Source organism: Nocardioides pelophilus (assembly GCF_014180685.1).
Lineage (GTDB): Bacteria > Actinomycetota > Actinomycetes > Propionibacteriales > Nocardioidaceae > Nocardioides > Nocardioides pelophilus.
Map to the genome: position 1 here is coordinate 1 of NZ_JACEHF010000005.1, position 55,841 is coordinate 55,841.

Below are 55,841 nucleotides of genomic sequence, written 5' to 3' on the forward strand. Positions count from 1 at the left end.
GTTCTTGCGCCGATGGCCGGCAGCGGGCCGGCGCCGCGCTCGCCGGGCGCCGCGGTCGAGGCGGCACTGCGGGCCGTCGCCGAGCGCCAGCTGCGGGCCGAGTGCGAGCAGCTCGCCGCGACGGGGGTGGTCGTCCGGGTGCTCCGGCCGACCCGCGCCGACCGGGCGGTGATGACCGCTCGGCCGGACGATCCGCACCGACGGTTCACGATCTTCGAGGCGGCTCTGGCGAGCGGACCGCAGCGGGTGGCGGCAGCCTACCAGTGACCGTCCGCCCAGGCCGCGGCGGAACGGGTCAGAAGATCCCGATGGTCTGCACGGTGCGGACGACGTCCTCGGTCGGCACGCCGCGGCTGTAGTAGAAGCCCTGCACCTCGTCGCACCCGCGGTCGCGGAGGTAGCGCTCGTGCTTGGCGGTCTCGACACCCTCCGCGACGACGGTCATCCCGAGGGCGTGGGCCATCATGATGATCGCGTCGATCACCGGCGCGTGCTCCTCGGTGTCGAGCTCCTGCACGAACGACCGGTCGATCTTGATCTTGTCGATCGGCAGCCGGCTCAGGTAGGCCAGGCTCGAGTAGCCCTTGCCGAAGTCGTCGACCGCGATCGTGACGCCGAGGCTCCGGATCGCGTGGAGCGTGTCGGTGGCACCGAGGCGCTCGTCCATCAGGAGGCTCTCGGTGATCTCGAGCTCGAGCTGCGTCGGGTCGAGGCCCGCGTCGTTGAGGGCGCCGACGATCTCCCCGAGCCAGCCGGCGCTCCGGAACTGGTGGGGTGAGACGTTGACGGCGACCCGCAGCGGCCGGCCGAGCACCCGTTGGATGGACGCGACGTCGCGGCAGGCCTTCCGGAGGACCCAGCCGCCGAGCTGGACGATCATGCCGCCGTCCTCGGCGACCGGGATGAACCGGTCGGGCGGCACCACGCCGAGCTCCGGGTGCGTCCACCGCGCCAGCGCCTCCATCCCGACGACCCGGCCGGTGCGGACGTCGACCTGGGCCTGGTAGGCGACCGACAGACCGCCGTCCCGCAGGGTCTGGCGCAGGGCCGACGCCAGGGCGAGATCGTCCTCGGCCGGGCTGAGCATGTCGTCGCGGAACCACTGGAAATTGTTGCGACCGGAGGACTTGGCATGCTCCATCGCGAGGTCGGCGCGCTTGAGCAGCTCGCCGGGATCCTGGTCGCCCGGCGGATAGATCGCGCCGCCGATGCTCACCGTCACGGCCAGCTGATGGCCGCCGACGGCGACGGTCGTGAGCAGGTCCTCGAGGAGCGCGTCGACCCGCTGGGTGATGGCGTCGGCGTTCGGGAGCCCGGTGAGCACCATCGCGAACTCGTCGCCGCCGAGGCGCGCGACCATGTCACTGGCGCGGATCCAGGTGGTGAGCCGGTCGGCGATCCGCACCAGGAGCTCGTCACCGGCGTGGTGTCCGAGCGCGTCGTTGATCCGCTTGAGGTGGTCGAGGTCGACCACGAGTACGGCGACCTCGGTGCCGTCCTGCTCGGCGGTCGCGATCGCCTCGCTGAGATGGCGGAGGAACCGCGCCCGGGTGGGGATCTTCGTCAGCGGGTCGTGGGTCTCCAGGAACTGGACCTCGGCCTGGGCCAGCTTGCGCTGCGTGATGTCGTAGGAGACGGCGAGGTAGCCGGCCGTCGAGGCGCCGGCGTCGCGCCCGGACAGCGGCGTGACCGCCTCGCTGACAGGGATCTCCTCGCCGTCCTTGCGACGGTAGGTCCACTCGCGCTCCGCGCCGATCGATGCGCTGAGGTCCCGGTCCCAGTCGCCGTCCTCGGCCCGGGGCTCGGCGTCGATCATGCCGAGCGACGAACCGATCAGCTCGGCGGCCTCGTAGCCGAGCAGCTGCTCGGCCGCGGCGTTGACGCTGACGATCCGGCCCGACGGATCGGTCGCGAGGATGCTGAACGGCATGCTGTCGAGCATCGACCGGCGCAGCTCGTCCTGCTCGGCGGCGTAGGCGTCGATCCGGCCCCTGATGTCGATGATGGAGGCGAGGACGAAGGACTCGCCATCGATCTCGATGGGGTTGAGGCCGATCTCGATCGGCACCTCGGTGCCGTCGCTGCGCAGCCCGAAGAGGTCGCGGCCGGAGCCCATGTCGCGGCGCGCCGGCGCTTTGAAGAAGTCGTCACGGTTGTGGTGATGGCTGCCGCGGAACCGCTCCGGGAGCAGGTCCTCGACGACCATCGACAACAGCTGGTCGCGCTCGTAGCCGAAGAGCCGCTCGGCCTGGGAGTTGACCAGCTCGATCGCACCCGTGCGGTCGACCATGACCATGGCGTTCGGGGCGGCCTCGATCACCAGGCGGAGCCGGCGTTCGTGCTCGCGCAGGGAGTTCTGCTCGGCGGCCTGGGCGGCGACCCGGGCCCGGATGTCGATGATCGAGGCCAGCACGAAGGTCTCGCCGTCGATCTCGATCGGGTTGAGACCGATCTCGATCGGCACCTCGGTGCCGTCGCTGCGCAGCCCGAACAGGTCACGTCCGACTCCCATGTCGCGGCGGGCCGGCGCGTTCAGGTAGTCGTCGCGGTTGGCGTGGTGACGGTCCCGGAAGCGCTCGGGCAGGAGGTCCTCGACCACCATCGTCAGCAGCTGGTCGCGCTCGTAGCCGAACAGCGTCTCCGCCTCGGAGTTGACCAGGACGATGGTGCCTTTGCCGTCGACGAGGACCATGGCGTTCGGGGTGGCTTCAATGACCAGTCGGAGCCGGCGCTCGTGCTCGGTCTCCGAGGGCGTCGGTCCGTCGCCGCTCTCGTCGATCATCCTGATATCCCTCGTTCCGCCCGCAGGCCCCTCCTTGGGTCCGCCCTGCTGACCCGCCCGAGTCTAGGAGCCGGAGTCCTCGGTCGTGGCGGGAATCGCCTATCAGATCGACCAGCAAGCCTTCGGTCAAAGAATTTCCGATCCCAGGACGGCAGCAGGGCACACGTCCTACTCTTTTCGTGGGAGGGAGTAGAAATGGGGAGGTTTCAACGCGCCGCTGGACTGGTGATTCTCGGCGGGTCGTGGTCAGCCGCGATCCTGCTGTTCATCGTCGTCTCGCGTTCGCCGAAGGCTGCAGTCGACGCACCCGCTGATGCGGTGCTGTTCGGCGTGTGGCGAATTCTGTACGACGTCAACGCACCGTCGGTGGTCACGATCGTGTCGGCGGTGGGACTCGCGATCTTCTGTGCCTGGGCGGTGTCGTCGCTCGAGCGTCGGGTGTCCACCAACACGCGCAGGAGCGAGACCGGCACACGGACACCGTTGGTGCCGAAGGTCGTCATGGCCGAGTCGCGTGGGAGGTTCGACGGGCCGGTCACGATCACCGTGCTGATCCCGGCCCACAACGAGGAGAACTGCCTCGGCGCCACGATCGAGTCGCTGCGCGAGCAGACACGAAAACCCGATCGGATCATCGTCGTCGCGGACAACTGCACCGACCGGACGGTCGACATCGCCCGCGCGGCCGGGGTGGAGGTCTTCGAGACGATCGGCAACCGGGACAAGAAGGCCGGTGCGCTCAACCAGGCCCTGGCCGGCGTGCTGCCGCAGCAGGGTCCCAACGACCTGGTCATGGCGATGGACGCCGACACCGTGCTCGGTGAGCGGTTCCTCGAGAGCGCGGGACGGCGGATGACCGACGACCGCGCGTTGATGGCGATCGGCGGGCTGTTCTACGGCGAGCCGGGCGGCGGCCTGATCGGGCTCTTCCAGCGCAACGAGTACACCCGCTACGCCCGCGACCTCCGTCGCCGGCGCGGTCTCGTGTTCGTGCTGACCGGCACCGCGTCCGTCTTCCGTCCCCACGCGCTGCGGACGGTGGCCGCGGAGCGCGGCCGCCTGATCCCGGGTGTGCCGGGGCAGTACTTCGACACGATGGCGCTCACCGAGGACAACGAGATCACGCTCGCGCTCAAGTCGCTGGGCGGCCTGGTGATCTCGCCTGCCGACTGCACGGTCATCACCGAGATCATGCCGACCTGGCGCGCACTCTGGGTCCAGCGGTTGCGCTGGCAGCGTGGCGCGGTCGAGAACCTGGGCGCCTACGGCCTGCGCATGCAGACCTGGCGGTACTGGATCCAGCAGCTGGGGATCGGGTACGGCGTCATCGCGCTCGGCACCTACCTGGCGCTGATGGTCATCACCACGGTCGCCGTCGACAACGTCATCCTGTTCCCCTTCTGGCTGGGCATCGGTGCGTTGTTCGCCGTCGAGCGCACGATCACCGTCTGGCGCGGGGGATGGGCGGCACGGGCGCTCGCGATACTCGTGCTCCCGGAGCTGATCTATGCGATGTTCCTGGCGATCGTCTACGTCAAGGGTGTCGCGGACATCACCGGTGCCCGCACGGCGACGTGGCACTACGTCGAGAGACCCGGCCCGACCGTCCAGGTGGGGAGCTGACATGGGAAGCGCTGCAGTGGCCTCGTGGGGCATCCTCCTGCCGGAGAGCACGCTGAACGAGACCTGGTTCCTCGTCCTGGCCGGCTTCGTCGCGGTCAACACCGTGGTCTACGTGACCCTCGCGGTCGCGAAGGCGGTGCCGCGGATCTACATCCGCGACTGGCTGCCGCGCCGCTACACCCGACGGGAGACGCGGAGCATCTTCCCGGACGGTCCTCGGTGAGGTCGGTCGGCGCCCTCGTCCTCCTGCTCGCGCTCGTCGGATGTTCCGCGGCCGAGCCGAAGGGGTCGGAGGCGTCGACCGTGGCCGCACCCGTCTCGGGTTGCCAGGTCTTCCCGGCCGACAACTGGTGGCGCGCCGACATCTCCGACCTCCCGGTCCACGAGCGCAGCGCGGCGTGGCTGAGCAGGATGTCGCCGGCCAGCGACCTGCACCCCGACTTCGGGCCGTCGTACGGCGAAGGGCCCTACGGCATCCCGATCACCGTCGTCGACAGCGAGCACCGCAAGGTGCGGGTCCGCTTCCAGTACGCCGACGAGAGCGATCGGGTGCGCTACCCCCTCGGACGGGACACCCGGATCGAGGGCGGACGGGGCAGCGACGGCGACCGCCACGCGATCATCGTCGACGAGGACCGGTGCCGGCTCTACGAGACCTGGGCGACCCGGAAGCGTGACGGGCGATGGCGGGCCGGGTCGGGCGCCGTCTGGAGCCTGCGGTCCAACGACCTGCGCCCGGACGGCTGGACCTCTGCCGACGCCGCGGGCCTGCCGATCCTCCCGGGGCTGCTGCGGTGGCGCGATGTCCGCGACGACACGATCGACCACGCCATCCGGTTCACCACCGACGAGACCAGCACCCACCACCTGTGGCCGGCCCGCCACGACGCCGGCTCCCACGAGTCGAGGAGCTACCCGCCGATGGGTGCACGGTTCCGGCTCGACCCCGACTTCGACACCGGCGGGTACGGCACCTATGCGCGCCGGGTGATCCGGGCGCTGCAGACCTACGGTCTGGTGCTCGCCGACAACGGCAGCCCGTGGTACTTCCAGGGCGAGCAGCACCGGGCCTGGCCCGAGCAGCTGATCGAGGACCTCAAGCAGATCCCGGCCGACGCTTTCGTCGCCGTCGACACCTCAGGGCTGCAGGTCGATCCCGACAGCGCCGCCGTCCGGTGACCCCGATATCGCCCGTTCGGCGGTGGTAAGGGGCATTCTGGGGGCCTAGCATGGCGGCGACCGTTCCTGTGACGGCCGCGTCCCTCACGCCGCTCAAGAGGAGAGATCTCGATGAGCCTGCCCGGATTCTTCGACTCTCTCTCCGATGTTCACCGCGACACCGTCGCGAAGCTGCTGACCGAGGTGGAGTTCCCCGCCGGGACGACGATCTTCACCGAGGGCGACGCCGGCGACGCGGCCTACTTCATCGACGCCGGTGACGTGCGGATCGAGCTCGAGCTGCCGGAGGTCGACACCGAGTCGGTGCTCCGTTACGAGGGTCCCGGGGCGACGCTGGGCGAGGTCGCCCTGCTCGACCGGCTGCCGCGCTCGGCGACAGCGATCGCAGACACGCCCGTGCGGGCCCGGATGATCACCACCGCCAGCCTCGACGAGCTCGCCGATCGCGAGCCCGGCGCCGCGCTCGCACTGACCCTCGAGCTGGCCCGCGACGCGACCGCCAAGCTCCGGACCCTGACCAGCCAGGTGTCCGACCTGATGTTCGTCGCCGCACCCGACCCGGTGGTCGACGACCTGGTCGGCCGCGCCGTCGCCGCGCAGGCGCAGTTCGCCGAATGGCCCGAGGATCGGGTCGACGCCCTGCTCGGCCGACTGACGGCCACCTTCCTCGAGCACGCCGAGGAGCTGGCCACGGCGACCGTCGAAGAGACCCGCATCGGCAACGCCGGCGACAAGACGCTCAAGAACATGGTCGCGGCCCAAGGCGTCTACGACTCGCTCGTCGGCCAGGTCGGAGCCGGGCCGATCGGCACCGACGAGAAGACGCAGGTGACCGAGATCGCCGAAGCGGTGGGCGTGGTCTTCGGCCTGGTTCCGGTCACGAACCCGGTGGCGACGGCGTACTTCAAGACGCTGGTCTGCCTCAAGTCCCGCAACGCGGTGATCCTCAGCTTCCACCACGCGGTGCTCGGCGTCGGCAGCCGGGTGGGCGCGCTGATCCACGACGTGCTCGTTGCCGAGGGCGCTCCGGCCGACCTGGTGCTGTGGGTCGAGAAGCGGGGGAGCCGCAAGCTGACCCAGCAGTTCATGAGCCACCCCGACGTCTCCCTGATCCTGGCGACCGGCGGCGCGGCGATGGTGCAGGCCGCCTACAGCTCCGGTACGCCGGCGCTCGGCGTCGGTCCCGGCAACACGCCGTGCTGGATCGCGCCCGACGCCGACCTCGCCGGCGCCGCGGCCTCGATCGTCATGTCGAAATCGTTCGACAACGGCGTCATCTGCGGGGCGGAGCACAACCTCGTCGTCGACCGCGCCGTCCGGGACGGCCTGGTCGCGCAGCTCGAGAGCCAGGGGGCCGCCGTGCTCAGCCCGGACGAGGCCGAGGGCTTCCTGAAGCTGGCTGTCGATCCCGCGACCAACCGGTTCCGCGGTGAGATGGTCGGCCAGTCCGCCGCGACGATCGCCGCGTTCACGGGTCTGAGCAGGCCGTTCGAGATCAAGGTCATCGTGGTGCCGGCGAGCTGGGACGGCGAGGACTCCCCGTTGGCCGGCGAGAAGATGACCCCGGTGCTGTCGCTGTTCGACGTGTCCGGCGACGACGAGGCGATCGCGCTGTCCCGTCGGCTGCTCGGCTACATGGGGAGCGGGCACACCTCGATCGTCCACAGCCAGGACCCGGACCGGATCTCGCGGTTCGGCGCGGCGATGCCGACCAGCCGGATCCTCGCCAACTCACCGGGCGCCCACGGCGTCTTCGGCGTGACCACCGGTCTGGTGCCGTCCCTGACCCTCGGCTGCGGCACCTACGGCGGCAACTCCACGACCGACAACGTCAGCTTCAAGAACCTCCGGAACGTCAAACGCCTCGCGCGAGTACTCGAGCCCGGAACGGACAGTGCTGCTGAGCCCGGAACGGACGATGCGGATCATCCGGGCTGAGCCCCGACATGCGGTCGGTGCGCTCGCCGGCTGCGCGGTGTTCGGGGGCATGGCCGAAGGACGACTGGAGGAGCTGGCTCGCTCCATGGAGTGGACCGTGCTAGACCGGGGAGAGGTGCTGATGCGCACCGGCGACCGCGGCGACGACCTCTACGTCGTCGCGGGCGGTCGGCTGAACGTCGCCGTGGTCGGCGCCGACGGCACTGAGACCATCGTTCGTGAGATCGGGCGTGGCTCGACGGTCGGGGAGGTGGCCCTGCTCACCGGCTCGCCCCGCACGGCCACCGTGCGCGCGGTGCGGGACACGCTGGTCGGCCGGCTGACGCGCGCGTCGTTCGAGCGGCTGATGGAGGAGGACCCCCGCAGCGCCCTCCAGCTCACCCGGGTGGTCGCCGGCTGGCTGCTGCCGGGAAGTCCGCCGCGTCGCAACAGCGCGCCAGCCACCGTCGCCGTGGTCCCGGCAGCGGGCGTCGAGGTCCGCAAGTTCGCCACCCGGCTCGGCGCCGCCATCCCGTTGCGGGCGCTCGACCCCGAGATGGTCGACCAGGCGCTCGGCGCGGGAGCCGCGAGGTCGCCGGCGGGATCGCCGTTCGAGCGGGCGCTGGCCGACTACTTCGACTCCGCCGAGGTGGAGCACCCGCTGATCCTGCTCCTCGCCGACCCGGACACCGAGTCGCTCTGGACCGAGCGCGTCCTGCGTCGGGCCGACCGGGTGCTGGTCGTCGCTCCGGGCGGAGCGCGGCCCGACCGGCAGGCGAGGATCCTGCTGAACCGGATCGCCGAGACCGCCCCCGAGGTGCCGAAGGAGCTGGTGCTCGTCCACCGCAGCGCCCGGCCACCCGCGGGGGTGACCGCGACCTGGCGCGACGCCGGCGGGTTCGCCCGCCAGTCCCACGTCGTGGCCGACGCGGAGCGCGACTGGCAGCGGCTGGGTCGCCACCTCACCGGCCGCGCCACCGGGTTGGTGCTCGGTGGCGGTGGGGCCCGCGGCTTCGCCCACATCGGGGTGCTCCGTGCGCTTGACGAGTCCGGCATCGAGATCGACCGGATCGGCGGCAGCAGCATGGGAGCGCTGGTCGGCGGTCTCTGGTCGACCGGCCTCGACCCCGTCGACATCGTGGAGCGCAACCGCGAGATCTGGCACGAGATCCGTCCGCTGAAGGGCTTCACGCTGCCGTTCGTCGCCCTGCACGGCTCCCGCCGGAGTCGTACGGCGATGACCGGGGCGTTCGGGGGCCAGCGGATCGAGGACCAGGTCCGTGAGTTCTTCTGCACCTCGACCAACCTGACCCGCAACCGCAGCATGATCCACACCAGCGGGCCGCTCAGCCGCTACGTGCTCGCGAGCATGTCGATCCCGGGGATCGTCGCGCCGGTGATCGACCGCGGTGAGCTCCTCGTCGACGGCGGGGTGCTCGACAACCTGCCGGTCGACCCGATGAGCCGCACCGGCGCCGGCACGATCTACGCGAGCGACGTGTCCCCACCGCGGACCTTCTCGGTGGGCATGCACTGGGAGGACGCACCCGGCATCCTGGACGTGGTGCGCCACCGGCTTCGCCAGTCGGCCGGCACCGCCTTCCCCAGCATCGTCCGGATCCTCGAGCGCACGGCCACCCTCGCCAGCGACCGCGCGGCGTCGGCCCAGCGGATGCGCAGCGACGTCCGGTTCATCGCGCCGCCGGTCGCCCAGTACGACACCTTGGACATGCGGCACCTGGACGAGATCGTCGAGGTCGGCTACCGGTCGGCGCTCGAGACGATCTCCGGATGGACAGAGGAGCAACGATGACGGCGAGCGAGCCGAACGTGGAGGCCGGGCGCCCGGTGCGGGTGGTGTGCCTGGGTGGCGGGTATGCGGCGATCTACCTCGCACGCGAGCTCAAGGGAGCCATCAAGCGCGGCGACGTCGACCTGACGATCGTCAGCCGCGACAACTTCCACACGTTCCACGGCTTCGTCGCCGAGATGCTGGCAGGCAAGATCGCCCCGAGCAACATCACCAGTCCGGCGCGGCGCCTCTTCCCCCCGGCCCGGTTCCACAACGCCGAGATCAAGTCCGTCGACGTGGACCAGCGGACGGTGACGACGTCGCGGCTGCTGGACGGCAAGGAGAAGGTGCTGGAGTACGACCACCTGGTGGTGGCCCTCGGCTCGACCGACGACCTGTCCCGCTATCCCGGCATCGCGCAGCACGCGTTCCAGCTCAAGACGTTCTCCGACAACTTCAAGGTGCGCAACCACCTCCTGGCCATGCTCGAGATGGCCGAGATCGAGACCGACCCGGTCGAGCGCAGGCGCCTGCTGACGTTCCTGGTCGTCGGCGGCGGGTTCGGTGGCGTGGAGGTCTCGACCGAGCTGATGGACTACTTCCGGCGGCTGGCCCGCAAGGAGTACCCGGGCATCGACCCGGCCGAGATCCGGGTGCTGCTCGTGCACTCGGGGGAGCGGATCCTGCCCGAGCTCGGCACCCGTCAGCCAAAGCTGATCGGCTACGCCGAGCGGACGATCGCCAAGGGCGGCATCGAGGTGCTCACCGGCACCCGGATCAGCGCCGCGACCCGGGACGAGGCGATCCTCTCCGACGGCACCGTGGTGCCGACCCGGTCGATCATCAGCTCGTCCGGGACGGCGCTGTCGCCGCTGCTGGACCTGATGCCGTTCGAGCGGGACGACCGCGGGCGGATCATCACCGACGCGAACGTCCAGGTCCCCGGCACCGACAACGTGTGGGCGGCCGGCGACTGCGCCGCCGTACCGCACCCGCACGGGGAGACCTGCCCGGCCGTCGCGATCTACGCGATGTACGCCGGCCGACAGATCGGTCGCAACATCGTCCGGCAGATGAACGGCAAGCCGCTCAAGCCGTTCACCTTCACCGGGCTGGGCGACGCCTGCTCGCTGGGCCGGCACCGGGCCGTCTCCCACCTCAAGGGGGTCCGCTTCTACGGGCTCCCGGCGTGGATCCTGTGGCGCACGTTCTTCTGGTGGTTCGTGCCGACGTGGGAGCGCAAGGCGGACATCGCGTTCGACTGGCTGTGCGCGCCGGTCTTCGGCCGCGACATCGTCAACATCCAGATCGCTGCGCCGTACGGACTCCGTCGCGAGCACTACGAGACCGGCCAGGCGGTGGTGCGGCAGGGCGAGGTCGGCCAGCAGATCTACGTGATCACCGCCGGCAGCGCCGACGTCGTCCGCGAGACCGCCGAGGGCGAGGTCGTGGTGACGAGCTTGGGTCCCGGCGACCACTTCGGCGAGAAGGCGGTCTTCGAGAAGTCGCGGCGTACGGCGACGGTCCGGGCGACCTCGCCGCTCGAGGTGCTGTCGCTCGGGGAGCACGAGGCGCGGACCCTGGCCGAGACGATCCAGGTGTTCGGCGCTGCGGTGCGGGAGCTGCCGAACGAGCCCGAGATCAACCCGGCGCCGCTCGGAACTTGATCCGGGTGTCGCCGACGACCAGCTCGTCGCCGTCCTCCAGCGGACGCGCCATCGTGAGCCGGTCGCCGTTGACCGTGGTGCCGTGGGTCGACTGGAGGTCGGTCAGCACGAAGCCGGCGGGCGTCCCCGTGATCGCGCAGTGGTGGCGGCTCACCAAGGTGTCGTTGAGCACCAGGTCGTTGTCGGGCATCCGGCCGATCCGCAGGCCGTGCTCGTTGAGCGGCAGCGTCCGGCCGTCGTCCATGACCAGCTCCGCCGCCGCCACCGCCGCCGGCCGGTAGAGGGTCCGCGCCACCGCAGCGGCGGCCGCGCCCGACGTCCCGAGCGACTTGATCCGCGGGAACGACGTCAGCATGCCCTCGGCGTGGATCTGGAAGAGGCGCTCCTCCTCGGCCAGGTCCTTCAACGGGTGCGCCCCGAGATCGGTGATCTCCAGACCCTCGGGCTTGGTCGCGAAGTCGCTGACCACCGCCTGGGAGGCGACGATCTGGCCGCCGTTGGCCGTGCCCATGATCCGCGCCGCCCGGTGCACGTCGTACCCGACGAAGCTGCCGTCGTACGACGACACGACGCCCACGTGGATGCCCATCCGGGACCGGATCGGCCGGCTGCCCGGCCAGGTCACCTCGCCGAGCTCGAGCTGCGCCTGGATCGCGGCCGCAACCGCGTCGGCCACCGCCGGGAACACGACGAAGAAGCCGTCGCCGGCCGTGTCGACCTCGTGGCCGCTGTGGGCGGCCCACGCCCGCCGGCACGTCTCCCGGTGGAGACGGAGGACGTCCTTCCACTGGTCGGCGAGCCGGTTGGCGTGCAGCGTCGAGCCCTCGATGTCGGAGAACAACATCGCGAGGCGCTGCTGGGAGAGCTCGCTCACCTTCGACATCCTAGAGTTCGGCTCATGGACAAGGTGATAGCGAGCGCTGCAGAGGCGGTCGCGGACATTCCGGACGGGGCGACCGTGGCGGTCGGCGGGTTCGGGCTGTGCGGGATCCCGTCGGTCTTGATCGACGCTCTCCTGGCGCAGGGTGCGACGGACCTGGAGGCGGTCTCCAACAACTGCGGTGTCGACGAGTGGGGCCTCGGGCGCCTGCTGTTCGCCCGTCGGCTGCGCCGGATGGTGTCGTCGTACGTCGGGGAGAACAAGGAGTTCGCCCGGCAGTACCTCTCCGGCGAGCTGGAGGTGGAGCTGACCCCGCAGGGCACCCTGGCGGAGCGGATGCGGGCCGGCGGGTCCGGGATCCCGGCGTTCTTCACCGCGACCGGGGTCGGCACCCAGGTGGCGGACGGCGGCCTGCCGTGGCGCTACGACAGCTCCGGCGCGGTCGTCGTGGCCTCGCCGCCGAAGGAGGTGCGGTCCTTCGGCGGGCGCGACTACGTGCTGGAGGAGGCGATCGTCGCGGACTTCGGGATCGTGCGTGCCTGGAAGGGCGATCGGCACGGCAACCTCGTCTACCGCGACTCGGCGCGCAACTTCAACCCGCTGGCCGCGATGTGCGGCCGCATCACCATCGCCGAGGTGGAGGAGCTGGTGGAGCCGGGCGAGCTGGACCCGAACAACGTCCACACCCCAGGGGTGTACGTGCACCGCGTCGTCGCCCTGACACCCGAGCAGGCCGCGGACAAGCGGATCGAGAAGAGGACCCTTCGAGACACCTCGTCCCTCGGTTCCTCAGGACAGGCGGTGACCCCGTGAGCTGGACTCGCGAACAGATGGCGGCCCGGGCGGCGTCGGAGCTGACCGACGGCTCCTACGTGAACCTCGGGATCGGCCTGCCGACCCTCGTGCCGAACTACGTCCCCGACGGGGTGGAGCTGATCCTCCAGTCCGAGAACGGGATCCTCGGCGTCGGTCCCTACCCGACCGAGGAGAACGTGCACCCGGACCTCATCAATGCCGGGAAGGAGACGGTCACGGTGAACCGGGGTGCGTCGTTCTTCGACTCGGCCACGTCGTTCGGGATGATCCGCGGCGGCAAGATCGACGCGGCGATCCTGGGTGCGATGCAGGTGTCGGTGAAGGGCGACATCGCGAACTGGATGATCCCCGGAAAGATGGTCAAGGGGATGGGCGGCGCGATGGACCTGGTCCACGGCGCCAAGCGGGTGATCGTGCTGATGGAGCACACCGCGCGCGACGGCGGGTACAAGATCGTCAACGAGTGCTCGCTGCCCTACACCGGCCTGGGCGTGGTCCAGCGGATCATCACCGACCTCTGCGTGATCGACATCGAGCCCGACGGACTGCACCTGGTCGAGCTCGCTCCTGGTGTCACGGTCGACCAGGTCCGGGAAGCAACGGAACCTCCCGTGATCGGTACGCTGCCCCGACCATGACACCTGGTCAACGACCATGACGACGGCCCTCCTGCTGCTGGCCGTCGCGCTCCTCCTCATCCTCGCGTGCGGGATGTTCGTCGCCGCGGAGTTCGCCCTGGTCACCGTCGACCGCGGCCAGGTCGACAAGGCGGCGGCCGAAGGTGACGCCACCGCAGCCGGCGTACAGCGGGCCCTCCGGTCGCTGTCGACCCAGCTCTCGGGCGCGCAGGTCGGGATCACGGCCACCAACCTCGGCATCGGGTTCCTCGCCGAGCCCGCGATAGCCGAGCTGCTCCGCGACCCGCTGGGGACGATCGGCGTCCCCGACGGCGCGGTCGGCCCGGTCGCGCTCACGACCGGGCTTGTGCTGAGCACCATCCTGACCATGCTCCTCGGCGAGCTCGTGCCCAAGAACGTGGCGCTGGCGCTCCCGCTCGCGACCGCCCGCGCCACTCAGCGACCGATGCGCGCGTTCACCTCCGCGATCCGGCTGCCGCTCCGGGTGCTCAACGGCTCGGCCAACGCGATCGTCGGCTGGTTCGGCATCGAGCCGCAGGAGGAGCTGCGCTCCGCGCGGAGTCCCACCGAGCTCGCGTCCCTCATCCAGCGCAGTGCCGACGTGGGGACGCTCGACGCCGACACGGCCGAGCTGATGGAGAAGTCGGTCGAGTTCGGCACGCGCACCGCCGGCGAGATCATGACGCCGAGGGTCCGCACCCGCTCGCTCGACGTGAGCGACCGGGCCAGCGCGGTGATCGACCTCGCGCGCGAGACCGGGCACTCCCGGTTCCCGGTCCTGGACGACCAGGACGCCGTGGTCGGCACCGTCCACGTCAAGAACGCCGTCGCGCTGCCCATGTCCGAGCGCTCCACCACCCGGGTCAAGCACCTGATGGCCAAGCCGATCGTGGTCCCCGACAGCCTCCGTCTCGACCCACTGATGGCGCTGCTGCGCAAGGACGGCTTCCAGATGGCGGTCGTGCTCGACGAGTACGGCGGACACGCGGGCATCGTCACCCTCGAGGACGTGGTCGAGGAGATCGTCGGCGACATCGCCGACGAGCACGACCGGCTCGGCGAGCGCGGCCGGCTCCGTCGCGACGGCACCTGGTCGATCTCGGGGTTGCTGCGCCCGGACGAGGTCGAGGACCTCACCGGTATCCCTCTGCCCGAGGGCGAGGACTACGACACCGTCGCCGGGCTGGTGCTCAAGGTGCTCGGGCGGATCCCGACGACGGGGGAGCACGTCGTCGTACCCCTCATCGAGCACCAGGAGGAGGACGACGCGCCCGAGCACAGCGCCGTACTGACGGTGGAGCACATGGACGGGCTGCGGATCGACCGGTTGTCGTTGCGGGTGGAGGAGGTGGCCGAGGATGAGTAGCGTCGCCGCGCTGCTGCTGACCGTCGTGCTGCTGGCCGGCAACGCGTTCTTCGTCGCGACCGAGTTCGCCCTGGTCTCGGCCCGCCGGAGCCAGATCGAGCCCCGCGCCCAGGCCGGTTCGCGGCTGGCCCGCACCACCCTGCGGGCCCTCGGCCAGATGCCGCTGATGATCGCCGGCATCCAGCTCGGGGTCACCGTCTGCTCCCTGCTGCTCGGTGCGATCGCCGAACCGGCGATCGCCCACCTGCTCGAGCCCGCGTTCGAGGCCGCGCACCTCCCGGACAACCTCCTGCACCCGATCGCGTTCACGGTCGCCCTGAGCATCGTCGCGTTCCTGCACGTGGTGCTCGGCGAGATGGTGCCGAAGAACATCACGCTCGCCGGGCCCGACCGGGCCGCGCTGCTGCTGGCGCCGCCGATGCTCGCCTTCGTCACCATGCTGCGTCCCTTCATCGTGGCGCTCGACGCGATGGCGCGGGCGATCCTCCGGCTGCTGCGGGTCGAGCCGAAGGACGAGCTGAGCTCCACGTTCACCCGCGAGGAGGTGGCGGCCCTGGTCGAGGAGTCCCGGAGCAAGGGACTGCTGGCCAAGGACGAGTACGACCGGCTGGCGGGTGCGCTCGGCTTCACCGAGAAGACCGTGGCTCTGGTGATGATGCGGCCCGACTCGTTGACCACCGTGCGCCGCGGCTCGACGGGCGCCGACGTGGAGGCGCTCTGCGCGGCGACCGGGTACAGCCGGTTCCCGGTGATCGACGACAACCCGGACGTCCCGGACGCCACCGGTGAGCTGATCGGCTACCTCCACATCAAGGACGTGCTCGAGCCCGACGAGGCGCGCCGGCAGCGACCGATCGCGGATCGATGGGTGCGCCCGTTCGCGACCGTGGGGGAGGACGCCGTGCTCCACGAGGTGCTGGAGAAGCTGCAGCGCAGAGGTGCGCACATGGCGCGCGTCGTGAGCTCCGACGGAGCCACGCTGGGCGTCGCCGCGCTCGAGGACGTGATCGAGGAGCTGGTCGGCGAGATCCGCGACGCGGCCCATTCCGACGAACCCGGCTGAGGGTAACTAGGGTGTCCACCGTGGCAGGCTCGACGACGCGCAGCGAGGGGGAGTCGGGCGCAATTCTGACTCTTCCGAACCTGCTGAGCATGCTGCGCCTGGCCGGCGTCCCGCTGTTCCTCTGGCTGGTGCTCGGGCCCGAGGAGGACGCCTGGGCACTGGTGGTGCTCATGGTCTCCGGCTTCACCGACTTCCTCGACGGCTGGCTGGCCCGCAAGCTCAACCAGCAGTCGGTGCTCGGACAGATCCTCGACCCGGTGGCCGACCGGCTCTACATCCTCGCCGTCGTGATCGGGCTCGCCCTCCGCGACATCATCCCGTGGTGGCTGGCGGTGTCGCTGCCGCTGCGCGACCTGCTCCTGTGGGGCCTCGTCCCGCTGCTGCGGACCCGCGGCTACAGCGCGCTGCCGGTGCACTTCCTCGGCAAGGCCGCCACCTTCAACCTCCTCTACGCGTTCCCGCTGTTGCTGCTCGGCGACGGTGACGGCACCGTGGCGACCCTGGCCCAGATGTTCGGGTGGGCGCTGGCGCTGTGGGGGATCGGCCTGTACTGGTGGGCCGGGGTCCTCTACGCCTGGCAGGTGCGCAAGCTGCTCGCCACCACGGAGCGACACCGATGACGGACGGCGAGCAGGACCCGTCCGCGCGGATGCGCACGCCGCTCCTCACGCTGATCACTGCCGAGGCGCTCGAGCGCGACTACCAGATGGTGGCCCAGCGACGGATCCGGAGCGGGGACCCGCGGCCGCACGGCCGCGACCGGGTCACCGGACGGCTCGGCGTGGTGGCCGTGGTCGCCATGTTCGGCGCCCTGGTCACACTGGCCGCGGTCCAGACCTCCCGCAACGCCGATGTCGACAGCGCCAGCCGGACGGCGTTGATCGACCGGATCGAGAACCGCCGGGAGCGGGTCCAGGCCCTCCAGGGCGAGATCGCCGACCGGCGCGAGGAGAACGCCAGCGCGGCGGAGGACCTGCTCGAGCTCGGCGACCGGGTCAACCGGGTCGAGGGGAACGCCGTCGACCTCGGCGCCGTCACCGGCTTCACCGCCGTGACCGGCGAGGGCATCCGGATCGAGCTCGACAACGCGCCGTACGCCGACCCGGACACCGAGCACATCCGCGACTCCGACCTGGCGCTGCTCGTGAACGCGCTGTGGACCGCCGGCGCGGAGGCGATCTCGATCAACGGCCAGCGGATCACCCTGCGCACGGCGATCCGGAACTCCGGCACCCCGATCGAGGTCAACAGCACGGGCATCGCGCCGCCGTACGTCGTCCTGGCCATCGGCAACAGGGACACCCTCGCCGCCAACCTGGCGGAGACGAGCAGCGGCGCCGGCTTCGCGGTGCTGGCCGGCGACTACGGGTGGTCCTACGACGTGGACAATGTCGACGAGCAGCGACTTCCTGCTGCGCCGGGACGGCTGCGGCAGCTACGGTCTGCCGAACAGCTGACGGATAGCGGACGACAGCCCCAAGGAGACGAGTAGACGTGATCGCAGTCCTCGGCCTGCTCGTCGGCGTCCTTCTCGGGTTCGTGTTCCAACCCGACGTCCCGCTCGGGCTGGAGCCCTACCTCCCGATCGCGGTGGTCGCCGCACTCGACGCGGTCTTCGGTGCGCTCCGTGCCTACCTCGACGGGATCTTCGACGACAAGGTGTTCGTCGTCTCGTTCATCAGCAACGTGATCATCGCGTCCGGCATCGTCTACCTCGGCGACCGGCTCGGCGTCGGTGGCCAGCTCTCGACCGGCGTGATCGTGGTCCTCGGCATCCGGATCTTCACCAACGTCGCCGCGATCCGAAGGCACGTGTTCCATGCCTGACGACGCCGACCAGGCCGACCAGGCCGACCAGGTCGATCCCGGCCCCCGGCAGCGGATCTGGTCCGCTCTGCTCAAGCCGACCCGCAGCCAGATCGTGGTCGGCCTGCTGCTGGCCGTGGTCGGGTTCGCGGGGGTGACCCAGGTGCGGGTCAACCAGACCGACGACACCTACTCGGGGCAGCGTGAGCAGGAGCTGATCGACATCCTGTCCGCGCTGGCCGGCACCCGCCAGCGGGCCGAGGACCAGATCGCCGAGCTCGAGGAGGTCCGCGACGACCTCCGCGACGACACCAGCAAGCGGCAGGCGGCGCTCGAGCAGGCGCAGGAGGACGTCGACGAGCTCAACGTCCTGGCCGGCCTGGTGCCGGTCACCGGGCCCGGGATCCGGATCACGATCGTGGAGGAGACCGGCCGGGTGTCCCTCTCCTCGTTCCTCGACACCATCCAGGAGCTGCGCACCGTCGGCGCCGAGGCGATGCAGCTCAACGGCACGGTGCGGATCGTCGCCCAGACCTCCTTCGAGGAGACCGAGGGCGGGTTCGTGGTCGACGGCGAGCTGGTCGAGGCGCCGTACGTCCTGGACGTCATCGGGGAGCCGTCGGTCCTCGCGCCCGCGCTGGAGTTCCTCCTCGGCCCGAAGCAGCAGATCCAGGAGGACGGCGCCGACCTGGAGGTCGACGAGCTGAGCTCGATCGACATCGAGGCCGTCCGCTCGCCCGAGGAGCCTGACTTCTCCGCACCCGACCCGGGTTAGTAGCCTTCACCACCATGACCCCTGACGACCTCAAGTACACCGTCGAGCACGAGTGGCTCCGCACCCCCGGAGAGCAGCCGGAATCGGTGCGGGTCGGCATCACGGACTTCGCCCAGGACGCCCTCGGCGACATCGTCTACGTCTCGCTCCCCGAGGTCGGCACGTCGGTCACCGCAGGCAGTCCGTGCGGTGAGCTCGAGTCCACCAAGTCCGTCAGCGACGTCTACGCCCCGGTCGGCGGCGAGGTGGTCGCCCGCAACGAGGCGCTCGACGCGACCCCCGAGCTGGTCAACAGCGACCCGTACGGCGAGGGCTGGCTGTTCGAGATCGTCCCGTCCGAGGTCGCTGAGCTCGACCAGTTGCTCGATGCGGCCGGCTACGAAGCGCAGATCGCCGGCTGACCCGCTCGTCGGTGCCCCGGACCTTGCTCCGACAGGTGTAGGTTTCCAACCATCGACCTCATCCTCACCCTGAGGGAACGCTCGAGGAGAACTGATGCCCTTCTGCACCGCTTGCGGTCGACAGAACCCCGACGACGCCAGGTTCTGCTCCCAGTGCGGGACCCGCTTGGTCGCACCTGAACCGACGATCGAGCCAGGGGACGCCACCGCCACGATCAGCTTCCCCGGCGCCGACAAGGTCGAGACCTCCGACCGGCAGCTCAGCCCGATCGACGCTGCTGCGGTCGACGCGCTGCCGGTGGGCTCGGCGCTGCTCGTGGTCCAGAAGGGGCCGGGTGCGGGCAGCCGCTTCCTGCTCGACCAGGACGTGGTCAACGCCGGCCGCCACCCCGACAGCGAGATCTTCCTCGACGACGTCACCGTGTCGCGCCGGCACGCGATCTTCAACCGCACCGGCGACGGCTATACGGTGAGCGACGTCGGGAGCCTCAACGGCACCTACGTCAACCGCGACCGGATCGAGACGATCGGCCTCACCGACGGCGACGAGGTGCAGATCGGGAAGTACCGGTTGGTGTTCTTCGCAGGTCACGAGGACGTCTGAATCTCGTGGGGGTCCAGTCCGCCGAGCATCACGAGGCGCTTCTCAACATCGGCCAGGTCCTCGATCTGCTGCGCCCGGACTTCCCCGACATCACGATCCCCAAGATCCGATTCTGGGAGGGCGAGGGGCTGATCAAGCCCCAGCGCACGCCGGCCGGCTACCGCAAGTTCTCCGCGCACGACGTGGACCGGCTCCGCTACGTCCTGCGCATGAAGCGCGACCACTACCTGCCACTGGGGGTCATCCGCGAGCACCTCGACGCGATCGACCGAGGCCTCCAGCCGCCGCAGATCGACCAGGTCGTCCCGACCGTCCCGAAGGTGGCGCTCGCCGCCGACGGGCTGCCGGCAGCCGAGTCGTTCCGGCGCACCGACAAGTTCCGACTCTCGCGCAAGGAGCTGGTGAAGATCGCGGAGATCGGCGACGAGCTGCTCGGCCAGCTCGAGGCCTACGGTCTGATCGCGCCGGGGCCGACCGGCCACTACGACACCGACGCGCTGGTGATCGCCCAGGCCGCGAAGGAGCTCGCCGAGTTCGGGCTCGAGCCCCGGCACCTCCGTGCGTTCAAGACCGCAGCCGACCGCGAGGTCGGGCTGGTCGAGCAGGTCGTCGCCCCCGTACGCCGCGGCCGCGACGCGTCAGCCTCGGCCCGCGCGGAGGAAGCGATCAGCGAGATCGCTGCGCTGTCGGTCCGGCTCCACGCGACCTTGGTCAAAGCCGGTCTGCGCCGCCTCTGAGGGTCTGCCTCCGATGCTTCTCGCGCGGAGTACGCTGATCCCATGCGCGAGGTCGACGTGATGGGCGTAAGGGTGGAGATGCCCTCCAACCAGCCGATCGTGCTGTTGCGCGAGGTGTCGGGCGACCGCTACCTGCCGATCTGGATCGGCGCCGTCGAGGCGACGGCGATCGCGTTCGCCCAGCAGGGCGTGGTGCCGCCGCGGCCGCTCACCCACGACCTGATGAAGGACATCCTCGCCGCGACCGGCAACGAGCTGAGCCAGGTGCGGATCACCGACGTGAAGGACGGCGTCTTCTACGCGACCCTGGTCTTCGGCTCGGGTGCGGAGGTGAGCGCGCGGCCCTCCGACTCGATCGCGCTCGCGCTGCGCACGGGCACCACGATCTACTGCTCGGACGACGTCCTCGACGAGGCCGGCCTCGCCGTACCCGCCGAGCAGGAGGACGAGGTCGAGAAGTTCCGCGAGTTCCTCGACCACGTGTCGCCCGAGGACTTCGAGGCTCACTGACGCCCTGGAACGGGCTCTCACCCTCAAGTTGAGGGTGAGAGTTGCGACACGCCGGGTGACGGTCTTTGACCGCACCTCGGCAGCGCCGTACCTTGAAGAGTCAACCCCAACGGACCTCCGGAGGACCGAGTGAACGAGCACCAGCCCGACGCAGGCAGCCAGGCTGCCGACGTCGCCGCCGGCGTCGCCGAGGAGCAGGGTCTGCTCTTCACCGACGACGTGTCACCGCTTCCGAGCGACCTCGGCTACCGCGGTCCGACCGCCTGCAACGCGGCGGGGATCACCTACCGCCAGCTCGACTACTGGGCCCGCACCGGCCTGATCGAGCCGAGCGTGCGCGGCGCGACCGGCAGCGGCTCGCAGCGCCTCTACAGCTTCCGCGACATCCTGATCCTCAAGGTGATCAAGCGACTGCTCGACGCCGGCATCTCGCTGCAGCAGATCCGCACCGCCGTCGTCCACCTGCGCGAGCGGGGCACCGACGACCTGACGCAGGTCACCCTGATGAGCGACGGCGCCTCGGTCTACGAGTGCACCAGCAACGACGAGGTCATCGATCTCCTCCAGGGCGGGCAGGGCGTCTTCGGCATCGCGATCGGCGGTGTCTGGCGCGAGATCGAGGGCACCCTCGCCGAGCTCCCGAGCGAGCACGCCGCGCAGGACCCGGTCGAGACGCTGGCCGGTGACGAGCTCGCCGCGCGACGCGCGGCGCGCACCGCGGGCTGAGACACCGCTGCGGCCTGGGATACCCTGGGCCTGCTGTTGATCCCGCGTGGGAGAGACAGGATCCCTGGTGATCCTGCGCCGAAGGGGCAATTCCTCCCCGGAAACTCTCAGGCACGACGCCCCCGCGGAGCAGGCGACTGTGGAGCCGCGACCTTGCGGTGACAGAGGGGGAGGGTGACGTGATCGTGCGATCCGAGGAGCCCTCTCTTGTCCGACCAGCCCACTCTCCCTGAGCTCGACGCCGCGCTGCCGTTCATCGAGCGGCACATCGGCCCCGACCAGGCCGCGGTCGCCACGATGCTCGACCGGCTCGGCTTCGCCTCCCTCGACGCGTTGATGGACGCCGCCGTCCCCGGCGGGATCCGTACGTCGGCCCCGCTGGACCTGCCGGCCGCGCTGAGCGAGGCGGCGGTGGCCGACGAGCTCCGCTCGCTCGCCGGGTCGAACCACCCGGGTGAGCCCATGATCGGGCTGGGCTACCACGCGACGATCACGCCGCCGGTCGTTCGTCGCAACGTGCTCGAGGACCCCAGCTGGTACACCGCCTACACGCCCTACCAGCCCGAGATCTCCCAGGGCCGGCTCGAGGCGCTGCTCAACTTCCAGACCATGATCAGCGACCTGACCGGCCTGCCGACCGCGGGCTCGTCGCTCCTCGACGAGGGCACCGCGGCAGCGGAGGCGCTCGCGCTCGTCCACCGTGCGCGTCGCAACCTGGCCGGTCCGTTCGTGCTCGACGCCGACGCGCTGCCGCAGACGATCGACGTCGTCCGCACCCGGGCCGAGGCGATCGGCGTGGAGGTCGTGGTCGCCGACCTGTCGGGCGGTCTGCCCGACGGTGAGGTCGCCGGCGTCCTGATCCAGTACCCCGGCGCCTCGGGCCGGGTCCTCGACCCGCGGCCTCTGGTCGACGCCGTCCACGAACGCGGCGGGCTCGCCGTCGTGGCCGCCGACCTGCTCGCGCTGACCGTCCTCGAGGCGCCCGGCTCGTTCGGCGCCGACGTCGTGGTCGGGTCCAGCCAGCGCTTCGGCGTCCCGCTGTTCTACGGCGGGCCGCACGCCGGCTTCATGAGCGTCAGCGCGGGGCTGGAGCGCCAGATCCCCGGCCGCCTGGTGGGGGTCTCGCTCGACGCCGAGGGGCGTCCGGCGTACCGGCTCGCGCTGCAGACCCGCGAGCAGCACATCCGGCGTGACAAGGCGACGTCGAACATCTGCACCGCCCAGGTGCTGCTGGCCGTCGCGGCATCGATGTACGCCGTCTACCACGGTCCCGAGGGCCTGCGGCAGATCGCGACCCGGACCCACCGCTACGCCGCGGTCCTCGCGCGCGCTCTCTCCGCGGGCGGGTTCGCGCCGGCGCACGAGACCTTCTTCGACACCCTCACCGTGCCGGTCCCAGGTCGCGCGGCCGCCGTGGTCCTGGCCGCGCGCAGCCTGGGGGTGCACCTGCGCCTGGTCGACGCCGACACGGTCGCGTTGTCGACCTCGGAGTGCACCACCCGCGCCACCGTGATCGCGGTGCTCACGGCGTTCGGCATCGAGGGTGCCGACATCGACGACATCGACCGGTCGACCTCCGAGGCGCTGCCGTCGGAGCTGCGACGGACCACGGAGTTCCTGACCCACCCGGTCTTCAACAGCCACCACAACGAGACGTCGATGCTGCGCTACCTGCACCGGCTCTCCAACCGCGACTACGCCCTGGACCGCGGCATGATCCCGCTCGGCTCGTGCACGATGAAGCTCAACGCGACCACGGAGATGGAGCCGATCTCGCTGCCCGGCTTCGCCGACCTGCATCCCTTCGTGCCGGCCGGGGACGCTGCCGGCTACCGCCGGCTCGTCGACGAGCTCGAGGGCTGGCTGGCCGAGGTCACGGGCTACGACAAGGTGTCGATCCAGCCGAACGCCGGCTCCCAGGGTGAGTTCGCAGGGATGCTCGCCATTCGGGCGTTCCACGATGCGCAGGGTGACCATGATCGGCGCGTGTGCTTGATCCCGTCGTCGGCCCACGGCACCAACCCGGCCTCCGCCGTGATGGCCGGCATGTCGGTCGTCGTGGTCAAGGCCAACGACGACGGCACCGTCGACCTCGACGACCTGCGCGCGAAGTGCGAGCAGCACGCCGACACCCTCGCCGCGATCATGGTGACCTACCCGTCGACGCACGGTGTCTACGAGGAGACGATCACCGAGCTGTGCGAGATCGTCCACGAGCACGGTGGTCAGGTCTACATCGACGGCGCCAACTTCAACGCGCTGCTCGGCTACGCGAAGCCGGGGCAGTTCGGAGGCGACGTCTCCCACCTCAACCTGCACAAGACGTTCTGCATCCCGCACGGCGGCGGTGGCCCGGGAGTCGGTCCGGTCGCGGTCCGGTCGCACCTGGCGCCGTACCTCCCGTCGCACCCGCTGCACCCGGAGGAGTCCAAGCGCGAGGGCGTCGGCCCGATCAGCGCCGCGCCGTACGGCTCGACCGGGATCCTGCCGATCTCGTGGGCCTACGTTCGGTTGATGGGGGCCGAGGGCCTCACCCGGGCGACTGCGGTCGCGGTGCTGACCGCCAACTACGTGGCCGCGCGGCTGGGCGAGCACTACCCGGTGCTGTACCGCGGCGAGTCCGGGCTGGTCGCGCACGAGTGCATCCTCGACCTGCGCGACATCACCAAGGAGACCGGCGTCTCGGTCGACGATGTCGCGAAGCGCCTCATCGACTACGGCTTCCACGCTCCGACCATGTCGTTCCCGGTGGCCGGCACCTTGATGGTCGAGCCCACCGAGTCGGAGGACCTGGTCGAGCTCGATCGGTTCTGCGACGCGATGATCGCGATCAAGGGCGAGGTCGACCGGGTCCGGTCCGGCGAGTGGAAGGTCGACGAGTCGCCGCTCCACTTCGCCCCGCACACCGCGCTGGCGCTGGTGGGGGAGTGGGACCGCGCCTACACGCGCGAGGAGGCGGTCTTCCCGTCCGGCACCGCCGGCCCCAACGGATCCGGCGACAAGTACTGGCCGCCGGTCGCCCGCATCGACCAGGCGTACGGCGACCGCAACCTCGTGTGTTCCTGCCCACCGGTCGACGCCTACGCCGAGTAGCCTGACCCGGAAAGTCACGGGCGAGGGGGACAACGGTATGAGCGCGGGTCTCGAGTTCGGGGCGAGGCTGGCCGGCTGGGCCTATGCGCTCGACCCTCCGGGGCCCGAAGCCCGCCGGTCGCGGATCCTCGCGCGGGTCGGGGGGCTGACCGCCATCGCGGCCCTGCTCGCCTACCTGACCTGGCGCATCACCTCCACCCTGCCTCCCGAGGGCTGGGACCGGACGGCGGCCTGGATCCTGATCGGGTTCGAGGCGCTGCCCCTGGCCGGCCTGTCGGTCCGGCTCTTCACGCTGTGGAACATCGACAGCCGCGCCCCGCGAACCGTGACCGAGCTGCCCGCCGACTTCCGGGTCGCCGTGTTCATCCCCACCTACAACGAGCCGGTCGAGGTGATCGCGCCGACCATCGCGGCGGCCTGCGAGCTGCAACCCGCTCACGAGACCTGGGTGCTCGACGACGGCGACCGCGAGTGGGTCGCGGAGCTGTGCCGGGAGTACGGCGCCCGCTACGTCTCCCGTCCGGTCCACAACCATGCCAAGGCGGGCAACATGAACCACGCCCTGGACCTGATGGCGCGCGAGGCGGCGGAGGGGATCGCCCCCGACGCCGACGTGATCGCGGTCCTCGACTGCGACCACGTCCCGCTGCCGCACTTCCTCACCGCCACGCTCGGCTGGTTCGACGACCCCGAGCTGGCGCTGGTCCAGGGACCACAGGAGTTCTACAACGCCGGGGCGTTCGACGACGACGGTGTCACCGGCGAGCAGGGGTTGTTCTTCCACGTGCTGATGGCGGCGCGCAACCACGAGGGCGCCGGCCCCTTCTGGTGCGGGTCCACCTCGCTGCTGCGGACCCGGGCGCTGCGCGAGGTCGGTGGCGTGGCCACCGACACGATCGTCGAGGACATGCACACGACGCTGCGCCTGATCCGCAAGGGCTGGAAGACCGTCTACCACCACCAGGCGCTGGCGGTGGGGCTCGCGCCCGCGACGCCGGACCAGTACCTGCTGCAACGCCGCCGGTGGGGCCTCGGCGCCATGCAGGTGCTGTCCCAGGAGCGGTTGTGGGCGGCCAAGCGGTGGCTGTCGTGGCACAACTACTACGAGTACCTCTCCGGTTCGCTGTGGTGGCTCGAGGGTGTCGGCACGGTGGCGGTGTTCGCCGTACCGACGACGATCCTGCTCACCGGCGCCCAGACCTCGACCGCCGGCGCCGGGATCTTCATCGCCGTCTTCGCATCGATGTTCGTGCTGCGCGTGTGGGGCCTGCGCCGGCTGTTCCGACATCACCTGCAGCTGACGACCGCCTTCGCGCTCCGCGTGCTCCGGATCCCGGTCGGCCTGTCCTGCCTGTGGTGGCTGCTCACCCGGCGCACGCTCTCCTTCGATGTGACGCCCAAGGCCGGGTCGGAACGGCGGGCGCGTGGGCGGCTGCCGCGGGTCCTGACGGTCCTGCTCCTGGTCGTCGTCGCCGTGCTCGCCTACGCCGTCGCCGGGCTGGCGGGTCTGGTGCCCTGGCGGGCGACCGTCGGCGCCAGTGTGGCGTCGGCGGCGTGGTTGGTGATGGCCGCGCTCATGCTCCTGCTGGGCATGCGGCGGATCATCTCGCCGGCCTACGCCACCTCCCGTCGCAACGCCTACCGGGTCGGGATCCGCGCCGGTGTGGTGCTGAACGACACCGAGGGCGAGATCCTCGACGTCTCCGTCGGCGGTGCGGCCGCCTGCTTCCCCTCCACGTTCTCCCTCGACCAGGACGAGGTCGTGCTCGAGCTGCCGGGGGCTGCCCCGGTGCGGATGGAGGTGGTCCGCACGGCGGCCGAGGGCGACCAGCAGCTGGTGTACCTGCGGGTGCCGGCCGGCGACTGGGACGGCTTCCGCACCCTCTCGCTGTGGCTCTTCCACACGCCGCCGGGTGCGGTCGACGGCCTGCCGCCCGGGGTGCCGGTCGCGGCCACGACGAGCCGCACGCGTCGGTCGCGGGCGCTCGCGGCCATCGCCGCGACGAGCCAGGGCGCCCGCACCTGACGGCTACAGCGCCTGCGAGACGCTCGACATGTTGAAGTCGGGGATCCGCAGGGCGGGCGTGGCGGTGCGCGGGAAGTAGTCGGCGCCCCACTCGCGGCTGAAGCTGCGAACGGTGGTGGAAGCGTGGCTGAACCGGTTGAGCAGGTCGATCGGGCTCTCGTTCCAGCGGAAGTTGTTGACGGCCGCGGTGATCTCGCCGTTGTCGATCAGGTAGACGCCGTCGCGGGTCAGGCCGGTGAGCAGCAGGCTCTGCGGGTCGACCATCCGGATGTACCACAACGACGTCACCAGCAGGCCGCGCTCCGTGCCGGCGACGAGGTCGTCGATCGTGCCGGCACCGGAGTCGACCGTCAGCACCAGGTTGTCGACGTACGGCGTCGCGGGCTGCTGCGTCATCGCGGCGGTGTGACGGGACTGCACCAGGGCGGCGAGCTCACCGTCTCGGATCCACTCCGTCCGGCCGAGCGGCAGGCCGTTGTCGAACACCGAGCTGTTGGAGTCGGAAGCCGCGACGACGGAGAACGGCGAACAGGCGACGCCGTCGCCGGCGGGATCGGAGACCAGGTTGACGCCGGGCGCCGTGACCTGCTGCCCGATCCGGGTGCCGGTGGGGCGCTGGCTGTAGACCGACTGGCCCTCCCAGGCGTCGCGGGCTCCGGCGTACCAGTAGGTGTCGACCATCAGGTCGGCGATCGCGGTGGGCGGGAGGATGGTGTCGTAACGCCCGGCCGGGAGGTCGATCCGGCGCTCGGCCCACGCCAGCCGGCGGGCGAGCTCGTCGTCGAGGGCGAGGGGGTCGATGTCGGAGAAGTCGGTGGTCGCGGCGCCGAGCCAGGCGCTGGTCGTGAGGTCGGAGCTCTTGGCCGTGCAGGCGAAGTGGCCGGTCGGCTGCGCGTGACGCAGCCGGAGACCGGTGCTGGAGCCGAGGAAGGTCGTCGTCACGGAGTGGTCGACGAAGCCGTAGAGGAGCCGCCCGGCGGCTCCCGCCCGGCCGAAGGCGTCACCGAGCGCCGGGGCGACGTCGTCGTAGACGGTGATGTCGGTGGGGACGGCGGGGTCGGCCCAGTCGGGGGAGGTGCGGTCGCTGACCAACGGGTTGGCGTCGTCGGCGGGGCCGGCCGCTCGGGCTGCCGCGTCGGCGGCGCGGACGATCTCGGCGATCTCGTCGGCGGTGGTCGCGCTGCCGCCTGTCGACCCAGCGGCCACGCCGTCGCCCGCGGCGACGAACGACACCACGGTCGCGCTCCGACTTGTCATCTGGCCGTTGGTGGTCAGCGTGTTGTTGGCCCACCGCAGGTTGGCGCTGGTCGTGTCGCGGACGATGACCACGCAGTCGTCGGCGGTGGAGGACGCGAGCGCGTGCTCGACGAGGTCCTGCGGGCTCACTGGCCGCCCTCCTCGGTGGTGTTGAGGATCCGCACATCGCGGAACAGGGCCGTGGGGCAGCCGTGACTGACCGCAGCGACCTGGCCCGGCTGGGCCTTGCCGCAGTTGAACGCGCCGCCGAGCAGCCAGGTGTCGGGACCGCCGACGGCCTCCATCGAGCCCCAGAAGTCGGTGGTGGTCGCCTGGTAGGCGACGTCGCGGACCTGCCCGGCCAGCGCGCCGTCGACGATGCGGAAGAACCGCTGCCCGGTGAACTGGAAGTTGAAGCGCTGCATGTCGATCGACCACGACTTGTCGCCGACGACGTAGAGCCCGCGCTCGACCCGGCCGATCAGCTCGTCGGTGCTCGGGCCGTCGGGCGCCGGCTGCAGCGAGACGTTGGCCATCCGCTGGATCGGGACGTGACCGGGGGAGTCGGCGTAGGCGCAGCCGTTGGACCGGCCGGACCCGTCGACGCCGAGCTCGGGCATCAGCGCGGCCATCGACCGGTCGAGCTGGAAGCCGACGAGGGTGCCGTCGCGCACGATGTCCCACTGCTGCGTGGCCACGCCGTCGTCGTCGTAGCCGATGGTGGCGAGACCGTGGGCGACGGTGCGGTCACCCGTGACGTTCATGACCGGGCTCCCGTAGCGAAGGGTGCCGACCTGGTCGGGCGTGGCGAAGCTGGTGCCGGCGTAGTTGGCTTCGTAGCCCAGCGCGCGGTCGAGCTCGGTGGCGTGGCCGATGGACTCGTGGATGGTGAGCCAGAGGTTCGACGGGTGGATGACCAGGTCGTAGCGTCCGGCCTCGACGGTCGGCGCCTTGAGCTTGTCGGCCAGCAGTCCGGGGACCTCGTCGATCTCGGCGTCCCAGTCCCAGGCTGCGCCGGGCGCTCCGCCCACGACGTACTCCCAGCCGCGTCCGACCGGCGGGGCGATGCTCGCCATCGAGTCGAAGACCTCGGACGTGCCGCCCATCGCCTCGAACCCCGGCTGGAGCCGCACTCGCTGCTGGGTCGTGCGGGTGCCGGCGAGATCGGCGTAGTACTTGTTCTCCTGCACCGCCAACAGCGAGGCAGTGGCGTGGTCGACGGCGGCGCCCCGGCAGAGGCGGACGGTCCAATCGGCGAGCACGGCGGTCTTGTCGGAGGTCGGTACGGCGAACGGGTCGACGTCGTAGGCCGACACCCAGGTGACGTCGTCGTGGACCGGTTCGGGCGCCAGCTCGACCGGCGTCGTGGTCATCGCGGCGGCGACCCGGGCCACCGAAACGGCGGTCTCGCTCACGCGGCGCGCTTCGTCGTCGGAGAGGATCACGCCCGCGGCGAATCCCCAGGCGCCGCCGTGGATCACCCGCACCGCGAACCCGACGGTGGCGGCGTCGGCCGCGCCCTGGAGTGCGCCGTCGCGGACCAGGATCCGCTGCGACCGGATGCGTTCGAACCGGAAGTCGGCGTGGTCGGCGCCCAGCTCGGCTGCCCTGGCGAGGGCGATCTCGCCGAGCCGTCGGTAGGGCAGCGCGAGAAAGACCGGATCGACCGAGGACTGCTCAGGCATGCTTGCGATCGTCCTCCACGACCTGGGCGTCGACGGTGTCGGACTCGAACTCGAGCAGCAGCTCGTCGCGCTCGAGGTCGGCGATCACCTCGAAGTCCGCACTGGTGAGCGCCCGCGGCGCCTCCTCGATCGGGCTCGGCGCGGGGATCGACGACAGCGGCTCGGCCGCGTTGAGCTTGCGCGCGGCCGGCAGCACCGAGCGCTCCAACGAGCCGGTGAAGGTGTTGTAGTCCTTGACGCTGCGCTGGATCGAGCGGCCGAGCTTGTCGACGTGCTCGGCGAGCTTCGCGATCCGGCGGTAGAGCACCTGGCCGAGGTCGAACAGCGCCTGGGCGTCCTCGGTCAACGCCTCCTGCTTCCAGGTGAAGGCGACCGTCTTGAGCATGCTCCACAGGTTGGTCGGCGTGGCCAGCACGATGCCCTGGCCGAACGCGTGCTCCATGAGGGACGGGTCGACCTCGAGCGCGGCGTTGAGCAGCTGCTCGTTGGGGATGAACGCGACCGTGAACTCCGGGCTCACCGGCAGACCGGTCCAGTAGCCCTTGCGCGCGAGCGAGTCGACGTGGCCGCGCACCTTCTTGGCGTGGTCGAGGAGCAGCCGGTGCCGGACCTCCGGCTCCAGACCCTCGCGCTGGGCGTCCATGAACGAGTTGTAGGGCGCCTTGGCGTCGATCGCCATCTGCTTGTTGCCCGGCAGGTTGATCACCATGTCGGGGCGCCGGTCGCCGGAGTCGGCCTCGACGGTGGCCTGCAGGTCGAAGTCGACCCGGTTGAGCAGGCCCGCGGTCTCGACGAGGGTGCGCAGCTGGGTCTCGCCCCACGCTCCGCGGACGGCGTTGTTCTTGAGCACCGAGGAGAGCGTGTCGGCCGCCTTGCGGGACTCCTCGACGGAGTGCTGCGTGTGCCGGATCTGGGCGGCGAGCTCGGTGTGCTGGGCGGCCCGGGCCTTCTCCAGGTCGTCCACCTTGCGCTGCATCGAGCGGAGGTGCTCGACGACGGGGGTGAGGGTCTTGAGCACCTGCACCTGACCGCTCTCGGCCTGTTCGCGCTCCTGCTGCTGGGCCCGCTGGGCGGCGATCAGCTCGCGGTGCTGCTCGCGCGCGGCGTCGAGCGCCTGGCGAAGCTGGTCGACCGTGGCCTGGGCGGCGGCGAGGTCGGCCTCGACCTCACCACGGGCGCGGTCGGCCTCGTGACGCACCCGCAGCAGCTCGGCGTCGTGGCGCGCGGCGACGACCTCCGGCGACTCACCGACGGCGACCGGCGGGGTCGTTCGGGCGCGAACCACCCAGCCGACCACGACACCGAGGACGACGCCGACGACGAGACCGAGAAGGAGCAGACCGATGGTTTCCATGATGGAGCCAGTCAATCAGCAGGGTCCGTCGAAACCTGGGACCTACCGGCTGAGTCCGGTCGGGTAGGCAGCAGCCACGGCGCGTCGGCGGTCGAGCTCGTCGACGCGGTCGCGCAGCCGCCGGAGCGCCGCCGGCGGCAGGTCGAGGTCGAGCGCCGCGCGTGCCCGGGCCGCGGTGTCGTCATCGAGGTGACTGATGGGGAAGAACGCCTCGACGGCCACCGCCTGCACCCAGCCCTGGTGGTGGGCCACCACTGCCGGCAGGCACTCGAAGTACGCCGACACGTAGGGCTGGGTCACGTCCTGCTGGTCCGGCCTCCAGAGCCCGGCACCCGCCGCATCGATCTCGTACATCGCCGCCGGGACCCGGCCGAGCAGCCGGTCCCAGGCGAACTCCTTGCCCTCGGGCGTCGGCAGCGACGCCACGGCGCGAGCGTGCGACACCAGGGCGTGCCCGGTGCGGGCCTGCTCGAGCGCCGAGTCCAGCTCGGCCAGGGTGGTGGCGCCGAGCTCCGCGAGACGGACCCGGATCCGCCACCCCAGGTCGGGGTCGAGATCGACGCCCTCGGGCAGCCCGTCGCCGGCACCCCAGGCGGCGAGACGGTCGGGGTCGCTGCTGGTCGAGACCAGCGAGCGGAAGGCCGAGTGGCGGAGCTCGGACCCCGGCTCGGTGCGTGTCACCGCGGCCTGAAGTCCGAGGCGGAGCCGGTCGAGCGTGCCCGGCGGGGCGAGCGGCACGACGGCCCTGAGCACCCACGGCATCAGGTGGCGGGCCGTGTCGTCGGTGTCCTCGACCGGTGGCGCGACCGCCAACAGGTCGGCGACCGCAGCCGGGTCGACGACGGCGTTCGAGAAGCCGAGGCGGACGCTGTTCCACATCGTCGCGCGCAACTGGGGGTCGAGCGTCGGCGCCAGCTGCGGCAGCGCGGCCAGGGTCACCGGGTCCGGTGGGCACACGGCCCACGTCGTCTCGTCGGCGTCGAGGAGCACGGGCGCACCCGGTGCGACCGGCATCAGCGGGGTCTCGGCGCCGGTCAGCTCGAGCGGCGTCCGGGTCCAGCCGTCGGGACCGTGGACCGCGACCACGAGCTGGTGGCGGCGGTCCGCCGGGAACGTGGCGGGCGGCGTCCGTCGTACGACCGCTGCCGCGCGGTCGAGGGTGAGCACGTCCGGACCGGGGGTCAGCAGCCAGTCCTCGATGAAGCCGTCGAGGTCGCCCGCACCCGCGCGGCCCCAGCTGTCGAAGAGGTCGTGCATGGTGGCGTTGCCGAACCGGTGTCGCTCGAAGTGGTCGCGCACGCCGGCCAGGAAGACGTCGTCGCCGAGCCGCTCGGCGAGCTGCCGCAGCACGTTGGACCCGCGGGCGTAGGAGATGCCGTCGAAGTCCTGCAGCGCCGCGAGCGCGTCGACCGCGCCGTTGCCGGCGACCGGATGGGTGGTCGGCCGCTGGTCGGCCTCCAGCCCCCAGACCCGGCGGGCGTAGGACTGGTCGACCCAGGCGTCGACGTACGGCGTCGCCGAGGCGACGACGCGGTAGCCCATGTACTCGGCGAACGACTCGTTGAGCCAGAGGTCGTCCCACCACTGCGGGGTCACCAGGTTGCCGAACCACTGGTGCGCCATCTCGTGCGCGATGAGGGCCGCGCGGACGGACCGCTCGGCCCGCGAGCTCGGCCGGTCGAAGAGAAGGGGGTCGCGGATCGTGACGCAACCCGGGTTCTCCATCGCCCCCGCGTTGAACTCCGGGACGAACGCCTGGTGGTAGTCGCCGAACGCGTAGCGGATGCCGAACAGCCGGTGCAGCTCGTCGAAGCTCTGCCCGGTGAGGGCGAACAGCTCGCCGGCCTCCCGGTCGAGGGTGGCCGCCAGGCTCTGCCGAGAGCTGAGGGAGAGCCTGATGCCGTCGTGCTCGGCGTCGATCCGGTGGTAGGGACCGGCGACGACGGTGACGAAGTACGTCGAGAGCGGGGGAGTGGGGCCCAGCCGCCACTCGCGGACCGCGTCGTCGGAGCCGACCTCCTCGGCCCGCGCGTTGCCGACCACGAGCCAGTCGGCAGGAGCCCGCACGTGCATCGTGTACGGCGCCTTGAGGTCGGGCTGGTCGAAGCACGCGAACACCGTCGGCGCCGCGTCCATGAACGACATGCCGTAGACGTACTGGAGTCCGTCGGCGGGGTCGACACTGCGGTGCAGGCCCTCTCCGTCGTTGCGGAACGGCATCGTCGCCTCGACGACGAGCTCGTGGCTGCCGGCCGACAGGGTCAGCGGCAGCCGGCCCTGCGCCAGCGCATCCGTGGCGAGGTCGGCGCCGTCGAGGGTCGCGCGGCGCAGAGCGACCGGCTTGACGTCGACGAACGTCTCGCCACCGGTCGCCTCGAACCGGATCGTGGTGACCGACCCGAACGTGGTGTCGTCGAGCGCCAGGTCGAGGCGCACGTCGTACGACGTCACGGAGAGCTGGGCGCCGCGCTGGATCGACTCGTCCCTGGTCAGGCTCCGCCACCTCGTCACGAGCACTCACCCTAGTCTTGCGCCATGCGACCGTGGATTGCCGTGCCGCCCCAGCAGGGGCGGCGGATCGTCATCACCGGCGCCAACAGCGGCGTCGGGTTCCAGGCCGCGCGGATCCTCGGATCGCGCGGAGCCGAGCTGGTGCTGGCGTGCCGGAACCTCGAGAAGGCTGAGGCGGCTGCCCGCCAGGTGCCGGGCTACGACGCTGGCCGGGTCGTCGTACGCCGGCTCGACGTCGCCGACCTCTCGTCGGTGCGCGCGTTCGCGGACGCGCTGCTCGAGGAGTACGACGGCATCGACGTGCTGGTCAACAACGCCGGCGTCCTGGGCGCGCCCTTCGGCCTGACCAACGACGGGGTCGAGACCCACTTCGCCACCAACCACCTCGGCCACTTCGCCCTGACCAACCTGCTGCTCCCGCGGATCCGCGACCGGGTGGTCGTGACCAGCTCCCGCGAGCACCGGCGCGGCACCCTCGACCTGGACGACCTCACCTGGGAGCGCCGTCCCTACCGGGCCTTCGCGGCCTACTCGCAGTCCAAGCTCGCCGACCTGCTCTTCATGTCGGAGCTGCAGCGCAGGCTGACCGCGGCCGGGTCGTCGGTGCGGGCGGTGGGCGCCCATCCGGGGGCGTCGTCGACCAACATCACCGGGGGCTCCGGCAACCCGGTCCTCACCTGGATCGGCTACCACGGGTCGCGGCTGGTGAGCATGCCGGCGTGGCGGGGCGCCCTCTGCACCGTCTACGCCGCGACCATGGACATCCCCGGTGACACCTACATCGGGCCGCACGGACGGCTCGAGCTGCACGGCTGGCCGTCGGCGGCCCGGCGCAGCAAGCGCGCCGAGGACGCCGAGCTCGGTCGCCGCCTGTGGGACATCTCCGAGAAGCTCAGCAGCGTGACCTTCCCGCTCTGAACCTTCGGCCCGGACCTCAGTCCAGCGTGGCCGTCTCGAAGGTGATCTCGGTGTTCGGCGTGCCGTCCTCAGGCCCCATGACCGGAGTGACTCCGGCCTCGGCGGCCGTGGCGATCGCGTCGACCGTGGCCTGGTCGACGGTGCCGAAGACGGTGTACTCCGGGCTGAGCTGCGTGTCGCCGAAGCAGATGAAGAACTGCGATCCGCCGCTGTCGGGGTCGGTCGCACGAGCCATGGCGAGCGTGCCGGCCGGGTAGGTCTCGGTGCCGTCGAACTCCGCCGGGATCGTGTAGCCCGGACCGCCGCCGCCGGTGCCGGTCGGGTCGCCGCACTGGAGCACCTCGAAGCCCGGGCTGACGGTCATCCGGTGGCAGGTCGTGCCGTCGTAGAAGCCCTGCTCGACCAGCGACGTGATCGAGTTGGTCGTGCACGGGGTGCGGTCGCTGTCGAGGGTCAGGTGGAACTCACCGATGGTGGTCTCGATGGTCACGCCGACCTCACCGCTGGCCGTCGCCGTCTCCGGCGGAAGGTCCACCCCGGCGTCGGTGCCGTCGGATGCGTAGGTGCACGACGTTCCCTCGACCTCCGCCCCGTCGTCGGCTGCTTCCTTCGGGTCGTCCTCGCCGCAGGCAGCGAGTCCGAGGACGAGGGCGAGGGTCGCGGCCGACAGGGCGGCTCGGCTGAACGAGGGAGAACGCATGACGGGCATCGTAGACACCCGCGGGTTGCCGACCTGCGTACGGTGGGCTCTGTGGAACTCGGCGTGCACTACGCGAACTTCTCCTACCCAGGGTGGGACACCCGGCTGACCGAGCAGTTGAGCGCCACGGCGCAGGCGGCCGAGGCCGGGGGAGCCGAGCTCTTCACCGTCATGGACCACTGGTTCCAGATGGAGAACATGGGCGGCCCGCCGGAGCCGATGCTCGAGGCCTACCTGTCCTTGGCTCACGTCGCCGCGCTCACCGACACGATCCGGCTCAGCGCCCTGGTGACCGGGGGCACGTACCGCCATCCGGGCCTGCTGGCCAAGACCGTGACCACCCTCGACCGGTTGTCCGGCGGCCGGGCGCTGCTCGGGATCGGCGCGGGTTGGTACGAGCGCGAGCACGTCGGGCTCGGCGTACCCTTCCCGCCGACGGCACAGCGGTTCGAACGGCTCGAGGAGACGCTGCAGATCTGCCTGCAGATGTGGAGCGACGACGACGGGGCGTACGACGGCGCGCACTTCCGGCTGGCCGAGACGGTCTGCGTCCCGCCGCCGCTGGCGCGGCCGCACCCGCCGATCATGATCGGGGGAGCGGGGGAGCGGAAGACGCTGAGGTTCGTCGCGCAGTACGCCCAGTGGTGCAACATCTTCGGTGAGACCCCGGAGGTGATGGACCACAAGCTGTCGGTGCTCCGCGGGCACTGCGACACGCTCGGCACCGACTACGACGCGATCCGGAAGACGATGATCCTGCCAGCCGACCCGTTGCTCGACGTCGATGCCTTCGTGGCCTTGATGGGGCAGTACGCCGCGCTCGGGATCGAGCTGGTCACGCTGACGCCCCATGGCGACGATCCGGTGGCCTGGACCGAACGGGTCTGCGCCGACGTCCTGCCGGCACTCCAGCAGCTTTGACGTTATGTCAGCCTTGAGCGTGCCGCAGGCTGGAAGATCTCGACGAGGTTGCCCGACGGGTCCTGCAGGAGGATCTGGCTGCCGCCAGGCCCGGACACCAGGTCGCTGACGAAGGTCAGGCCGGCGTCGCCCAGCCGCGCGACCTCGGCCTCGATGTCGTCGACGACGAGATGGATCCGGTTCCGGCCGGGCTCCGATGCCAGGTCAGGAGGAGTGGCCCGGGCACCGGAGCTGGCGGCGCCGGAGAGGAGCAGTCGCAGCAGACCGCGTCGTACGTCGGCGAAGGCTGGCGCGGCGCTCATGTCCAGCGTGAATCCGAGATGCGTCGTGTAGAACGCCACCGCCTCGTCGACGTCGTCGACGAGGTAGCGGACGCTGACGTGGTCGTCGTTCGCCTTCATGCACCCACCCTAGGTCGCAGGCACGGTCGCGGCGCGAGACTGCCTTGCGACAGACTTGGCGCGATGACAGGCAAGGTCGACTTCAAGAAGACCCTCGACACGTACCGCGCGCCACGCGGTGCGTTCAGCATCGTGGACGTGCCCACGATGCAGTACCTCATGATCGATGGCCACGGTGATCCCAACACGTCCCCGGCATTCGCCGCGGCGATCGAAACCGCGTATCCCGTGGCGTACAAGCTCAAGTTCGCCAGCAAGCAAGACCTCCTTCGCGACTACGTGGTACCGCCTTTGGAGGCCCTCTGGTGGGCCGACGACATGACGACGTTCACGACCTCACGCGACAAGGCACGATGGGACTGGACGTTGCTGCTGATGGTTCCCAGCTGGCTCTCCCGCACCATGTTCGCCGCCGCGGTCGAGCAGGCACGAACGAAGAACCCGCCGACCCGGATCGACGACGTCCGCCTGGAGGACCTCGCGGAGGGCCGGTGCGTGCAGACGCTGCACGTCGGATCCTTCGACGACGAAGCCGCGGTGCTCGCGCAGCTGCACGACGACTTCATCCCGTCCCAAGGGATGCACATGACCGGAAAGCACCATGAGATCTACCTGAGCGACTTCCGCCGCGTGGCGCCCGAGAAGCAGCGCACGATTCTTCGGCAGCCGGTCATCGCCGAGGAGGCGCAGGGGACGGCCTCTCTCTGAACTATCTGACATAATGTCACTTATCGGCTATTCAACAACCACCCGGGAAGGTCGCCGACGGGTCGGTCTCCGGCCACCTCTGTCAGCGCCTCCACCGTGGCGTCGAAGCGTGTTGTGCCCAGCTGGCGGCGCCAGCGCTCCATGACGTGCTCGAAGCCGGCAGCGCTGGCGGCCAGGAGGTCGTCGGCGCGGGCTGTGCGACGCAACAGCACCGCTCTGCGGTCGCCGGGCACTGAATCCCGGGCGACGTACCCAGCCCGCTCGAGGCCGACCGCGGTCTTGGCTGCTGCTTGTTTCGACACGCCGAGACGCTGGCCGAGGTCGTTGATGGTGCACCCGTCGGGGCCGATCGCCTGAAGCGCGAACCCGTGCAGCGGTCGAGACTCGGGATGGCCCTGCTCCTCGAGCTCGGCATGGAGCGCGTCGACGGAGTCCCGGAACGCGGCGGCGAGCAGAAGGACGACGCGCCATCCAGGTTCGCTCATCGAGGCACCTCCAGATCGACAACCATTCCAGATCGACAACTATGTTGACGATATCGGATCGAGGCATCTATGGTAATAGACAACCGCTTTGTCTACTTCTGGGAGTCACCATGCCCGCCGTCAGGATCGCCAGCTCGGACACGCGCGTCACCGAGACCCCGAACGCGGTGATGACGACCCTGGCGTCGCCCACGCAGGGCGGCACGACGACGCTGAGCCTGTGGCGCGCCACCATGCGCGCCGGTCAGTGCGGCCCCTGGCACGCCTTCGACGTCGAGCAGGCGTGGCACCTGCTCGACGGCGCGGCGACCATCGCCGTCGACACCGAGGTCGTCCACCTCTCGGTCGGCGACACCCTGGTCCTTCCCGCCGGGAGTCAGCGGCAGGTGAGCACCGAGGTCGGCGCCGTGTTCGTGGTCAGCGGTGCGGCCGACGGGGTGGCTTCTCCGATCTCGGCCGGCGTTCCGGGTGAGCCGGTCTCCCCTGCCTGGATCGCCTGAGCAGGGCTTCTAGCCCACCGGCACCGGCGCCTCGTCGAGGCGTTCCGCCTTCTCCTCCTGCCACGACCGGTAGGCCACGACCGACGGGACGATGACGCCGCCGGCGAAGAGGGTCCAGTCCAGCCAGAGCGGCACGCCGCCCAGGGCGGCGATGATGGTGACGCCGTTGACCAGGACGACCAGGCCGCCCACCAGGGCACCCATCGGACGGTGCGGCATCCGACCGGCCAGGCGTGCCGCGACCGGCGCCATGATCACGCCTCCGATGACCAAGCCGAGGACCGGCAGCCACGGGATGCCGTGCTGGGCGGCGCCGGTCAGGAACCCGCTGGAGACCGAGACCGCCACCACGAACTCGGCGGCGTTGGTGGTGCCGACCACCTTGCGGGGCTCGTGCTGGGTGACCGTCATCAGGCTCGGTGTGACGACCGGACCCCAGCCGCCTCCCCCGGTGGCGTCGACGAACCCGCCGACCACGCCGATCGGCGCGAGCCAGCGGGTGGTGTGACCGTTCCTGGGTGTCGGGATCAGGCGCAGGCCGAAGCCGAACCGCGCGAAGATCACCAGGCCGAAGAACACCAGCAGCCCGGCCATCCAGCCCTTCGCGGACGCCAGGCTGATGTTGGTCAGCACCACCGCGCCGAGGAATCCGCCCAGTGCCCCGGGCAGGGCGACCCGGAGCAGGATCCGCCCGTCGATGTTCCCCTCGCGCCAGTGGGACAGGCCGCTGATCAGCGTCGTCGGGAGCTTCGCGGCGTGGGTCGCCGCGCTGGCCGTGACGGGCGCGACGCCGAGGTAGAGGAGAACGGTCGCCGACGTGACACCGAACCCCATTCCGAGGGTGCCGTCGACGAACTGGGCGAGCCCGCCGGCAAGGGCGAACGCAGCGAGGATCCACATGGCAGGTACGCCCTTTGACGATTAAGTAGACAGTCTTTGTATGTTGAGTAACCGACTGTACTTACAACATCCAGGTGAGCGCAACTCGACGCGCCCGAGCGCGTCAGCCGGCCGGCGCGTGGCGCTGGAGGGTGGCCCCGAGGCGCGGCAGGGCCGCCTCGACGTGACCGTCGGCCTTCCCACGGACCGCTCGGTACGCCTTCTTCACCGGCTCGTTCGAGCTGGCGGCGACCCTAGTGTCGGTGACGCCGAGCAGGGCGGACGAGGCGGCTCGGCCGTGGGCGGCCAGGTAGGACCCGAACTCCGTGTCGTCGGCGGCCAGGAACCCGTCCCAGAGGGGATCGAGAGCGCGGGCGAACTCCGGCAGCAAGCGCTCCAGGACTCGCTCGACCAGGTTGGGCACCACGGTGGTCGCGCCGGCGTACCCGGCTTTCAGCGCAACGGCGGAGATCCCCCTCTTGTCCGCCACCTCCTGGCGGACGACCTGCACCAGGGCGGCGACGACGGCCGGGCGGGTCTCCTCGGCGAGCAGCTGCTGCGACAACGTCATGGCACCGAACCGTAGCGAGCGAGCTCGGGCGCAGGCACCAGGGATGGGCCGGCCGCGGCCGGGTACCTGAACTTCCAGTCTCGGCCAATCGAACACCACATCGAACACCCCACCGAACGGAGTCGAACAATGGTGATCCTCGGAATCGTCCTTCTCGTGATCGGGCTGCTGGCCTCGATCCCGGTCCTCACGACCATCGGAGCGATCCTGATCGTCGTCGGCCTGATCCTGAACCTGGTGCCGATCAACGGCACCCGGCGCCTGTACTACTAGCTCGGGACGACTAACGCAGTACGACGAGCGCCGTCGCTAGTCCAGGCAGAACTCGTTGCCCTCGGGGTCGGCCATCACGATGAAGCCGGCGCTCATCGGCGGCTCCGGCTCGAATCGCCGGAGCCGGCTGGCCCCGAGGGTGACCAAGCGGTCGCACTCCGCCTCGAGGGCGGCCATCCGCTGATCCCCCTCCAGCCCGGGCGCGACCCGGACGTCGAGATGCACTCTGTTCTTCGCGACCTTGCTCTCCGGGACCTGCTGGAAGAACAGCCGTGGGCCCACGCCGTCGGGATCCTCGATCCCGGACGCTGCGTTGCGACGCTCCGGCGGCACGCCAGCGCGTTCGAGGAAGTCGTCCCAGGCCGCGAGCGGGTCGGCGCCGGCCGGCAGGTCGACCCCCGGCGGCGCCGGGTGCACGTAGTCGAGCACGTCGCGCCAGAAGGTCGACAGCGCCCGCGGGTCGTGGGCGTCGAAGGTCACTTGGATCGTGCGGCTCATACCTCGATCGTCGCGCTGACCACCGACAGCCGGTCGCATCAGCCCCCGACGTACGCCGCCAGGTGCTCACCCGTGAGTGTCGACCGCTTCGCGACCAGCTCGGCGGGCGTGCCCTCGAAGACCACCTCGCCGCCGTCGTGGCCGGCTCCGGGCCCGAGGTCGATGATCCAGTCGGCGTGAGCCATCACGGCCTGGTGGTGCTCGATGACGATCACCGACTTGCCGGAGTCGACCAGCCGGTCGAGCAGCTCGAGCAGGTTGTCGACGTCGGCGAGGTGCAGGCCGCTGGTCGGCTCGTCGAGCACGTAGGTGCCGCCCTTGTCGGACAGGTGGGTGGCCAGCTTGAGCCGCTGCCGCTCTCCCCCGGACAGGGTGTTGAGCGGCTGGCCCAGCTTGACATAACCGAGTCCCACGTCCTTCAGTCGCGCGAGGATCGCAGCCGCGGCGGGCGTCTTGGCCTCACCCGACGAGAAGAAGTCGAGGGCATCGGCCACTGCCAGGTCGAGCACCTCGGCGATGTTGAGCCCGCCGAAGCGCAGCTCGAGGACCCCGGCCTGGAACCGCTTGCCGCCGCAGTCCTCGCACACGGTCGCCACCGTCTCCATGAAGCCGAGCTCGGTGTAGATCATCCCGTTGCCGTTGCACGACTCACAGGCGCCCTCGGAGTTCGACGAGAACAGCGCGGGCTTCACCCCGTTGGCCTTCGCGAAGGCCTTCCGGATCGGCTCGAGAAGTCCGGTGTACGTCGCCGGGTTGCTCCGCCGCGAGCCCTTGATCGCTCCCTGGTCGACCACCACGACACCGGCACCCTCGGCCTCTCCCCCGGCGACCAGCGAGCCGTGGATCAGCGAGCTCTTGCCGGAGCCGGCGACGCCGGTGACGACGCAGAGCACGCCCAGCGGGACGTCCACGTCGACGTCGCGGAGGTTGTTGGCGTCGGCGCCGCGGATCTCGATCGCGCCGGTCGCGGTCCGGACCGACTCCTTGAGGGCGGCCTTGTGGTCGAGGTGCCGTCCGGTCAGCGTGCCACTCCCCCGCAGCCCCTCGAGACTGCCCTCGAAGCAGACCGCGCCGCCCGACGTGCCGGCGCCGGGGCCGAGGTCGACGACGTGGTCGGCGATCGCGATCGTCTCGGGCTTGTGCTCGACGACGAGGACGGTGTTGCCCTTGTCGCGCAGGCTGAGGAGCAGGGTGTTCATCCGCTGGATGTCGTGGGGGTGGAGGCCGACCGTCGGCTCGTCGAAGACGTAGGTGACGTCGGTCAGGGCAGACCCGAGGTGGCGGATCATCTTCGTGCGCTGCGCCTCGCCACCCGACAGCGTGCCCGACGGCCGGTTCAGGGACAGGTAGCCGAGCCCGATCTCGACGAACGAGTCGAACAGGTGGAGCAGGGAGCCGACCAGCGGAGCGACACCGGGGTCGTCGACGCTGCGGATCCACTCGGCGGCGTCGGTGATCTGCATCGCGCACACGTCGGCGATGGAGATGCCCTTGATCTTCGACGACCGTGCCGACTCGTTGAGCCGGGTGCCGTCGCACGCGTGGCACGCCGTGAAGACGGCGGCCCGCTCGACGAACGCCCTGATGTGCGGCTGCAGCGAGTCGACGTCCTTGCTGAACATCGACTTGCGGATCTTCGGGATCAGGCCTTCGTAGGTGATGTTGATCTTCTCGACCTTGACCTTGCGCGGCTCCGCGTGGAGCAGCTCCTCACGCTGTGCAGGGGTGAAGTCCTTGATCGGAACGTCGGGCGGCACGACCACCTTGTAGGGCGCCACCATCCAGCCGTCGGCGGTGTAGCCCGGCACCAGGATCGCGCCGTCGACGAGCGACTTGCTCTCGTCGATGATCGCCGTGAGGTCCAGGTCGGAGACCGTGCCGCGACCCTCGCACTCCGCACACATGCCGCCGAGGTAGATCGCCTGGCGGACGACGTTCTTCTCGACCTTGCCGCCGGCCTTCTCCGTCTGCATCACGCCGCTCGCCTTGCGGGTCGGGACGTTGAACGAGAACGCCGTCGGCGGCCCGATGTACGGCGAACCCAGCCGGCTGAAGAGCACCCGGAGCATGGCGTTCGCGTCGGTCACGGTGCCGACCGTCGACCGCGCATTGGCCGCCATCCGCTCCTGGTCGACGACGATCGCGGGGGTGATGCCCTCGAGCACGTCGTAGTCGGGCCGGTTCAGGGACGGCATGAACCCCTGGACGAAGGTGGAGTAGGTCTCGTTGATCAGCCGCTGCGACTCCGCGGCAATGGTGCCGAACACCAGCGAGCTCTTGCCGGAGCCGGAGACCCCGGTGAACACCGTGAGCCGGCGCTTCGGAAGCTCGATGTCGACGTCCTTGAGGTTGTTCTCGCGGGCGCCCTGGACGCGGATCAGGTCGTGGCTGTCTGACGAGGGGCTGGCTGACGACGGGTTGGCTGTCGAGGTGGGGGCCATGAGCAGTATCTATACCTGCTGGATCCGCACCATGTTGCCGGCCGGGTCGCGGAACGCGCAGTCGCGGACGCCGTACGGCTGGTCGGTCGGCTCCTGCACCACCTCGGCGTCGCTCGCCTGCACCTTCTCGAAGGTCGCGTCGACGTCGGGCGTGGCGAGCAGCAGGCTGGCATAGGTGCCCTTCGCCATCATCTCGGCGACCGTCCGCTTCTCCTCGTCGGTGATCCCCGGAGCCGCGAACGGTGGGTGCAGCACGATGCTGGTGTCGGGCTGGCCGACCGGACCGACGGTGAGCCACCGCATGCCCTCGTAGCCGACGTCGAGGCGCAGCTCGAAGCCCAGCGTGTCGCGGTAGAAGGCCAGCGACGCCTCGGGATCGGTGTGCGGGAGGAAGCTGGAGTGAATCGTGATGTCCATGGCCGCCACGCTACGGGCGGCGGGCATCCCCGTGCTTCTCGATTCCTGATCGACCTGGGGCTCAGCGCTCGCCGCGGCGCAGCCCCACGATGATCACGGCCACGCCCAGTCCGGCGATGGCCGGGCCGGCGATCGCCCAGAAGTCGACGTCGGTCATGACGCTGCCGCCGACGTACCCGAGACCCTGGAGGGTGAAGAGCGTGCCGGCCGCGATCATGACGAGACCGACGACGACCGCGATTCCGCGAGGCACGTCAGCTCACGCTCCCTTCGTGGAGCCGACCCACGCCTCGGTGCGCTCCCACAGCTCGGCCGCGAGCTCCGGGGTGGCCACCTTCGACGGCTGCTTCTCCCGCCGGTTGTCGTAGTAGCGGCCGGTGTGATCGGCGACGTCGGGCGAGGTGGCGCAGTACAGCGACGTACGCGCACCGTCCTCGGTGGACTTCATGAACAGCTTCATCACGTGCCGGAGTCCGAACGGCACCTCGCGCCACACGTCCGAGGCGATCGTCCCGGGATGGAGGGAGTACGTCGTGACGCCGGTGCCCTCGAGACGCCGGCCGAGCTCCTGGGCGTGCAGCACGTTCGCCAGCTTCGACACGCAGTACTCGTCGAACGCAGTGCGGGTCACCGTCGGCTGGCGGACGGCGTCCCAGTCGATGCCCTTCGGGCGGTAGTGGCCGGTGCTGGCGACGTTGACGATCCGGCCCGGGCCGCTGGCCACGATGTGGTCGCGCAGCAGCTCGGTGAACAGGTACGTCCCGACGTGGTTGGTGCCGAACGCCAGCTCGAACCCGCTCTCGGTCATCCCCCGCGCGCCGGCGAGGCCGGCGTTGTTGATCAGCACGTGCAGCGGCTCACCGCCGGCGAGGAACGTCTCGGCGGCGGAGCGCACCGACGCCAGGTCGCCGAGGTCGAGCCGCAGGTAGTCGAGGTCGCTGTTGCCCGTCTCGTCGGCGATCTCAGTCATCGCGGCGCGGGTCCTCTCCTCCGACCGCCCCGCCAGCACCACCCGGGCGCCGCGCCCCGCCAGCGAGCGCGCGGTCTCCTTGCCGATGCCCGTGTTGGCGCCGGAGACGAGGAAGGTACGGCCGCTGAGATCACCCATGCGGGCATGCTCGCGTGTCCACTGCGCGTTGTCGTCCCACCACGGTCGGATCTCGACATGCGGCAGCCGGGCGTCCCAGCCGGGTTTGTCAGGCGGGTTTGTCAGGCGGGTTTGTCAGGCGACGTCGCTGCGGCCCGCCGCCTCGCGACTCCTGACCGGCCGGGTCACCTGCTTCGCGACGCACGACGGCATCCCCTCCGTCGCTCGCGCGGACTCGCGACGATAGACGCTGGGCGACACCCCGACGAGCTCGGCGAAGCGGGTGCTGAACGTGCCGAGCGACGAGCAGCCGACGGCGAAGCAGACGTCGGTCACGCTCAGATCGCCGCGCCGCAGGAGCGCCATGGCCCGCTCGATGCGGCGGGTCATCAGGTAGGAGTACGGCGGCTCGCCGTAGGCCTGGCGGAACTGGCGGCTGAGGTGGCCGGCCGACATGTTCACGCCCCGCGCGAGCGCCTCCACGTCGAGCGGCTGCGCGTACTCGCGGTCGATCCGGTCACGGACGCGGCGCAGCAGCGCGAGGTCACGCAGGTGCTGCTCGTCGACGGTGCCCACGTCCCCGATCGTGCCACGGCGCGTCGACACCGCCCAGTGACACGGGGCGGATCGGGCCAGATCGGCCAGATCGGGCCAGGGCGGGCCAGGGCGGGCCAGGTCGGGTCAGTCGATGAGGTACTGGTCGGCCCAGGCCGAGATGATCCGCCCCGCGCGCTGCGCTTGGCCGGGCTTGGTGAGCAGGTGGTCGGACCCCTCGAGGGACACGAAGCTGCGGGGGTGCCGCGCGGTGCGGAAGATCTCGCTGGCGTTGGCGATGCCGACCGTGTTGTCGGTCGGCGAGTGCATCACCAGCAACGGCCGGCGCAGGGTCCGGATGGACTCCCGCAGATCGGCCCGCCGCATGTCCTCCACGAAGGCCCGCCGCAGCGTCAGCGCCCGCCCCCCGACCAGCCACTCGGCGTGCCCGTCGGCCATCACTCGGTCGACCAGCGCGTCGTACTGGAGCTCGGCGTGCGCCGGCTGGATGGGCGCGCCGATTGACACCACGGCCCGCGTCTCCGCACCGGCCGCGGCCGAGAGCGCTGCCGCGCCACCCAGGGAGTGACCGACCAGCAGGTCGATCGGCGTCCCGCGCTCGGCCATGAAGCGGGCGGCCAGGATGGTGTCGGCGACCTTCTGGGTGTAGGACCCGTCGCCCCAGTCACCCTCGGAGTCCGCGAGGCCGAGGTTGTCGTAGCGGAGCATGCCGACGCCGTCGCTCGCGAGCTGCTTGCAGATCCGAGCGGCAGCCGGACAGTCCTTGCCCAGCGTGAAGCCGTGGACGAACAGCCCCCACCCCCGTACGGGGGGTGTGGGCTCGTCGATCAGTCCCGCGAGCATCGGGCCCGTGCTGCTCGCGAACCGGACACGGGTCGCCATGACCCGCAGACTAGGTCAGCCGGCCTCGAGCCAGGACCCGGTTCGCGAGATCGCCACTCGGCGGTGGACCTCGCACATCCCGTGATCGGTGATCGACTCACCCTCACACGTAGGAAACCCGCAGCCGGCGGCCCCCAGACCCTCCGGCCCACCTGCAGGTCCTGCGTCGTACGACGATCCTGCCCCCATGGTGCTCGCCCCCTTCAGTGGTGATGCACTTCATGCTCGCGCACAGTGGGGGCAAACCTCGCCCTGCTCTCGTCCACAGGTCGCGTGGTCAGGATGGGCTAGTCGGCCTCGCGAACGACCGCCGTGCCCGGGTCGTCGCGCTGGCCCACGCGGGGTCACGAGCGGTCACGCGGGGTCACGCAGCGTCGACGGTCACCAGGCTGGTGCGGTTGCGGCCGTCGTGCTTGGCCTGGAACAGCGCCCGATCAGCAGCCGTGAGGACCGAGACGAACTCGATCGGGTCGTCCTCGGGGGCGACGGCCGCGAGACCGATGCTGATCGTGATTGGCGCGGCTCGAGGGATCGAGGAGGAGGAGACACCGCACCGGATCCGCTCGGCGACCCGCAGCGCCTCCTCGGCAGTGACGCCGGGCAGGAAGATGCAGAACTCCTCGCCGCCGAAGCGCCCCAGGATGTCGTCGCTGCGCAGCTCGGCGCGGATGGCCTGGGCAACCGCGACCAGGGCGTCGTCACCGACCAGGTGGCCCCACGCGTCGTTGAACGCCTTGAAGTGGTCGAGGTCGGCGAAGAGCACCGACCACGGTTGCCGGCGACGCTGGCACCGTTCGGAGCCGAGGATCGCCAGCCGGCGCCAGGACTCGAACCGGAGCGTCCCGGTCTTCTCGTCCTGGTCGGCGCGCTCGCGCAGCGGCTCGTGCAGGGCGGCCCGCTGCGTGATCAGGTAGACCGGCGCCAGCAGCAGGACGAACCAGCCGCCTCCCGTCCAGATCGCGGCTGACAGCCCGCCGACGAGCAGCACGCCCGCCTCGGTGAGGTAGAAGGACGCGGTGCGGAGCGTCTGGCGGAGCCAGACCTCGTCGTCCTGGTGGTTCAGGTAGGCGCTGCCGTGGAACATCACCGTCTCGACGGCGAGGAACGCCGCCGCGGCCGCCAGCACACCGACCAGGCCGACCAGACCGCTGCCGTGCATGAGGTCCGGTTCGTCGCCGATCACGAGGTGGGCGGTGACGGCCGCGGCTGACGCGGCGAGCACGACGTAGGCGGCCGACCCGACCCACTTCCAGGGCGTCACCCGCAGGCCGCGCCACCACGCGTGGGCGTAGGTGAACGCGACGATCGGCACCAGCCACCAGGTCGGGAGCAGCAACGCGCTCGCGAACGCCCAGGCCGAGAGTCCCTTGTGCGGGCGCTGGTTGTCGGACCTGCCGCCCTCGAGGAGCCGCCCGATCTCGACGTTGAGCACCGACAGCCCGATCAGCAGCAGGCCGGTCAGCACCCACGAGTCCGCGGTGCTCCCCTGCCCCAGCGGAACGAGCAGCACCGGGACCACGAGCGCGGCCACCACCGCCGCCGTCACCCAGAGCCGACAGGCCCGGGTGGTCCGCAAGAACGCCCATTGCGCTGGGCTACGCCGGTTTGCGCGCGGTCGATCCACGCAGCCATCGAACACCATCCCTTCCACCGCACACACGATCCTTCCGCCGCACGCACGCTGGTCATTTCGGACCACGGCGCGAAGTCTTCGGGCCGGAACCTCCGGATTCCGTGGAAGTCCCGCGTATCAGACACCTAACGTCATAGGTCCTGAGGACGAATGACTCTGCGAGAGCGATGACTCGGAACCGCACAGTTGGTCGATATCAACAACGGGAACGACGCAGGAAACGAGGTGCTGGACATGTGGAACGACACCCTCACCGCCACGACGGTGACGCACTTGTCGCACGACCTGCCCTGCCCGAGCTGCGGCCACGGCATCCACACCTATCTCCCCTGTGGCGACCGGTGTGACTGCCCTCCGGTCGTGCTGCCCGGCCAGGCCGCCTGAGCCTCGCTGTCGGCGTCCGCGTCTACGTTGGCCGCATGACGACACCACCGATCGTGCTGGTCCCCGGCTTCTGGCTCGGCGCCTGGGCGTGGGACGAGGTCGCGGCCGAGCTGCGGCAGCAGGGCCACGACGTCCACCCCGTCACGTTGCCCGGCCTCGACTCGGCAGCCGCCGACCGCTCCGCGGTCACCTTCGCCGACCACGTCTCCGCCATCTGCGATGCGGTCACCGCCGCCGGGCCGCCGGTCGTGCTGGTCGTCCACAGCGGCGCCGGGATGCCCGGCTACGCGGCCACCGACCGGATCCCCGAGCAGATCGCGGCGATGGTCTACGTCGACACCGCGCCCGGCAAGGGGGCGATGAACCCGGAGTTCGACGGGGTCGAGATGCCCCTTCCGCCGACGTGGGAGGAGCTCGACGAGAACCTCGACGGCATCTCCGAGACGCAGCTGGTCCGGTTCCGCGAGCGGGCGGTCCCGGAACCCGGCGACCTCCTCCGGGGTGAGTGGACGTTCGGCAACGACGACCGGCTCTCGGTGCCGAGCACCATCATCTGCACCGCCTTCACCGCCGAGCAGTACCGCGAGGGTGCCGCCGAGGGCTACCCGTTCCTCGCCGGGGTGACCGAGCTGAGCGACCTCACCTGGGTCGAGCTGCCGACTAGTCACTGGCCGATGTGGTCGCGCCCCACCGAGCTGGCGGCGATCCTCGGCGATGTCGCGCGAGGTGTGGGAACCTGACCGGGTGGCTCGACGTCCGATCGGTGTGAAGACGACTCTGCTGGCTGCGGCCGCCCTCCTCGCCCTGACTCTCTCGTCGTGCGGCGACGAGGATCCGACGACGATGGCGGACGACGCGCCGGCCGCCACCCTCTCCCTCGCCGACCTGGACGGCCGCGTGTTCGCGTCGGTGCGGGTCGATGGCCACGAGCTGGTCGACGACACCCGGATCAGGCTCGGGTTCAAGGGCGAGGAGCTGTCGGCCGACGCCGGCTGCAACCATCTCTTCGGCACCGTGGCGGTCGACGACGACACGCTCATCGCGAGCGACATGGGCGGCACCGAGATGGGTTGCCCCGACGGGCGCAACGAGCAGGACGCGTGGGTCACCGAGTTCCTCGGCTCCGGTCCGGCCGCCGTGCTCGACGGCGACACGCTGACCCTGACCCAGGGCGACGTCGTGATCGAGATGGTCGAGCAGGACGTCCCCGACGCGCCGACCGGTGACCCCGATCAGCCGACCTCGAACTAGGGCTGCAGCAGCACCTTGATCGCGCGCCGCTCGTCCATGGCCCGGTAGGCCTCCGGCGCCTCGGCGAGCGGCATCGTCACGTCGAAGACCCGGCCCGGGTCGATCCGCCCCTGCAGCACGAGGTCCAGCAGCTCGGGGAGGTAGCGCCGCACCGGCGCGATCCCGCCCCGCAGTCCCACGTTCTTCTGGAACATCTTCCCGACCGGCAGCTCGACGCCGTGGGGAACTCCCACGAAGCCGACCGTCGCTCCCGGGCGGGCGACCGCGAACGCCGTACTCATCGACTGGTCGGTGCCGACGCACTCCAGCACGGCGTCCGCACCCACTCCCCCGGTGATCTCCTTGACGGCCGCAGCGCCCTCACGGCCGCGAGCGGCGACCACGTGGGTCGCCCCGAACGCGCTGGCGAGCTGCTGCCGGTCCTCGTGGCGCGACATCGCGATGATCGTCTCGGCGCCCATGACCGACGCCGCGAGGACCCCGCACAGCCCGACGGCTCCGTCGCCGACCACCACCACGGACCCGCCCTCCGTCACACCGGCGGAGACCGCGGCGTGCCACCCGGTCGGCATCACGTCGGTCAGCGCGAGCAGCGAGGGCAGCAGCTCGGGATCGGGGACGCCGTCGGTCGCCACCAGGCTGCCGTCGGCTTGTCCGACCCGGGCGAACTCCCCTTGGCCGCTGCTGGTCATGCCGAGGTTGACGCAGGCCGACTGAACGCCGGCCCGACAGTGGGCGCAGGTGTTGTCGCAGTGGCAGAACGGCACGATCACGAAGTCGCCCGACTTGAAGTCGGTCACGTCGGCTCCGACCTCTTCGACGACACCGATGCACTCGTGCCCGATCGTCGCGCCGGCCTGGATCGGGTTCTCCCCCCGGTACGGCCACAGGTCCGACCCGCAGACGCACCCCGCCACCACCTTCACGATGGCGTCGGTGGGGCGCTTGATGGTCGGGTCCGGGACCTCCTCGACGCGGATGTCACCGGGACCGTGGATCGTGGTGGCGAGCATGGCCGCAATCCTGCCGCATGGCTCCGAACCGGACCCGGATCCACCGCGACACGCCCGGACCCTCCTTCTCCCTGGTTGGTGCTATCTCATATATGAGTTACCGTCGTCGGTATGACGGTCTCCCCTCCTGTTGAGAGCGACGCCAGCTACCTCGGTCGGTTCGGCAACCTCATCCGCGACGCGCGCAAGCATCGCGGCCTGACCCAGTCGCAGCTGGCCGAACGCCTCGGCACCAGCCAGAGCGCGATCAACCGGATCGAGAAGGGTCACCAGAACCTGTCGCTGGAGATGCTGGCCCGGATCGGCTCCGCGCTCGACTCCGAGATCGTCGCGCTCGGCGCCGGCCCGACCCACCTGCGGGTCAAGGGCCCCACGACGCTGTCCGGCACGATCGACGTGAAGACGTCGAAGAACGCCGGTGTCGCGCTGCTCTGCGCCTCGCTCCTGAACCGCGGCCGGACCACGCTGCGCAAGGTGGCGCGCATCGAGGAGGTCAACCGGCTGCTCGAGGTGCTGGGCAGCCTCGGCGTGCAGACCCGCTGGATCAACGACGAGAACGACCTCGAGATCGTGCCGCCCAAGGAGCTCGACCTCAGCCAGATCGACGAGGAGGCAGCCCGCCGCACCCGATCGGTGCTGATGTTCCTCGGCCCGCTCCTGCACCGCTCCGACTCCTTCGAGCTCCCCTACGCCGGCGGCTGCAACCTCGGCACCCGCACCGTCGAGCCGCACATGTCGGCGCTGCGCCCGTTCGGGCTCGAGGTGAAGGCCACCGACGGCTGGTACCACGGCCAGGTCAACCGGGCGATCTCCCCCGGCCGGCCGATCGTGCTCACCGAGCGCGGCGACACGGTCACCGAGAACGCGCTGATGGCGGCCGCGCTGCACCCCGGCACCACCGTGATCCGCAACGCGTCGTCCAACTACATGGTCCAGGACCTGTGCTTCTACCTGCAGGCGCTCGGCGTCGACGTCGAAGGCGTCGGTACGACGACGCTGACCATCACCGGACGCACGGTCATCGACGTGGACGTCGACTACGCCCCGAGCGAGGACCCGATCGAGGCGATGTCCCTCCTCGCCGCCGCGATCGTGACCAAGTCCGAGATCACCGTCCGCCGCGCGCCCATCGAGTTCCTCGAGATCGAGCTCGCCGTGCTCGAGGAGATGGGCTTCCGCTACCAGCTGTCCGAGGAGTACCTCGCGGCCAACGGGCACACCCGGTTGGTCGACATCCGCACGCTGCCGTCCGAGCTGGTGGCGCCACGCGACAAGATCCACCCGATGCCGTTCCCCGGCCTCAACATCGACAACCTGCCGTTCTTCGCCGTGATCGCGGCCGTCGCCGAAGGGCAGACCTACATCCACGACTGGGTCTACGACAACCGCGCGATCTATCTCACCGACCTCAACAAGCTCGGCGGCCGGGTGAGCCTGCTCGACCCGCACCGGGTGATGATCGAGGGACCGACGTCGTGGACCGGCGCCGAGCTGATGTGCCCGCCGGCGCTCCGGCCCGCCGTCGTCGTACTCCTGGCGATGCTCGCGAGCAAGGGCACCTCGGTGCTCCGCGGCACCTACGTCATCCACCGCGGCTACGAGGACCTCGCCGAGCGGCTCAGCTCCCTGGGCGCCGACATCGAGACCTTCCGAGACATCTGAGCAGCAGATGTACCTGGAGGACGGGCGGATCCTCGCCTTCGCCCACCGTGGTGGTGCCTACCACCCGGAGATCGAAGGCCTCGAGAACACCCTGGCGGCGTTCCGGCACGCGGCGGCGCTCGGCTACGACTACCTCGAGACCGACGTCCACGTCACCAAGGACGGAGCCCTGCTCGCATTCCACGACCACGTGCTCGACCGGGTCACCGACCGGATGGGGGCCGTCCGCGACCTCACCCTCGCGCAGGTCCGGGAGGCCCGGATCGGCGGGCGCGAGCAGATCCCGACGTTCGAGGAGCTGCTCGACGCGTTCCCGGAGGCGCGGTTCAACATCGACATCAAGTCGTCCGGTGCGGCTGCGGCGCTCGCCGACCTCGTGCGCGCGCGTGACCTCGCGGACCGGGTGCTGGTCGGCTCCTTCTCGCCGGCCCGGATCCGCGAGTTCCGGCGGTTGACCGGGGGCCGGGTGCCGACGGCCGCCCACCCGTGGGAGATCCTCGCGTTCCGGCTGCTGCCCAGCGCCCGGCTCGCCGACCGGATCGCCGGGCGCGACTTCGCCGCGTTCCAGGTGCCGCACCGCCGCTACGGGTTGACCGTCGTGACGCCAGGCCTCGTCAGGCGGGCCCACGCCGCCGGCAAGCAGGTCCACGTGTGGACCATCGACGACCCCGACGAGATGCGGTTGCTGCTCGACCGTGGTGTCGACGGGCTCTTCACCGATCGCACCGATCTGCTCAAGGATGTCCTCATGTCGCGCGGCCAATGGAGGTCGCAGACCGGCCGGTAGTGCAACACTCAGCGGATCAGGGGGCCGATCAGGGGGGCCGGTCAGGGAGGGAGACCCATGGACACGACAGGCCGCATCGCGGACCTCGGGCCGCTCAACCGTGCCCGGGAGCAGAAGGCATGGTTCTTCTACGACTGGGCCAACTCGGCGTTCGCGACGACCATCGCAGGGGTCCTGTTCGCGCCGTACCTCATCACCGTCGCGGAGCGGGCGGCGTGCGGCTTCGTCAGCGAGGACGACCGCAAGTGCCGCGAGACCCTGGAGGTCCTGGGGATCGGGATCGCGCCCGGCTCGCTGCCGTCGTACGTCATCACCTTGTCGACGGTGCTCGGAGCCCTGCTCTACCCGCTGATCGGGGCGATGGCCGACCGCACGGCGCGCAAGACCGACCTGCTCGCGGGCTTCGCATGGGTGGGGGCGACGGCAGCCGGCCTGTTGTTCTTCCTCACCGACGACCGGTGGCTGTTCGGCAGCGTGGTGTTCCTGGTCGCCAACCTCTGCTTCGGCGCATCGATCGTCATCAGCGACTCGCTGCTGAACCTCATCTCCGAGGAGGACGAGCGGGACCGGGTGTCCTCGGTCGGCTGGGCCTACGGGTACGCCGGCGGCGGGCTGCTGCTCGCGGCCAACTTCGTGGTCGTGACCTTCCACGACTCGATCGGGCTGAGCACCGAGATGGCGGTGCGGATCAGCCTGCTCTCCGGCGCGATCTGGTGGGCGGCCTTCACCCTGATCCCGTGGCGCGGGATCAAGGACAAGCCGCCGGTCGGGGTCGAAGAGGCGAGCGGCGGCCTGCTGGCCCGATCGTTCGGACAGCTCTGGGCGACGCTCAAGGAGATGCGCAACTACCCGGTCGCGGTGACCTTCCTGCTCGCCTACCTGTTCTTCAACGACGGCATCCAGACGGTGATCGCGTCGGCGGCGATCTTCGGCGAGAAGGAGCTCGGGTTCGACACCGGCGTCGTGCTGGGCGCCTATCTGCTGGTGCAGTTCGTCGCCGTCGGCGGCGCGCTGATGTTCGGGCGGGCCGCGGCCAAGGTCGGCGCCAAGCGGGTGGTCCTGGTCGGTCTCGTGATCTGGATGGTCATCGTCACGCTGGCGCTCTTCATCCCGGCTGAGAACCTGGTCGCCTTCCTGCTGCTCGCGATGGCGATCGGGATCGTCCTGGGCGGCACCCAGGCGCTGGCCCGGTCCTACTTCTCGCTGCTGATCCCGCGCGGCAAGGAGGCTGAGTTCTTCAGCCTCTACCACGCGATGGACCGCGGCACGTCGTGGCTGGGCACCTTGACCTTCGGACTCGTCTACCAGTTCAGCGGCTCCTACCGGCCGGCGGTCTTCGCCCTGATCGTGTTCTTCACGATCGGCGGGCTGCTGCTGCTCCGGGTCGACACGGAGCGCGGCATCCGAGATGCTGGCAACGACCGCCCCGCAGTCGTCTGAATCAGTCGGGGATCTCGGAATATCCGCGTGGATTGAAACCTTTTCGCTCTGGGTACCGTTGAACTAGTAGCGGTCGCGTCGGTCAACTGCGCCCGGGGAGATCCCCCGGCGACCACGCAGCCGGACCCCGCCAAGAGCAGGGGTCAGAACATGGGAGGAATGTCATGGCGGAGCGAACCTTGCGAGGCGCCCGACTCGGTGGGCAGTCGTTCGAGGACGAGCGCGGCATCGAGTTCGCGGCCCGCCAGCAGTCCGGGTACCTCTGCCCGCACGGCCACGCGTTCGAGATCACGATGTCGATCGAGGCCGACGTGCCCGCCGTCTGGGAGTGCCCGCGCTGTGGTGCCGAGGCCGAGAGCACGGCCGGCATCGTGCGCGAGCAGAAGGCCGAGAAGCCGCAGCGCACCCACTGGGACATGCTGCTCGAGCGGCGCTCCGAGAAGGAGCTCGAGGACATCCTGACCGAGCGGCTCGAGCTGCTCCGCGGCGGCGAGATCGGCCCCGCCCACCTGCACCGAACCGGCGCGCGCAAGCGCAAGACCGCCCGCGCCTGAGGCCCTCGCTCAGTCCTCGACGACCTCGCCCCGGACGACCGCATCCCCTGCTGTCGGACCGGGGCCTCGTCGTGCGCGGCCGGCTGTGACGACCGTGATCCGTGCGCCGAGGTAGGCCGACAGCAGCCGCCGGAAGACCGGCCGGGTGAGCGGGAGCACCAGCAGGAAGCCCAGCACGTCGGAGGCGAACCCGGGGGTCAGCAGCAGCGTGCCGCCGATCAGGATCAGCGCGCCGTCGGCCAGCTCCTTGGTGGGCGGTCGGTAGCTGTTGAGCGCGGCGCGCAACGCCTGCCACGCACGTCGACCCTCGCGCTTGACCAGCCAGGCGCCGATCATGCTGTCGAGGACGAGCAGACCGATCGTCCACCACGGACCGATCGCCTGACCCACCTGGATCACGAGGTAGATCTCGACCAGCGGCACCACCACGAAGGCAGCGAACAGCGCCAGCGGCAGCCAGCGCCGCCGTCGTCTCGTGGTAGTCACGCGACCAGCCTAGTTCGGCTCCACCAACACGCACCGAGGGTCACTCAGGTCGCAGCGAGCCGGACGGACTTCCTGCGATCTCACGCTGGCGACGTCGATCGTCACGAGGCTCCCCTCCTCGACGCTGTGGGACAGCACGAAGAGCGGCTCGCCGTACTGGGTGAAGAGGGGCGCGGAGAACAGCCGACGATCCGCCGTCGACGGCATGAACGACCAACCTGACGGCGGCCGGACCTCGCGCCGCTCTCCGCCGCCGAACGGCTCGACCTCCCACGGGCAGAGCGGCCCCGCGCACTCGCCCTCGACGAGCACGAAACGCTCGTCCGCGGAGACGGCCACGGCCCGCCACGGCAGCGCCGCCACCACTTCCGCCGCGCCGTCACGGGTGATCCGCAGGTACGCCGGGCGAGCCTCGCGGCGCGACTTCGCGATGATCCCGTTGTCCGTACCCGACGGGACGACCATCCGGCTGAGGACGTCGGGCTTGCTCGCCGGTAGCGGCAGCCGGTCGGTGACGCCCATTTCGGGCAGCCAGACCTCGAGGCGAGCCTTCGAGCAGGTCGGCCAACCGCCCGAGTCCGTGGCCGGGGCCACGCAGTGCTGGAACACCACGGTTCCCCCGCTGGTCAACATCACGGGGCCGCCTGCCGCTCCACGGTCCTCGACGGGCAGGCGGGCCCGCTCCTGCCCGGACGCTGTGTCAACCAGGTGGATCGTGTCGTTGCCTTGGGCGTCGGTGGCGCCCCACGCGAGCGATCGGGCGTCGGGCGAGATGGCCAGACCACTCGTCGGGCCATCGATGCGGTGCCGGTCCGCGCCGCGGCCCCACCACAGCTCACCCCAGTCGGTGAGGTACGCGGCCCACACCGGGCCCTGCTGCGCGACGACCTGCCAGCTGCCCGGCACCGGCTTCCCGTCGACCGACAGCGTGCCGGCACCGCCGAAGACCACGGCACCTGAGGGTGCGGTCCGCGGAACGGTGCCACCTGAAGGGGTCCTGGTCACCCCCGGCGTCGGCTCCGGCGGCCGACTCGGCTCAGGGGCGGTGTCGCGATCCCGTAGCACGAGCTGCGCTCCACCGACCAGGATCAGCCCGACCACCGCGGCCGCGACCAGCACGGGCCACCGGTGCCGCACGCTGTCGGGCTCCGCGTCGAGCGACGGCATCCGCGGCACGTCGACACTGCCGGCGACGTCGCGCAGCTCGG

General features: G+C 70.6%; 57 protein-coding genes and 1 riboswitch (1 of these 58 running past the window's edge). Of the genes, 34 read left to right on the forward strand and 23 right to left on the reverse strand.

Features of this window, described 5'->3' with window-relative positions; genetic code table 11:
* Nucleotides 1-267, forward strand: a 267-nt coding sequence (locus H0488_RS02375) for a hypothetical protein (RefSeq protein WP_220794113.1), incomplete at its 5' end; no start/stop codon positions are given.
* Between the two features lie 28 nt (nucleotides 268-295).
* On the opposite strand, the gene H0488_RS02380 is transcribed toward H0488_RS02375, so the two are convergent.
* Entirely contained in the window at nucleotides 296-2,782 is a 2,487-nt protein-coding gene (locus tag H0488_RS02380) for a sensor domain-containing protein (RefSeq protein WP_183097680.1), read from the reverse strand.
* Nucleotides 2,783-2,988: 206 nt separating this feature from the next.
* A complete protein-coding gene (locus tag H0488_RS23585; RefSeq protein ID WP_220794114.1) occupies nucleotides 2,989-3,285 on the reverse strand; it encodes a hypothetical protein in 297 nt (98 codons plus the stop codon).
* Between H0488_RS23585 and H0488_RS02385 the strand changes: the two genes are divergently transcribed.
* From H0488_RS02385 to H0488_RS02410, 6 genes are all read left to right on the forward strand, one after another.
* Complete coding sequence (locus tag H0488_RS02385; RefSeq protein WP_220794115.1) at nucleotides 3,284-4,405, forward strand: glycosyltransferase family 2 protein; 1,122 nt, start codon at nucleotides 3,284-3,286, stop codon at nucleotides 4,403-4,405. The genes H0488_RS23585 and H0488_RS02385 overlap by 2 nt on opposite strands.
* Before the next feature lies 1 nt (nucleotide 4,406).
* Entirely contained in the window at nucleotides 4,407-4,628 is a 222-nt protein-coding gene (locus tag H0488_RS02390) for a hypothetical protein (RefSeq protein ID WP_220794116.1), read from the forward strand.
* The gene (locus H0488_RS02395; RefSeq protein ID WP_220794117.1) at nucleotides 4,625-5,584 is read left to right on the forward strand and encodes a hypothetical protein; all 960 of its coding nucleotides are present in this window, start codon (nucleotides 4,625-4,627) and stop codon (nucleotides 5,582-5,584) included. Before H0488_RS02390 ends, H0488_RS02395 begins: the two co-directional genes overlap by 4 nt.
* 111 nt (nucleotides 5,585-5,695) lie before the next feature.
* A complete protein-coding gene (locus H0488_RS02400; RefSeq protein ID WP_183097683.1) occupies nucleotides 5,696-7,522 on the forward strand; it encodes an aldehyde dehydrogenase family protein in 1,827 nt (608 codons plus the stop codon).
* Complete coding sequence (locus H0488_RS02405; protein ID WP_183097684.1) at nucleotides 7,503-9,314, forward strand: patatin-like phospholipase family protein; 1,812 nt, start codon at nucleotides 7,503-7,505, stop codon at nucleotides 9,312-9,314. The genes H0488_RS02400 and H0488_RS02405 overlap by 20 nt, the downstream gene beginning before the upstream one ends.
* Complete coding sequence (locus tag H0488_RS02410) at nucleotides 9,311-10,960, forward strand: FAD-dependent oxidoreductase (RefSeq protein ID WP_183097685.1); 1,650 nt, start codon at nucleotides 9,311-9,313, stop codon at nucleotides 10,958-10,960. The genes H0488_RS02405 and H0488_RS02410 overlap by 4 nt, the downstream gene beginning before the upstream one ends.
* Here the strand turns inward: H0488_RS02410 and H0488_RS02415 are convergent.
* A complete protein-coding gene (locus H0488_RS02415; RefSeq protein WP_183097686.1) occupies nucleotides 10,935-11,834 on the reverse strand; it encodes an adenylate/guanylate cyclase domain-containing protein in 900 nt (299 codons plus the stop codon). The two genes, H0488_RS02410 and H0488_RS02415, sit on opposite strands and share 26 nt — an antisense overlap.
* A gap of 24 nt (nucleotides 11,835-11,858) precedes the next feature.
* Between H0488_RS02415 and H0488_RS02420 the strand changes: the two genes are divergently transcribed.
* The 15 genes from H0488_RS02420 to H0488_RS02490 all read left to right on the forward strand — a co-directional run bounded on the left by H0488_RS02420 (nucleotide 11,859) and on the right by H0488_RS02490 (nucleotide 26,401).
* Nucleotides 11,859-12,653, forward strand: a complete 795-nt coding sequence (locus H0488_RS02420; protein ID WP_183097687.1) for a CoA transferase subunit A — start codon at nucleotides 11,859-11,861, stop codon at nucleotides 12,651-12,653.
* Complete coding sequence (locus H0488_RS02425) at nucleotides 12,650-13,294, forward strand: CoA transferase subunit B (protein ID WP_183097688.1); 645 nt, start codon at nucleotides 12,650-12,652, stop codon at nucleotides 13,292-13,294. The genes H0488_RS02420 and H0488_RS02425 overlap by 4 nt, the downstream gene beginning before the upstream one ends.
* A 16-nt stretch (nucleotides 13,295-13,310) precedes the next feature.
* Entirely contained in the window at nucleotides 13,311-14,660 is a 1,350-nt protein-coding gene (locus tag H0488_RS02430) for a hemolysin family protein (RefSeq protein WP_183097689.1), read from the forward strand.
* Complete coding sequence (locus H0488_RS02435) at nucleotides 14,653-15,723, forward strand: hemolysin family protein (protein ID WP_183097690.1); 1,071 nt, start codon at nucleotides 14,653-14,655, stop codon at nucleotides 15,721-15,723. The genes H0488_RS02430 and H0488_RS02435 overlap by 8 nt, the downstream gene beginning before the upstream one ends.
* On the forward strand, nucleotides 15,720-16,343 hold the full coding sequence (gene clsA, locus H0488_RS02440; protein WP_376768445.1) for a cardiolipin synthase ClsA: 624 nt from the start codon (nucleotides 15,720-15,722) through the stop codon (nucleotides 16,341-16,343). The genes H0488_RS02435 and clsA overlap by 4 nt, the downstream gene beginning before the upstream one ends.
* On the forward strand, nucleotides 16,340-17,215 hold the full coding sequence (locus tag H0488_RS02445) for a DUF881 domain-containing protein (protein WP_183097691.1): 876 nt from the start codon (nucleotides 16,340-16,342) through the stop codon (nucleotides 17,213-17,215). The genes clsA and H0488_RS02445 overlap by 4 nt, the downstream gene beginning before the upstream one ends.
* Nucleotides 17,216-17,217: 2 nt before the next feature.
* On the forward strand, nucleotides 17,218-17,550 hold the full coding sequence (locus H0488_RS02450; protein WP_183097692.1) for a small basic family protein: 333 nt from the start codon (nucleotides 17,218-17,220) through the stop codon (nucleotides 17,548-17,550).
* Nucleotides 17,543-18,304 carry a DUF881 domain-containing protein gene (locus H0488_RS02455; protein WP_183097693.1) on the forward strand — a complete coding sequence of 254 codons (762 nt, stop codon included), beginning with the start codon at nucleotides 17,543-17,545 and terminating at the stop codon, nucleotides 18,302-18,304. The genes H0488_RS02450 and H0488_RS02455 overlap by 8 nt, the downstream gene beginning before the upstream one ends.
* 14 nt (nucleotides 18,305-18,318) lie before the next feature.
* On the forward strand, nucleotides 18,319-18,705 hold the full coding sequence (gcvH, locus tag H0488_RS02460) for a glycine cleavage system protein GcvH (protein ID WP_183097694.1): 387 nt from the start codon (nucleotides 18,319-18,321) through the stop codon (nucleotides 18,703-18,705).
* A gap of 94 nt (nucleotides 18,706-18,799) precedes the next feature.
* Entirely contained in the window at nucleotides 18,800-19,309 is a 510-nt protein-coding gene (locus H0488_RS02465) for a zinc-ribbon and FHA domain-containing protein (RefSeq protein ID WP_183097695.1), read from the forward strand.
* A gap of 5 nt (nucleotides 19,310-19,314) precedes the next feature.
* Nucleotides 19,315-20,046: a transcriptional regulator FtsR gene (gene ftsR / locus H0488_RS02470; protein WP_183097696.1), complete on the forward strand. Its 732-nt coding sequence runs from the start codon at nucleotides 19,315-19,317 to the stop codon at nucleotides 20,044-20,046.
* A gap of 42 nt (nucleotides 20,047-20,088) precedes the next feature.
* A complete protein-coding gene (locus H0488_RS02475) occupies nucleotides 20,089-20,556 on the forward strand; it encodes a bifunctional nuclease family protein (protein ID WP_183097697.1) in 468 nt (155 codons plus the stop codon).
* Nucleotides 20,557-20,685: 129 nt separating this feature from the next.
* Nucleotides 20,686-21,282, forward strand: coding sequence for a MerR family transcriptional regulator (locus tag H0488_RS02480; protein WP_183097698.1), 597 nt, complete (start codon nucleotides 20,686-20,688; stop codon nucleotides 21,280-21,282).
* Nucleotides 21,283-21,319: 37 nt separating this feature from the next.
* A riboswitch (glycine riboswitch) is annotated at nucleotides 21,320-21,415 on the forward strand.
* 74 nt (nucleotides 21,416-21,489) lie between these two features.
* A complete protein-coding gene (gene gcvP, locus H0488_RS02485; RefSeq protein WP_183097699.1) occupies nucleotides 21,490-24,375 on the forward strand; it encodes an aminomethyl-transferring glycine dehydrogenase in 2,886 nt (961 codons plus the stop codon).
* A gap of 37 nt (nucleotides 24,376-24,412) precedes the next feature.
* Nucleotides 24,413-26,401 carry a glycosyltransferase family 2 protein gene (locus H0488_RS02490; RefSeq protein WP_183097700.1) on the forward strand — a complete coding sequence of 663 codons (1,989 nt, stop codon included), beginning with the start codon at nucleotides 24,413-24,415 and terminating at the stop codon, nucleotides 26,399-26,401.
* Nucleotides 26,402-26,404: 3 nt separating this feature from the next.
* Here H0488_RS02490 and H0488_RS02495 read toward each other — a convergent pair whose 3' ends face one another.
* Genes H0488_RS02495 through pepN form a run of 4 tightly spaced genes read right to left on the reverse strand, consistent with a single transcriptional unit; the run spans nucleotide 26,405 to nucleotide 33,187 of the window.
* The gene (locus tag H0488_RS02495; protein WP_183097701.1) at nucleotides 26,405-27,787 is read right to left on the reverse strand and encodes a metallopeptidase TldD-related protein; all 1,383 of its coding nucleotides are present in this window, start codon (nucleotides 27,785-27,787) and stop codon (nucleotides 26,405-26,407) included.
* Nucleotides 27,784-29,322, reverse strand: a complete 1,539-nt coding sequence (locus H0488_RS02500; protein WP_183097702.1) for a TldD/PmbA family protein — start codon at nucleotides 29,320-29,322, stop codon at nucleotides 27,784-27,786. Before H0488_RS02500 ends, H0488_RS02495 begins: the two co-directional genes overlap by 4 nt.
* On the reverse strand, nucleotides 29,315-30,676 hold the full coding sequence (locus H0488_RS02505) for a DNA recombination protein RmuC (RefSeq protein ID WP_183097703.1): 1,362 nt from the start codon (nucleotides 30,674-30,676) through the stop codon (nucleotides 29,315-29,317). The genes H0488_RS02500 and H0488_RS02505 overlap by 8 nt, the downstream gene beginning before the upstream one ends.
* Nucleotides 30,677-30,718: 42 nt before the next feature.
* Complete coding sequence (pepN, locus tag H0488_RS02510) at nucleotides 30,719-33,187, reverse strand: aminopeptidase N (protein ID WP_312856182.1); 2,469 nt, start codon at nucleotides 33,185-33,187, stop codon at nucleotides 30,719-30,721.
* Between the two features lie 24 nt (nucleotides 33,188-33,211).
* On the opposite strand from pepN, the gene H0488_RS02515 reads away from it, so the two are divergent.
* Entirely contained in the window at nucleotides 33,212-34,105 is an 894-nt protein-coding gene (locus H0488_RS02515) for an oxidoreductase (RefSeq protein WP_183097705.1), read from the forward strand.
* A 16-nt stretch (nucleotides 34,106-34,121) separates the two neighbouring features.
* Here H0488_RS02515 and H0488_RS02520 read toward each other — a convergent pair whose 3' ends face one another.
* A complete protein-coding gene (locus H0488_RS02520) occupies nucleotides 34,122-34,805 on the reverse strand; it encodes a peptidylprolyl isomerase (RefSeq protein WP_183097706.1) in 684 nt (227 codons plus the stop codon).
* A gap of 51 nt (nucleotides 34,806-34,856) precedes the next feature.
* On the opposite strand from H0488_RS02520, the gene H0488_RS02525 reads away from it, so the two are divergent.
* Entirely contained in the window at nucleotides 34,857-35,726 is an 870-nt protein-coding gene (locus H0488_RS02525) for a TIGR03560 family F420-dependent LLM class oxidoreductase (RefSeq protein WP_183097707.1), read from the forward strand.
* A 2-nt stretch (nucleotides 35,727-35,728) separates the two neighbouring features.
* Here the strand turns inward: H0488_RS02525 and H0488_RS02530 are convergent, their stop codons facing one another.
* Nucleotides 35,729-36,127 (reverse strand): VOC family protein, encoded by a 399-nt coding sequence (locus H0488_RS02530; protein ID WP_183097708.1) that lies wholly within the window; start codon nucleotides 36,125-36,127, stop codon nucleotides 35,729-35,731.
* Between the two features lie 132 nt (nucleotides 36,128-36,259).
* Here H0488_RS02530 and H0488_RS02535 point away from each other — a divergent pair, with 132 nt between their 5' ends.
* Nucleotides 36,260-36,835: a GyrI-like domain-containing protein gene (locus H0488_RS02535; protein WP_312856183.1), complete on the forward strand. Its 576-nt coding sequence runs from the start codon at nucleotides 36,260-36,262 to the stop codon at nucleotides 36,833-36,835.
* Between the two features lie 20 nt (nucleotides 36,836-36,855).
* Here the strand turns inward: H0488_RS02535 and H0488_RS02540 are convergent, their stop codons facing one another.
* A complete protein-coding gene (locus tag H0488_RS02540; protein WP_183097710.1) occupies nucleotides 36,856-37,320 on the reverse strand; it encodes a MarR family winged helix-turn-helix transcriptional regulator in 465 nt (154 codons plus the stop codon).
* A gap of 110 nt (nucleotides 37,321-37,430) precedes the next feature.
* Here H0488_RS02540 and H0488_RS02545 point away from each other — a divergent pair, with 110 nt between their 5' ends.
* Entirely contained in the window at nucleotides 37,431-37,820 is a 390-nt protein-coding gene (locus H0488_RS02545; RefSeq protein WP_183097711.1) for a cupin domain-containing protein, read from the forward strand.
* A 9-nt stretch (nucleotides 37,821-37,829) separates the two neighbouring features.
* Here the strand turns inward: H0488_RS02545 and H0488_RS02550 are convergent, their stop codons facing one another.
* Together H0488_RS02550 and H0488_RS02555 are read right to left on the reverse strand one after the other, a co-directional pair.
* Nucleotides 37,830-38,720, reverse strand: coding sequence for a sulfite exporter TauE/SafE family protein (locus H0488_RS02550; protein WP_183097712.1), 891 nt, complete (start codon nucleotides 38,718-38,720; stop codon nucleotides 37,830-37,832).
* 103 nt (nucleotides 38,721-38,823) lie between these two features.
* Complete coding sequence (locus H0488_RS02555; RefSeq protein WP_220794118.1) at nucleotides 38,824-39,270, reverse strand: DUF6918 family protein; 447 nt, start codon at nucleotides 39,268-39,270, stop codon at nucleotides 38,824-38,826.
* Nucleotides 39,271-39,399: 129 nt separating this feature from the next.
* Here H0488_RS02555 and H0488_RS02560 point away from each other — a divergent pair, with 129 nt between their 5' ends.
* Nucleotides 39,400-39,543: a hypothetical protein gene (locus H0488_RS02560; RefSeq protein WP_183097713.1), complete on the forward strand. Its 144-nt coding sequence runs from the start codon at nucleotides 39,400-39,402 to the stop codon at nucleotides 39,541-39,543.
* A gap of 36 nt (nucleotides 39,544-39,579) precedes the next feature.
* Here H0488_RS02560 and H0488_RS02565 read toward each other — a convergent pair whose 3' ends face one another.
* From H0488_RS02565 to H0488_RS02600, 8 genes are all read right to left on the reverse strand, one after another.
* Entirely contained in the window at nucleotides 39,580-40,041 is a 462-nt protein-coding gene (locus tag H0488_RS02565) for a VOC family protein (protein ID WP_183097714.1), read from the reverse strand.
* Nucleotides 40,042-40,079: 38 nt separating this feature from the next.
* Nucleotides 40,080-42,482, reverse strand: coding sequence for an ATP-binding cassette domain-containing protein (locus tag H0488_RS02570; protein WP_183097715.1), 2,403 nt, complete (start codon nucleotides 42,480-42,482; stop codon nucleotides 40,080-40,082).
* A gap of 9 nt (nucleotides 42,483-42,491) precedes the next feature.
* Nucleotides 42,492-42,899, reverse strand: a complete 408-nt coding sequence (locus tag H0488_RS02575; RefSeq protein ID WP_183097716.1) for a VOC family protein — start codon at nucleotides 42,897-42,899, stop codon at nucleotides 42,492-42,494.
* Between the two features lie 61 nt (nucleotides 42,900-42,960).
* The gene (locus tag H0488_RS02580) at nucleotides 42,961-43,152 is read right to left on the reverse strand and encodes a hypothetical protein (RefSeq protein WP_183097717.1); all 192 of its coding nucleotides are present in this window, start codon (nucleotides 43,150-43,152) and stop codon (nucleotides 42,961-42,963) included.
* A gap of 6 nt (nucleotides 43,153-43,158) precedes the next feature.
* Nucleotides 43,159-44,007, reverse strand: a complete 849-nt coding sequence (locus H0488_RS02585; RefSeq protein ID WP_183097718.1) for an SDR family oxidoreductase — start codon at nucleotides 44,005-44,007, stop codon at nucleotides 43,159-43,161.
* A 114-nt stretch (nucleotides 44,008-44,121) separates the two neighbouring features.
* Nucleotides 44,122-44,562 (reverse strand): helix-turn-helix transcriptional regulator, encoded by a 441-nt coding sequence (locus H0488_RS02590; RefSeq protein WP_183097719.1) that lies wholly within the window; start codon nucleotides 44,560-44,562, stop codon nucleotides 44,122-44,124.
* A 105-nt stretch (nucleotides 44,563-44,667) separates the two neighbouring features.
* On the reverse strand, nucleotides 44,668-45,423 hold the full coding sequence (locus tag H0488_RS02595) for an alpha/beta hydrolase family protein (RefSeq protein ID WP_183097720.1): 756 nt from the start codon (nucleotides 45,421-45,423) through the stop codon (nucleotides 44,668-44,670).
* 364 nt (nucleotides 45,424-45,787) lie between these two features.
* Nucleotides 45,788-46,999, reverse strand: coding sequence for a GGDEF domain-containing protein (locus tag H0488_RS02600; RefSeq protein WP_183097721.1), 1,212 nt, complete (start codon nucleotides 46,997-46,999; stop codon nucleotides 45,788-45,790).
* Nucleotides 47,000-47,290: 291 nt separating this feature from the next.
* Between H0488_RS02600 and H0488_RS02605 the strand changes: the two genes are divergently transcribed.
* From H0488_RS02605 to H0488_RS02615, 3 genes are read left to right on the forward strand one after another with little or no spacing between them, the layout of a single operon-like run.
* The gene (locus tag H0488_RS02605) at nucleotides 47,291-47,440 is read left to right on the forward strand and encodes a hypothetical protein (RefSeq protein ID WP_183097722.1); all 150 of its coding nucleotides are present in this window, start codon (nucleotides 47,291-47,293) and stop codon (nucleotides 47,438-47,440) included.
* A 35-nt stretch (nucleotides 47,441-47,475) separates the two neighbouring features.
* The gene (locus H0488_RS02610) at nucleotides 47,476-48,180 is read left to right on the forward strand and encodes an alpha/beta fold hydrolase (RefSeq protein WP_183097723.1); all 705 of its coding nucleotides are present in this window, start codon (nucleotides 47,476-47,478) and stop codon (nucleotides 48,178-48,180) included.
* Nucleotides 48,181-48,184: 4 nt separating this feature from the next.
* The gene (locus H0488_RS02615; protein WP_183097724.1) at nucleotides 48,185-48,691 is read left to right on the forward strand and encodes an META domain-containing protein; all 507 of its coding nucleotides are present in this window, start codon (nucleotides 48,185-48,187) and stop codon (nucleotides 48,689-48,691) included.
* Here the strand turns inward: H0488_RS02615 and H0488_RS02620 are convergent.
* Nucleotides 48,688-49,704, reverse strand: coding sequence for a zinc-dependent alcohol dehydrogenase family protein (locus H0488_RS02620; protein ID WP_183097725.1), 1,017 nt, complete (start codon nucleotides 49,702-49,704; stop codon nucleotides 48,688-48,690). The genes H0488_RS02615 and H0488_RS02620 overlap by 4 nt on opposite strands.
* Before the next feature lie 111 nt (nucleotides 49,705-49,815).
* On the opposite strand from H0488_RS02620, the gene H0488_RS02625 reads away from it, so the two are divergent.
* From H0488_RS02625 to H0488_RS02640, 4 genes are all read left to right on the forward strand, one after another.
* Complete coding sequence (locus H0488_RS02625; protein WP_183097726.1) at nucleotides 49,816-51,366, forward strand: helix-turn-helix domain-containing protein; 1,551 nt, start codon at nucleotides 49,816-49,818, stop codon at nucleotides 51,364-51,366.
* Nucleotides 51,367-51,373: 7 nt separating this feature from the next.
* Entirely contained in the window at nucleotides 51,374-52,153 is a 780-nt protein-coding gene (locus H0488_RS02630; protein WP_183097727.1) for a glycerophosphodiester phosphodiesterase family protein, read from the forward strand.
* 57 nt (nucleotides 52,154-52,210) lie between these two features.
* Nucleotides 52,211-53,593, forward strand: a complete 1,383-nt coding sequence (locus tag H0488_RS02635) for an MFS transporter (protein ID WP_183097728.1) — start codon at nucleotides 52,211-52,213, stop codon at nucleotides 53,591-53,593.
* Nucleotides 53,594-53,757: 164 nt separating this feature from the next.
* Complete coding sequence (locus H0488_RS02640) at nucleotides 53,758-54,147, forward strand: RNA polymerase-binding protein RbpA (RefSeq protein WP_183097729.1); 390 nt, start codon at nucleotides 53,758-53,760, stop codon at nucleotides 54,145-54,147.
* A gap of 9 nt (nucleotides 54,148-54,156) precedes the next feature.
* Here H0488_RS02640 and H0488_RS02645 read toward each other — a convergent pair whose 3' ends face one another.
* Both H0488_RS02645 and H0488_RS02650 read right to left on the reverse strand, forming a co-directional pair.
* Nucleotides 54,157-54,633, reverse strand: a complete 477-nt coding sequence (locus tag H0488_RS02645) for an FxsA family protein (protein ID WP_312856184.1) — start codon at nucleotides 54,631-54,633, stop codon at nucleotides 54,157-54,159.
* A 9-nt stretch (nucleotides 54,634-54,642) separates the two neighbouring features.
* On the reverse strand, nucleotides 54,643-55,841 hold the 3' portion of the coding sequence (locus H0488_RS02650) for a hypothetical protein (protein ID WP_183097730.1). The gene runs 25 nt beyond the window's last position; only the last 1,199 of its 1,224 coding nucleotides appear in the window; the start codon falls outside the window, past its right edge; its stop codon occupies nucleotides 54,643-54,645.

What these genes read in the sequence shown, in the direction of transcription:
- H0488_RS02380 (WP_183097680.1), bottom strand. Translation starts at nt 2,782, where the DNA reads ATGATCGACGAGAGCGGCGACGGACCGACGCCCTCGGAGACCGAGCAC.
- H0488_RS02385 (WP_220794115.1), top strand. Translation starts at nt 3,284, where the DNA reads ATGGCCGAGTCGCGTGGGAGGTTCGACGGGCCGGTCACGATCACCGTG.
- H0488_RS23585 (WP_220794114.1), bottom strand. Translation starts at nt 3,285, where the DNA reads ATGACGACCTTCGGCACCAACGGTGTCCGTGTGCCGGTCTCGCTCCTG.
- H0488_RS02390 (WP_220794116.1), top strand. Translation starts at nt 4,407, where the DNA reads ATGGGAAGCGCTGCAGTGGCCTCGTGGGGCATCCTCCTGCCGGAGAGC.
- H0488_RS02400 (WP_183097683.1), top strand. Translation starts at nt 5,696, where the DNA reads ATGAGCCTGCCCGGATTCTTCGACTCTCTCTCCGATGTTCACCGCGAC.
- H0488_RS02405 (WP_183097684.1), top strand. Translation starts at nt 7,503, where the DNA reads ATGCGGATCATCCGGGCTGAGCCCCGACATGCGGTCGGTGCGCTCGCC.
- H0488_RS02410 (WP_183097685.1), top strand. Translation starts at nt 9,311, where the DNA reads ATGACGGCGAGCGAGCCGAACGTGGAGGCCGGGCGCCCGGTGCGGGTG.
- H0488_RS02420 (WP_183097687.1), top strand. Translation starts at nt 11,859, where the DNA reads ATGGACAAGGTGATAGCGAGCGCTGCAGAGGCGGTCGCGGACATTCCG.
- H0488_RS02430 (WP_183097689.1), top strand. Translation starts at nt 13,311, where the DNA reads ATGACGACGGCCCTCCTGCTGCTGGCCGTCGCGCTCCTCCTCATCCTC.
- H0488_RS02435 (WP_183097690.1), top strand. Translation starts at nt 14,653, where the DNA reads ATGAGTAGCGTCGCCGCGCTGCTGCTGACCGTCGTGCTGCTGGCCGGC.
- H0488_RS02445 (WP_183097691.1), top strand. Translation starts at nt 16,340, where the DNA reads ATGACGGACGGCGAGCAGGACCCGTCCGCGCGGATGCGCACGCCGCTC.
- H0488_RS02455 (WP_183097693.1), top strand. Translation starts at nt 17,543, where the DNA reads ATGCCTGACGACGCCGACCAGGCCGACCAGGCCGACCAGGTCGATCCC.
- gcvH (WP_183097694.1), top strand. Translation starts at nt 18,319, where the DNA reads ATGACCCCTGACGACCTCAAGTACACCGTCGAGCACGAGTGGCTCCGC.
- H0488_RS02465 (WP_183097695.1), top strand. Translation starts at nt 18,800, where the DNA reads ATGCCCTTCTGCACCGCTTGCGGTCGACAGAACCCCGACGACGCCAGG.
- H0488_RS02475 (WP_183097697.1), top strand. Translation starts at nt 20,089, where the DNA reads ATGCGCGAGGTCGACGTGATGGGCGTAAGGGTGGAGATGCCCTCCAAC.
- H0488_RS02490 (WP_183097700.1), top strand. Translation starts at nt 24,413, where the DNA reads ATGAGCGCGGGTCTCGAGTTCGGGGCGAGGCTGGCCGGCTGGGCCTAT.
- H0488_RS02500 (WP_183097702.1), bottom strand. Translation starts at nt 29,322, where the DNA reads ATGCCTGAGCAGTCCTCGGTCGATCCGGTCTTTCTCGCGCTGCCCTAC.
- H0488_RS02505 (WP_183097703.1), bottom strand. Translation starts at nt 30,676, where the DNA reads ATGGAAACCATCGGTCTGCTCCTTCTCGGTCTCGTCGTCGGCGTCGTC.
- H0488_RS02515 (WP_183097705.1), top strand. Translation starts at nt 33,212, where the DNA reads ATGCGACCGTGGATTGCCGTGCCGCCCCAGCAGGGGCGGCGGATCGTC.
- H0488_RS02520 (WP_183097706.1), bottom strand. Translation starts at nt 34,805, where the DNA reads ATGCGTTCTCCCTCGTTCAGCCGAGCCGCCCTGTCGGCCGCGACCCTC.
- H0488_RS02530 (WP_183097708.1), bottom strand. Translation starts at nt 36,127, where the DNA reads ATGAAGGCGAACGACGACCACGTCAGCGTCCGCTACCTCGTCGACGAC.
- H0488_RS02540 (WP_183097710.1), bottom strand. Translation starts at nt 37,320, where the DNA reads ATGAGCGAACCTGGATGGCGCGTCGTCCTTCTGCTCGCCGCCGCGTTC.
- H0488_RS02545 (WP_183097711.1), top strand. Translation starts at nt 37,431, where the DNA reads ATGCCCGCCGTCAGGATCGCCAGCTCGGACACGCGCGTCACCGAGACC.
- H0488_RS02550 (WP_183097712.1), bottom strand. Translation starts at nt 38,720, where the DNA reads ATGTGGATCCTCGCTGCGTTCGCCCTTGCCGGCGGGCTCGCCCAGTTC.
- H0488_RS02555 (WP_220794118.1), bottom strand. Translation starts at nt 39,270, where the DNA reads ATGACGTTGTCGCAGCAGCTGCTCGCCGAGGAGACCCGCCCGGCCGTC.
- H0488_RS02560 (WP_183097713.1), top strand. Translation starts at nt 39,400, where the DNA reads ATGGTGATCCTCGGAATCGTCCTTCTCGTGATCGGGCTGCTGGCCTCG.
- H0488_RS02565 (WP_183097714.1), bottom strand. Translation starts at nt 40,041, where the DNA reads ATGAGCCGCACGATCCAAGTGACCTTCGACGCCCACGACCCGCGGGCG.
- H0488_RS02570 (WP_183097715.1), bottom strand. Translation starts at nt 42,482, where the DNA reads ATGGCCCCCACCTCGACAGCCAACCCGTCGTCAGCCAGCCCCTCGTCA.
- H0488_RS02575 (WP_183097716.1), bottom strand. Translation starts at nt 42,899, where the DNA reads ATGGACATCACGATTCACTCCAGCTTCCTCCCGCACACCGATCCCGAG.
- H0488_RS02585 (WP_183097718.1), bottom strand. Translation starts at nt 44,007, where the DNA reads ATGGGTGATCTCAGCGGCCGTACCTTCCTCGTCTCCGGCGCCAACACG.
- H0488_RS02595 (WP_183097720.1), bottom strand. Translation starts at nt 45,423, where the DNA reads ATGGCGACCCGTGTCCGGTTCGCGAGCAGCACGGGCCCGATGCTCGCG.
- H0488_RS02605 (WP_183097722.1), top strand. Translation starts at nt 47,291, where the DNA reads ATGTGGAACGACACCCTCACCGCCACGACGGTGACGCACTTGTCGCAC.
- H0488_RS02610 (WP_183097723.1), top strand. Translation starts at nt 47,476, where the DNA reads ATGACGACACCACCGATCGTGCTGGTCCCCGGCTTCTGGCTCGGCGCC.
- H0488_RS02620 (WP_183097725.1), bottom strand. Translation starts at nt 49,704, where the DNA reads ATGCTCGCCACCACGATCCACGGTCCCGGTGACATCCGCGTCGAGGAG.
- H0488_RS02625 (WP_183097726.1), top strand. Translation starts at nt 49,816, where the DNA reads ATGACGGTCTCCCCTCCTGTTGAGAGCGACGCCAGCTACCTCGGTCGG.
- H0488_RS02630 (WP_183097727.1), top strand. Translation starts at nt 51,374, where the DNA reads ATGTACCTGGAGGACGGGCGGATCCTCGCCTTCGCCCACCGTGGTGGT.
- H0488_RS02635 (WP_183097728.1), top strand. Translation starts at nt 52,211, where the DNA reads ATGGACACGACAGGCCGCATCGCGGACCTCGGGCCGCTCAACCGTGCC.
- H0488_RS02640 (WP_183097729.1), top strand. Translation starts at nt 53,758, where the DNA reads ATGGCGGAGCGAACCTTGCGAGGCGCCCGACTCGGTGGGCAGTCGTTC.